We start from the raw sequence: 54,966 nt of genomic DNA, 5'->3' as shown, positions 1-54,966 counted from the left end.
CTGGTGCCGTGAATTCAGGGTGGCGCCGGCCGTCGGTATCACTGAGGGCGTGAGATTCCTGTTTCGTGTTTCGGGTGTCTGTGAGAAGAGCAGCGAGCTCGCGCTGGCGGCATGGAGACCGCACCACAGCCTCCCCAGCCGATTCCGGTGCTCGTCCGCTCCACTACGTTCCGCTCCCTGCGCTCCTCATCCCTCGCGCGTCCTGTTCGCGGACTCGTTTCACTCGTCACGCTCACCAGCACGCGCCACCGCAGCTGTTCACTCGCCCCCACGCTCATCTTCCTGCACTCCCTAGCCCAACCCAATGTCGCGCCGGTCCCTCGCCCCCTCGCCCAGCGTGGTCGACGCGGGCATCCTCGTCGCGGTCCTCGCGGAGGCCGCCACGGGCCTGCTGAGCCTGACGGCCCGGCCCGACGACGGCTGGCTGTTCGTCGTGCACGGCGTCGTGGGGCTGGTGCTCGTGGTGCTGCTCGGGCTGAAGTTCTGGCGGGTGTGGCGACGTGTCACCGGCACGCTGACCCGCACCGTCGCGGTCTCCATCCTCCTCTCGGTGCTGGCCGTGACGGCCCTCGTGACGGGGGTCGCCTGGACCCTCGGCGGGACCTCGCCGGTGCCGGGGGTGACCTTGCTCGTCCTGCATGGGTATCTCGGCGCGCTCCTCCTGCCCGTGCTGCTCGTCCACCTGCTCGCCCGGTTCCGGCTGCCGGACCGCGAGACCGTCGCGGAGCGCCGGAACGCCCTCAAGATGGGCGGGCTGCTGGTCGGCGGGGCCGCGGTCTGGCGGCTCCAGCAGGGGGTCGCGACGGACCTCGTCCCGAGCCGGCGGTTCACCGGCTCGCGCGAGGACGGGAGCGACGAGGGCAACGCCTTCCCGGTGACGAGCTGGGTCGCGGACGACCCCGACCCGGTTGCAGTCGACGATTGGCGGCTGGCGGTCCGCGGGGCGGTCGAGACACCCCGCGAACTCCGGTACGAGGACCTGCCGAAACCGAGTGAGGGCGAGGCGGGCGAGACCCGTGCCCTGCTCGACTGCACCAGCGGCTGGTACTCCGAGCACGACTGGCAGGGCGTCCGCGTCGGCGACCTGCTCGATTCTGCGGGCGCGGACCCGGATGCGGGCTGGGTTCGCTTCCGGTCCGTGACGGGCTACCGGTGGTCCCTGCCGGCAGAGGAGGCACGTGAGGCCCTGCTGGCGACCCACGTCGACGGCGAGCGACTGAGCCACGGCCACGGCTTCCCGGCCCGGCTGGTCGCCCCGGACCGGCGGGGGTTCCAGTGGGTGAAGTGGGTCGAGGCCGTCGAGGTGCGGTACCAGAACGACCCGGCGCAGTGGCTGGCGACGCTGGTGTCCGGGTTCGACTGACGAAGAGGACGCAGCCTCAGCCGAGCAGCGACAGCAGCGACCCCAGTTCCTCCAGACTGGCGACCCGCGCCCCGGCGCTCCCGCGGTCGAGGTGGACGGCGCGGAAGCCGGCCTCGCGGGCGCCCTGCACGTCCGGTTCGTAGTCGTCCCCGACCATGACGAACTGGTCGATATCGTCGGGAGCGCGCTCCCTCGCGAGGTCGAACACCGCCGGGTCGGGCTTGTGCGCACCGGCCTCGTAGGAGGTGACCACGGTGTCGAACAGCCCGCCGAGGTCGTGGTGGGCGAGCTTGCTTCGCTGCCACTCGGGCACCCCGTTCGTGAGCACCCCGAGGTGGTGGCGCTCCCAGAGCGCCTCGAACAGGGTTCGTGCCTCCGCGGAGACGTGGGTCATCGCGAGTTCGTGCTCCTGCAGGCTGTCCCGGAGGGCCGCCGGGTCGGCATCGGCGTCGGCCTCCTCGCACACCTCCTCCATCGCGCCGAGGACCGGCTCCGGCCCGACCGCCTGGAACCGGCGGTAGAACGCCTCGTCGTAGGTCTCGATGAGGTCGTCCGGGGCGTGGCCGAAGTGGTCGGTGAGGGCGTCCGCGATGACGTCGCCGTAGTCGCGGGTGAACTCGACGACGGTCCCGTCGAGGTCGAAGAAGACGGCTGTCGACATGTTGTGTTGGATTGTCGGGTTCGGGATAAGTCGGTACCGGTGGTGTGTCTGTTCGTGACACGCGCTCTGTCCAGGATGAACGGTGGTGGCTGTGTCGAGAGCAGGGATACTAGCGCCGATGGCAGTGGAAACCGCACCACACCCTCCCCAGCCGATTGCGCTCCTCGCTTCACTACGTTTCACTGCGGTGCTCATCCCTCGCGCGGCTTGTCTCGCAGTCTCACTACCGCTCGACATACTCGAAAGCACGCGCCACCCGGTACCGAGATCGCAAGAAGCGAGTCGAACGTTACCGCCCGTCGTCGCCGGATTCGAGGGGCTTCCCGTCCTGCGTCGGCGGGGCGACGTAGTCGACGAACTCGTCCACACTGGGGTCTTTCACCCGAACCCTGACGTGGATGTCGCCCAGCTCGTCGGGATTGCCGACCGCGAAGTTGACCCGGCCCTGGAAGGCGGCCTGCTTCTTCAGGTCGAACTCGAAGGTGTCGCCCTCCTGGCCGTCGAAGAACTGTCCGCGGGCGGTGTCGAGGATCTCCTGCTCGTGGAGGCGCTCGGAGAAGTGCTCCAGCTGGTGGGTCGTCGCCATGAGTTCGCCGGGGTACTCCTCGACCTCGGCCTCGGGGAACAGGTTCGTGATGGCGTCGGCCACCCGGTCGGTGACCTCGGTGTCGTTGACGGGTGCCGTGATCTGGACGTCGACGCTGTATATCATCGCTCCACCTCCCGGACCGCCTCGGGGCCCTCCTCCAGCAGGGCCGTTATCTTGGTCCGGAACGTCGCCAGCGTGTCCGTGTTGTCGATGACGACGTCCGCCCGGGCCATCGCGTCGTCCATGCCGAAGCCGCGCTCGCGCTCGTCGCGGGCTTCGAGGCTCTCGCCGCCCTCGTCCTCGCCCTTGTCGCGGCCGCGGTCGGCCAGGCGTTCCTTGCGGACCTCGAAGGGCGCCTCGATGCTGACGAGGACGAAGTCGTCACCGAACTCCTCGCGGAAGGCGTCGAGTTCGACGCCGGAGCGGAGGCCGTCGACGAGGACGGTGTCGCTGTCCTCGAGTTCCTCGCGGATCATCGGGAGCGAGCGCTCCGCGATGGCGGCCGGGCCGTTCTCCTCGCGGAGCGCGGTGGCGATCTCGCCGTGGTGCGTGGCCGGGTCCAGCCCGCGGTCGCGACACTCCTGGCGGATGACGTCGCCCATCGTCACGACCGGGATGTCGTGCTCGCGGGCGACGGTGGCCGCCTCACCTTTGCCGCTGCCGGGCAGGCCGACGGTGCCGATGACGGTCATCGGGGGAGCCTATTCGTGACGGCGGCTTAACCCCACCGCTCTCGCCCCTGCAGGGTGCTCCCGGACACGTCTGCTCCCGCTAGCGTTTTGCACCTCGCGTGCGTCACTGCCGACATGGCTCGTTCGTTTCCCGTCCGTGCACTCTGGTTCCTCCTCGTGGGCTGGTGGCTCACGTTCATCGTCATCAACGTCGCGTGGTTCCTGAACGTCACGATAATCGGCCTTCCCCTCGGTATCAAGCTCATCAACCGCGTCCCGACCGTCCTCACGCTGAAAGAGCGAAGGACGGTCATGGACCCCGACGAAGACGGGCGCAGCCAGCGCGGCCTGCTGGTCCGCGCGGTCTACTTCGTGTTCGTCGGCTGGTGGCTCAGCCTCCTGTGGGCCAACGTCGCGTGGGCCTTCTCGGCCTCCATCATCGGCCTGCCCATCGGCGTCATCATGTTCAACTACCTGCCCTACGTCACGTCGCTGTACCGCTTCGACGGCTGAATCACCCGGTCTCGGCCAGGACCGAGGTGGCGAACCGCTCGAACCCCAGTCCTTCTGCGAGCGCGACCGACCACGGCCACGCGTCCAGCGTCCGGTACTGCGCCAGCAGGTCTGCCGCCAGCGCCTGCTCGGTCGCCCGCGAGACGACGGCGCGACCGTTGCCTTCCCCGCGGTGGGCCGGGTGCGTGACGACCCCGATGTGGGCGATTCGGTCGTCCCAGACCTCGCAGCCGGCAGCCGCGACGAGTCGGTCCTCGTGGAACAGGCCGACCGTCCTGTCGGGGACGAACTCGGGGCCGCCGGCGTCCCAGTCCGAGTCGGGAACCGCCTCGCGGAATCGGTCGAAGGCGGGCCTGTCGACGCGGGTCAGCAGCCGAGCGCCGGACTCGACTGGGTCGAACGAAGACTCGTCGGTGTAGCCGAGGAACGCCGGGCCGTGTACCTCGGAGATCGACGCGAGCGACGCGACCACCTCTCGAATCGCGTCGGGGTCCGAGAGGTCGAGGGCGCCGAGTTCCTCGCGACGATTCCGAAGTTCCGGGACGAGCGACTCCGGTGCCCCGACCACGAGTGACCCATCACCGGCGAGCAGCTCGATATCGGCCCCTGCCGACGCGCCGACGGTGACGCCCTCGTCCGCGAAGGCGTCGGCGGTGACGCCGAGCTCGGCGGCCCAGTAGCTCCGCAACTCGTGTTCGGTCCCCGGGTCGAGTGCCATGGGACGTGCGAGGGCCGGTCGTGCAAAAACAGTTGCACTCGATTGTGAGACGGTACCAGTTGTCGAACCCGGAGACGGGCACCGAATCCAGACTGCTTTTTTACGAGGACGACGTAGCCGGTTCCGAGGGCACGTAGCTCAGCCAGGATAGAGCGTCGGACTTCTAATCCGATGGCCGTGGGTTCAAATCCCATCGTGCTCGTCGATTCTGCGAGGAACGGACGTGACGAGTGAATCGACCAACAGAGATGGATTTGAACCAGCGAGCGAAGTGAAACGGAGCGAGTGAGGTTCAAATCCCATCGTGCTCTCCAACCGGTCGATTCCCAGTCCACACGCTCGGTTGGCTCTATGGAACCCCTCAGAACGTGACGTGGAGTGCGTGCAACATACAGAGGAGATACCTAGTCAGTACGACACAAGACACATTAGACTACTTTCAGATATGCGAGTATATGAATCGGCGAACGTTCCTCGCTGGTACTGGAACTGCGGTCGGTACATTGCTTTCCGGGTGTTCGGCCCTCTCTTCTCAGGAGAAGAACCTCGGCCTGGTCGTTCTCAATCGTGATGAGACGTCACACAGGGTTGGAATCAAGCTTCTGAGACCAAACGCTGACGATTATAACGAAGCACGTGTCTACAGCGGGCAGGTGAATCTTCCAGCAGGAAGTTCAGGCGAACCCACCGAAGTAACGCGGGACGGCGTCGCTGAAAGACATCCATACATCGTCCAGATAGATCTGTATGATGTGGAACGGCGAATCGCTCCATATCATTTCTACCCGGGTTGCGACGGGCCTGATGAAAGCCTCGTGATCGAAGTCGACTCTGCTGACGATGGACGGGTCTATTTCCAATTCCTCGTCGACTGTTGAGTCGTGTCTCGATACCGGTGTTCGGTCCGTCATCAGCTGCGCCCTGTATCCAGCACGTCCCCACCGACATATCAGCGAATGAGGCTTCAACAGAGCCTCTCGCTTCCATCTGCCACCCGCTCCCGCACGCTTCCCACTTCGAAACCGTTAGCCATCCCGGACTCTGACCACCGTCAATGAGCTATCTCCTCTGGGCGATTCTGGCGCTGGTGGCGTACACGCTGGTCGCGCCACTGATGAGCATCGCGACGAACGGGCAGGCCTCCATCCCGAGCAACGTGGCGACCCTGCTCGGCAACGGGATACTGGTCGCCATCACGATGGGCGTGGTGACCTACACAGGCGAGAACCCGACGCAGTACCTCACGCACCCGAAGGCGGGGTTCGTCTACACGGCCGGGGCGTGTCTCGGCATCGGCATCCTCGCGTACTACAAGGCGCTCTCGCAGGGGCCGGTGAGCGTCGTCTCGCCCATCTTCGCGATGTTCCTCGTGACGAGTTCCATCGTCGGCATCCTCGTCCTCGACGAGCCCGCGTCGGCTCGGAAGCTCGCCGGCATCGCGCTCGCTGGCGTGTCGGTCTACCTCGTCTCGACCGGCTGAGAAGACCTTTGAATCGTTGATTCTTCAGGCGTAAAATTCGTTGTCGACCACGCCCAACATCCGACTGCATCGAGGTGATCAGCGATGGTGCTCCCGACCACGACAGCTGACACGTGGATGCAAGGTCTCGAACTGCCAAGCAAACTGTTCGGTGGTGAGCGTGACTACGAACTGTACGAGGAGGGCGACGCCTTCGTCCTCGGCGTCGAGATGCCGGGCTTCGAGCCCGACGAGATCGACGTCTCCTGGTACGAACACCAGCTCACCATCTCGGCCGAGCACGCAGACGAGCAGTTCGGCCGGAAGCGGACCTACCATCGGAGCTTCCGCTTCCCGAAGACCGTCGACGAGGACGGCATCGAAGCCCAGTACGAGAACGGCGTCCTGGAGGTGACGCTCCCCATCGAGGGTCGCGAGACGCAGGGCGTGACCATCGAGGTCGAGGGCTGATCACCGAGCCCTGCACCCGTCGGCCGCGGGCGGCCATCGCGGTCGGTCCGCCCGCACTGCAGCGTCGGTAGTCATCGCTCGCCAGTCCGTTATGCCAGTCGGTCGTTCTTCTTTCGCGTGTCGCCACCGACACCGAGACTTTAGTCGCGACGGCGTGACCGTCCCGCATGGAGTACTTCGAGGACATCTCGGTCGGTGATACCCGCGAATACGGCAGCTACGTCGTCGACGGCGAGGAGATAACCGACTTCGGCCAGCAGTACGACCCGCAGCCGTTCCACACCGACGCCGAGGCCGCCGCACAGTCCTTCTTCGGCGGCCTCGTCGCCAGCGGCTGGCACACCGGCGCGATGACGATGCGACTGCTCGTCGAGGGTATCTTCCCCGACACGGCCGCCCTCGGCGCGGTCGGCGTCGACGAGCTCCGGTGGCCCAACCCGACCCGCCCGGGCGACGAACTCCACGTCGAGACGGAGGTGCTGGAGAAGCAGGCGGACTACCGCCCCGGCGTCGGCCTCGTCCTGAGCCGCGTCGAGACGAAAGACGAAGGCGGCGAGGTGAAACAGTCCTTCGTCGGCCGGGTCATGTACGAGCAGCGCGAGTGACGGTGCCCCCGGTCCTGCCCTGACGTTCTCGCCCCGCGACAGCCCGAACGAGCGGTTCCGCTCCCCAGCCGACCGGAGAATCCCGTGAGACGAGGGTTCAGAACAGCGTTATCGTGCCAGCCACCGTACAGTGTGCCATGGGAACAACCACCGTTCGCGCGCCGACGCGGTCGGTCCAGCCGATCCGCGCCATCGCGGAGCGGGGGGCGACAGGTGCCGGCCTCGCCGTCATCGTCAACACCCTCCTGCTCGTCGTCGGACAGCGGTTCGTCGACATCCCTGTCGGGTTCGACCCGCTGAGCATCGGCTCCGTCGTCACGGCCTCTGCCGCCGGCGCAGTCGCCGCCACCGTCGTCTACGCCGTCCTCGACCGGCTCGTCACCGAGACGGACCGGCTCATGACCGGCATCGCCTCGTTCGTGCTGATACTGTCGCTGGTGCCGGTGTTCGTCGTCGCGCCGACGCTGGCCGAGGGCGTCGGGCCCGGCGTGCTCGTCCTGCTGGTGCTGATGCACGCCGTCGTCGCGGTCGCCAGCGTGGGGGCCCTCACCCACGGCGAGATGTTCGAGCGGGCTCGCGAGACAGCCGAGAGCGACCGGGCAGAAGAGGGCGAACGGCCAGAACAGGAGTCGTAACGGTCGAAACGAGGTTCTCGCTGCTGCTCGCGGCTCCGCCGCTCGCAGATAGGTGATTCTCGCTCGCTACGCTCGCTCCGAATCACCCTACTCCTCGAACCCGTCCTCGAACCTGAACGTCCCGTTGCGCTGCACCACGTCCCCGTCGACCTCGATGTACGAGTCCTCGCTCATGTCGACGATCATGTCCACGTGGACCGACGACTCGTTCTGCTCGTTGTCCTCGCCGACGGTGTCGCCGTAGGCACGCCCCACGGCCATGTGGACGGTGTCGCCCATCTTCTCGTCGAACAGCATGTTGTAGGTGAACTGGTCGATGTCGCGGTTCATCCCGATGCCGAGTTCACCGAGGCGCTTTGCGCCCTCGTCGGCCTCCAGCACGTTCTTCAGCACCTCCTCGTTCTTCTCGGCCTCGTACTCGACGACCTCGCCGCCCTCGAAGACGAGGCGGACGCCGGTGACCTCGCGGCCCTGGTGGTACAGCGGCTTGTCGAACAGCACCTCGCCCTCGACCGAATCGGGGACGGGGGCGGTGAACACCTCGCCGCCGGGGAGGTTGCGCTTGCCCGTGTCGTTCAGGGTCGTGTTGCCCTTCACGGACATCGTCACGTCGGTCGTCTCGCCGGAGACGATGCGGACCTCGTCGGCGGGGTCGAGGATCTCGACCATCTGCTGCTGGAACTCGCCCTGCTCGTCCCAGTCCTTGTTGACGGCGTCCCAGACGAAGTTCTCGTAGCCCTCGGTGCTCATCTCGGCGAGCTGGGCGTTGGCGGCGGCCGGGTACTGCGTGAGCACCCAGCGCTTCGAGAGGCGCTCGTCGAGCAGGGGGCGACGGGCCTTCTCGTACTCGGCGGTGACCTCGGGGTCCACGTCGGCCGTCTCGGTCATGTTCGCGCCGGCCCGGATGGCGATGTAGACGTCCATCTCCTCGAACAGGGCCATCTCGTGGCTCGGGAGGTCGAAGTCCTCGCCGTCGCTGTTGCGCAGGTACGCGCGCCGGAACCGTGTCCCGGTTCGCTGGCTGATGGCCAGCGGGTTCGCGTCCACGTCGGCGCACTCCTCGAACAGGGCGGTGACGAGGTCCTCGGCGACCGGGTGGGCGTCGATGACCACGTTGTCCCCCTCCTGGAGTTCGGCGGAGTGGCTGGCGACGATCTGGGCGTGTTCACGAACTCGTGGGTCCATGGTCCAGTATTCGGCCGAGTGATTGTAAACGGTTTTCGATGCGAAACACGGCGGGTCGAGGGGGCCAGAAGCCCAACAGCCGGGTGGCGCGCGCTGACGGCAGTCCCGAGCGGAGCGAGTGGCTGCCGTCAGCATCGTGCGAGGGGCGACCGGAGGGACGCGAAGCGTTCCGGAGGGAGTCGGCTGGGGAGGGTGTGGCTGCGGTGCTGTGGCGGTCATGGACGCTAGCGCGAGTCGGCTGCTCCGAACTGTACCGACAGCGGACTCGTCAGCCCGACGTGACAGCCGAAAACCACACCCGAAACCGACGCCACCCGACCAGCCCGACTCCCACACCACCGCCAACCTTCATCACGCCACCCCGGCAAGCCAGCCCATGCCCATCCGCGAACTCACCACCGAGGCCGAGCGACGCGAGGCCGTCCCCATCCTCCGCCAGCTCTGGGCCGACGAGCGCCCCAAAGATGTGCTCGACTGGACCGGTGCAGACGACTACCACCTGTTCGGGCAGTACGCCGACGAGGAACTGGTCGGGGTCGCCGGCGTGCTCGTCCGACAGGTCCTCCACCACGACCGCCACGCCTGGCTGTACGACCTCGTCGTCGACGAGGCCCACCGGGGCGCAGGGCACGGGCGTGCCCTCGTAAGGTTCGTCGAGGACTGGGCGCGCGAGCAGGACTGCGCACACGTCGCGCTCGCCTCGCCGCTGGCGAAGGAGGGCGTCCACGAGTACTACGAGGAGATGGACTACGAGCGCTGGGGATACGTCATCGAGAAGTCGCTCTGAGCGACCGCCCCGAACCGGCGAGCCGTGGCTGTACCACCGCCTATTTCTCCTCCGGAATCGAACCCGCGACACATGATCGACCTTCGAAGCGATACAGTCACGAAGCCCGACGAGGCCATGCGCGAGGCGGCGAAGACGGCCGAGGTGGGCGACGACGTCTACGGCGAGGACCCGACGGTGAACGAACTCGAGTCGCGAGCGGCCGACCTCGTCGGCAAGGAAGACGCTCTCTACGTCCCGACGGGCACGATGGGCAACCAGCTCGCGGCGCGCACCCACACCGAGCGCGGCCAGGAGATTCTGGTCGAGCGCGAGAGCCACATCTACAAGTGGGAACTCGGCGGGCTGGCCCAGCTCTCCTCGCTGCAGGTCCGCACCCTCGACGGCGGCGAGCGCGGCATCCCCACGCCGGAGCAGGTCCGCGAGGGCTACGTCGAGGAGGACGCCCACCGGCCCGGCACCGGCCTGCTGAGCCTCGAGAACACCCACAACTCGAAGGGCGGCGTCGCCATCGAGCCCGAGAAGATCGCGGCCGCGGCCGAGGCCGCTCACGACCTCGACATCCCAGTGCACCTCGACGGGGCGCGGGTGTGCAACGCCGCGGTGGCGCTGGACGTGCCGGTCCACGAGGTCACCGAGTCGGTCGACACCGTGATGTTCTGCCTCTCGAAGGGGCTGGGCGCGCCGGTCGGGTCCATCCTCGCCGGCCCCGAGGCGTTCATCGCGACGGCCCGCCGGAACCGGAAGTTGTTCGGCGGCGGCATGCGCCAGGTCGGCGTCGTCGCCGGCCCCGGCCTCGAAGCCCTCGGGAACGTCGAGCGCCTCGCCGAGGACCACGAGAACGCGAAAACGCTCGCCGCCGGCCTCGACGAGCTGCCGGGCCTCTCCGTGCCGGAGCCCGAGACGAACATCGTGCTGGTGGACACCAGCGCGGCCGACGTCGACGCCGACGGGTTCCTCACGGCCTGCGAGGAGACCGGCGTGATCGGCTCGAAGTTCGGCGAGGAGACGGTCCGCTTCTGTACCCACTGGGACGTCGATGCCGAAGACATGGAGACGACCGTCGACCGCGTCGCCTCCGTACTGTAAGCCGACTTCCGGACTCTGCAGAGAGCGTGTGCGCCCGGCGCACCACCGCCCGCAACCTGTTTCTACCGCGGTTCCGTCGATACTCGTGTGACAGATACCGCCGCGGACACGACCGCCAGCCTGCCCGACGGGACCCACCTCGACCGGGTCGCCCTGCGCGTCGGCTCGCTCGACGCGACCGTCCCGTTCTACCGCGACGTGGTCGGCCTCGCCGTCGACCGGGACGACCAGGCCGGGGAGGCCCGCCTCCTGGCCGCCGACGGCGCGGCACTCGTGGTGCTCATCGAGGACCCCGACGCGCCCGCCCGACCCGCCGACGCGGCCGGGCTGTTCCACCTCGCGGTCCGAGTCCCCGACCGCCCCGCGCTGGCCGGGGCACTGGCGCGCGTCCGGGACCATGGCACCCTGACGGGCGCGTCCGACCACCTCGTCAGCGAGGCGCTGTACCTCCGCGACCCGGAGGGCAACGGCGTCGAGATATACCGCGACAGGCCGCGCGAGGAGTGGGCCGAGACGGCCGACGGCCAGCGCGACATCCGGACCCTGCCGCTTGACCTCGACGACCTGGCGGGGGCCCGGGAGTCGGGGAGCGAAACGCCCGCCCGCGTCCCGGCCGGGACCGACGTGGGACACGTCCACCTGGAGGTCGCAGACCTCGCCCGCGCCACCGACTTCTACGTCGACGGCGTCGGCTTCGCGCTGGAGAACGACGGCTACGACGGCGCGGCATTCGTCGCGGCCGGCGGGTACCACCACCACCTCGGGCTGAACAGCTGGAACGGGCGAAGCGCGCCCGCGGGCGAGGACCGCGGGCTGGCCTGGTACGAACTCGTCGTCCCCGACGAGGCCGCGCTGGCGGCGCTTCGCGACCGGCTCGCGGCGCGGGACCAGTCGGTCGAGACCGTCGGCGACGAACTCCGGTTCGACGATCCCGACGGTATCGCGGTCAGAGCACGCGTCGCGTAGTATCGGGCAGAGGCGGCGGTTCTAGCGTTTCTTGCCCGAGCCCTTGTCCATGCCCTCGCGGAAACTGAGCATGGTCTTGCGGAACATCAGGTAGAAGAAGAAGATGAGCGCGAGCAGGAACCCGACGACGAGAAGGGTGAACGGGTCCTCGAGGAGCCCGCCGAGCTGGGCCGGAAGCGGTGTCTGCATACGCGAAGGTTCTGTAGCCCGCCGTTTATGCGTTTCGCCGGGTGACCTGCTGGAACATATACAAACCTTCATGCCAAACGATGACTAGGCGTACTGTATGGCCGACCTGTTGCCCTCCACTCCGGACACGTCGGCGGCTGACGACGCAGAACCACGTGTCATCGGCCTCGACAGTGACGACGCCGACGACCTCATCGGGGCGTTATCGTCGTCGACCGCTCGCAAACTCCTGACGGCACTGCACGACGAGCCAGCGACCCCGTCACAGCTCGCCGACACCGTCGACACCTCCCTCCAGAACACACAGTACCACCTGGAGAAACTCGAGGACGCGGACATCATCGAGGTGGTCGACACGGCCTACTCGGCGAAGGGCCGCGAGATGAAGGTGTACGCGCCCTCGAACCAGCCACTCGTGGTGTTCGCCGGCTCCGAGGAGAACTCGACGGGCCTGAAGGCCGCGCTCTCCCGCCTCCTCGGCGCGTTCGGGCTGCTCGCAATCGGTGCCGCCGCCGTCCAGGAGTTCCTCGGCGACGGCCTCGCCGCCTTCTTCGGCGGCGGTCGCGGCCCGACCGGCTCGCCCGCCCCGGGCCCGAGCACACAGCCCGTCGCCGGCAACGCGAACAACACGACCAACGCGACGACGACGGCCGTCGAGACGACCACACAGGCCGCCAGCACGGCCGCCGACACCGCCGCAGCCGCCGTCTCGCCCGGCCTGGCGTTCTTCCTGGGTGGGGCCATCGTCCTCGTCGCCGGGTTCGCCTACTGGTACACCGAGAACCAGTAGTCGCGCGAGGGCTCGTTTCCACGCCTCGTAGGTAAAATACACGTTTGAGCCTACGGTATCTATTTTGAGTGGTACCCTGTACGTACAGGTGCACCCCGGGACTTCGGCCCTCCACCCGTCATGACACAGCCGCCCGGGGTTGGGGTGTCGTGCCCGTCACGCGCCGCCCTCCCCGCTTTCACTGCTGCCCCTCACGCGCGCCATCCGCCGGGACCGCGAACCGTTCGAAGACGGTCCCGTCGGGCTGTACCAACCTGCCAGCGAGCCCCTGGTCCGTCGCCTCGAGTTCGGCATGAGCCGGCCGGTTCCCTCGCGGCTGGGCGTGGCTCCCCGGGTTGAGCAGGCAGACGTCCTGCGTCTCGAGGAACCGCGGGCGATGCGTGTGCCCCGAGACGACGAGGTCGGCCCCCCGCTCGCGGCCGAACATCCGCAGTCCGAGGTCGCCGCCGTCGCGCCGGTGCGTCACCGCGACCGTGACGCCCTCGTACTCCAGCACCCGGGCGCCCGGGAGTCGCTCTCGTACCTCCTCGTTGTCGGCGTTCCCGTGGACGGCGAGCAGCCGGTCGGCCGCCTCGGTGAACGCGTCCAGTACTGTCGTCGTGGTGAAATCTCCGGCGTGGACCACGAGGTCGGCTTCCCGGACCGCCTCCAGTGTCCGTCCAGAGAGGGCGTGACCGGACCGGGCGTGCGAATCAGAGCAGATGACGAGCATGGCGAGTCCTACGACCGCAGGGGTGACGTGATTTTCGTCGGACAAAAACGGATTTGGGCCCACCCCCAGTATGTGCACACATGTCGAAAGAGCGCGAGCGCCAGGAACAACCCCGGGCCGTCGCCGACGCGGTCGTCCTCACCGTGTTCGACGACGCCGCCCCACGGACCGCCACCGAGGTCGCCGCCGAGACGGACATCGGACCCGAGGCCGCCGCCGACATCCTCGACGGCCTCGCCGAGGCCGGCGACCTCCGGGCGAAGGAGCTGACCGACGGTGAGGCGACGCTGACGGCCTACTACACGCCGGCGTCGCTCCACGGGACGGCCAGCAGCGCGGACCCCGAGACGGCCCGCGAGGACGCCGTCGAGGAGGCCGTCGCGGAGATGGACGTCCCCGGCGTGAGCGAGATGATGATCGACTGGCGGCGCGACGCGATACAGGCGGCGTGGGACCACCTCGCCGACGAGGGCACCGTCACCGACCGCGAGTTCAAACACGAGGTGTTCCCCAAGTACCGCGCCGGCTACGACGACGCCGAGGCGTGGTGGTCGTTCGTGCGCCCGCGACTCCCCCGGCTCCCCGGCGTGAGCGGCCCCGGCGAGGACGGTAGCACCTGGGAGTACCTGCCTGCGTAGCGGAAACGCTTTTTTGCTGGACCTCGCGCGCCTACCTAATGGCCTCAAGCAAGTCCGTCGTCATCGCGGCGCTCATCGCCAACGGCGCCATCGCGATACTGAAGTTCATCGGGTTCACCCTGACGGGGAGCCCGGCGATGCTCTCCGAGACGTACCACTCCATCTCCGACACCGGGAACCAGGTGTTCCTCCTCTTCGGCATCCGGTACTCCGGGAAGGAGGCGACGCGAAGCCACCCCTTCGGGTACGGGAAGGCGCAGTTCTTCTACGCGTTCCTCGTCAGCGTGCTCCTGTTCGGTATCGCCGGGTGGGAGTCCGCCAAGCACGGCTACCACGCTATCCTCCACCCGAAGCCGCCCAGCCTCGGGATGGTCACCCTCGCCGGCTACGAGTTCCCCGGCATCTGGGTGAGCTACGCGGTCCTCATCGGCGCCATCGTCTTCGAGACGTACGCCCTGGCGAAGGCGTACAAGGCGATGAAGCTCCAGATCGAGAAGCACGAGTGGTCGGGCTTTCGCGAGGCGTTCCGCAAGACCAGTGACGTGACGACGCTGACCGCCCTGACCGAGGACGCCATCGCCCTGGCGGGTGCCGCCATCGCGCTCGTCGGCATCTACCTCTCGCGGGTCACCGGCAACGGCATCTACGACGCCGTCTCCGCGTTCCTCATCGGCCTCATGCTGATGGGCTTCGCCATCGCGCTGGCCTGGGAGAACAAGCGCCTGCTGCTCGGCGAGTCCCTCCCCGAGGACGCCGAGAGCCCGCTCCGTGACATCGTCCGCGACTACACCGGCGTCACGAAGGTCGAGGACTTCCGGACGGTCTACTTCGGCCCCGGCCGCGCCATCGTCACCGCCGACGTGGCCTTCGACCCCGAGATGGACACCGAAGCCATCGACGACACCATCACGGCCATCGAGAAGGAACTCCAGTCACACGACGGCCAGATCAAGAAGGTCTACATCGAGCCCGAGGTCAGGGGTTCCCCCGCGGTGTAACACGGCGGCCGGGCACGAGCGTAGCCGCCTTCGGGTATAGGTATTCCATTCGTACCCCCGATATAGGACGGTCTTACCCCCAGAGAACGAGTGATTAGCTTAGTGGGCACCCTGCATCGGTGCGGGGTGATGACTCGTTACAACCGACGTGAATTTCTGACAGTCAGTGGAGCAGTGCTCGGTGGCATCGCCGCAGGCGGCACGGTCACAGCGCGTGAATCCGCGACGCGCTACCTCGTCGACCTGAAGCCGAACGCGCGACTGGGGACGGTGAACGTGGTACACGACCTTTCACAGGTCGGGCTCGCGGTCGTGGAGGGCCGCGAGCGCGACGTTCGCCGGCTCGGGACGTACGCGCCCGACATCGAACTGGAACTGGCGAAGCCGGCTGCTGAGTACGTCGGCCCTGCGGCAGTCGCGGGCTACGACGACCCGTTGTACGGGCTCCAGTGGGACAAGCAGGCGATGGGAATGTCCGACGTTCACGCGATGTGCACGGGTACGAAAGCGCGTGTCACTATCATTGACTCGGGTATCGACGCGACCCACAAAGACCTCGAGGTGAACACGACGCTCTCGAAGAACTTCACCGACGACGACTACGGGGCTGGAAACCCGGCAGGTGGCTACCACGGGACTCACGTCGCCGGCATCGCGGCCGCCACGGCGAACAACAGCGAGGGCGTCGTCGGTGTCGCTCCCGAGGCAGAACTCGTCGACTGCCGCGTGTTCTCCCCGGAGGCGCTGGCGAGCTTCGCCGATATCCTCGCCGCGATCGCCCACGCGACCGAAATCGAGAGCGACGTAGCGAACCTCAGCCTCGGCGCCTACCCGGTGCCCCGACAGGCCCTCGGCCAGTTCTACGGGAAAGCGCTCAACCGCGTGATGACCTGGGCGAACAGCATGGGCACGCTCCTCGTTATCTCGGCCGGGAACGACGCAGCAAACCTTCAGCACGACAAGAACCTCATCAGTCTCCCGAACGAGGGTGCTCAGGCCCTCTCGGTGGCCGCAACCGGACCCATCGGGTTCGGCTGGGGAGACGAGGGAATGGAAGCGCCCGCACACTCCCCGTCGTTCTACACCAACTACGGCACCAACGCAATCACGCTGGCAGCACCCGGTGGTGACGCGGACCTCTCTGCCATCGGGACTGGCGTTCCCTGGCACCTCGACCTCGTGCTCAGCACCGTCTCTGAGCCTGTCTTCGACGACGATGGGAACTACCTCAATTCGAGCACCGGCTACGGCTGGGCCGCAGGCACCTCAATGGCCGCCCCGCAGGTCGCGGGTGCGGTCGCGCTCCTCAAGAGCGCAGAGCCGACACTCAACGCGAACCAGGTCGAGAGCATCCTCAAACGCTCGGCGTCCGTGCCGGACGGGTACGACAAGACGTACTACGGCGCAGGGTTCCTGAACCCGTACGCGGCGCTCGAATCGCTCTGAAACGGCGGGAGAATCAGTCGTCGTCGGCAAGCAACTGTTCTATCTTCTCGTCCGAGAGGACGTCCAGCAGGCTCTCCCCCTCCTCGAGCCGTCGGCGGTCCTCGTCGGTGAGTATCTCCTCCAGTTTCTTCTCCTCGATGCGCTCGCGCAGGTCGTCGTCGAGGTCGTCGAGGTCGTATCCTGGGACAGGCATGACAGGGACAACTATGGTACATGCTACCTTATCACTACACCCGAATTCATCAAGGTCGAAGGCACCCGCGGCCGAACCCTTTTGACCCAGAACGGGCAATCACACGGTGTGTCCGAGGTCAACGCGTATCTCCGCTTCTTCCCCTACGACGAGCCCTACGAGAACCAGGGCGAGGCGATGGATCGCATCCACACCTCGCTCGAACGGGGCCAGGACGTGCTGTTCGAGGGGGCCTGCGGGACGGGGAAGACGCTGTCGGCGCTGGTGCCGGCGCTGGAGTACGCACGCGAGACGGAGAAGACGGTCGTCATCACGACCGACGTCCACCAGCAGATGCGCCAGTTCGTCCAGGAGGCGCGCGCCATCACGAAACACGAGCCCATCCGCGCCGTGGTGTTCAAGGGCAAGGCCTCGATGTGTCACATCGACGTGGGCTACGAGGAGTGCCAGGTGCTGCGGGACAACACCCGGGAACTGGTCGACGCGCGCATGGAGGCGGCCCAGCTCCGCGACCGCGAGCGCGAACTCCTCTCGGCGGCCCAGGAGGGCGAGGAGAAGGCGGTCGAGGCCCGCGAGGCGGTCGTGGACGAACTCGAGTCGGTGAGCGACCGCGCGCAGGCCATCAGCGAGGAGAAGAACGTCTGTGACCACTACCGGAACAACCTGACCGGGAACACCGACGAGTTCTACCAGTGGCTGTTCGACGACGTGCGCACGCCCGACGACGTGTACGAGTACGCACACGAGCGCACGATGTGCGGGTACGAGTTGCTCAAGGAGAGCATGGAGGGCATCGACCTCGTGGTGGCGAACTACCACCACCTGCTCGACCCGATGATCCGCGAGCAGTTCTTCCGGTGGCTCGGGCGCGACCCCGAGGACGTCATCACGGTGTTCGACGAGGCGCACAACGTCGAGGGGGCGGCCCGGGACCACGCGACCCGCACCCTCACCGAGCAGACGCTCGACCAGGCGCTGGAGGAACTCGACGAGAGCGAGGACGCGCGGGCCGAGCGCGCCGAGACCGTCCTCCGAGCGTACCGCGACGCGCTCGTCGATATCTACGAGGACTCGTTCTCCTTCGGCGAGCGCGAGCAGGTCGGCGACGACTGGGAGGACGTGGCGGTCGCCAGCGACTCCGGCCGGGACGACCTGACGATGGCGTTCCTCCAGGAGCACTACGACGGGCTGGACTACAAGGCCGACCTGGAGGCGGCGGTGATGCTCGGCAAGGAACTCGACGACCAGTACGAGGAGGCGTACAAGAACGGCGAGGCGACCACCCGCCAGGAGTGCCAGACCCTGCAGGCCGCGGCCTTCGTCGGCGCGTGGATGCGCGAGGGTACCGACGAAGGGTTACACCCGGTCGCCTCGGTCCGGCGCGACCAGGGCACCGACGAGGTCTATGGAAGAGCAGAACTCTACACCTGCATCCCGCAGGAGGTCACGAAGGAGCTGTTCGAGGAGGTCCACGCGACCGTCCTGATGAGCGCGACGCTGCGCCCCTTCCACGTCACCGAGGACGTGCTCGGCCTCACGAACCCGGTGAACATGGCCTACGGGCTCCAGTTCCCGTCGGAGCGCCGCCGGACCTACGCGGTCTCGACGCCGGCGCTGTTCGCCAGTGCCCGCGACGACCCCGCGGTCCAGCAGGAGGTCGGCGAGACCCTGCACGACGTGGCCCGGTTCACCCCCGGCAACACGCTCGTGTTCACCCCGAACTACTCCGAGGCCGCCCGGTACGCCGAACGCCTGCGACAGGAGGGTCACCAGAACGTCTACCTCGACAAGGCCGGCGTCAGCGCGGACCAGCTCCGCGAGGACTTCACGGCCGACGACGACGCCGTCCTGCTCACGTCGCTGTGGGGCACCCTCGCCGAGGGCGTGAGCTTCGACGGCGACGACGCCCGCACCGTGGCCGTCCTCGGCGTCCCCTACCCACATCTCGACGATAGAGCAGAGGCGGTCCAGCAGGCGTACGGGAAGGCGTTCGGCCGGCCCAGCGACAAGGACCCCGGCTGGAAGTACGCGGTCGAGATTCCGACGATCCGGAAGACGAGACAGGCGCTCGGGCGGGTCATCCGGTCGCCCGACGACTTCGGCGTCCGGGTGCTGCTGGACGAGCGATACACGGCCAGAAGCAAGGGCGAGATGGGCAAGTACAGCGTGCGGGACACCTTCCCGGCCGAGGAGCGCGACGAGATGCTCGACATCAAGCCCGAGAAGTTGAAGTTCGCGATGATGAACTTCTATCAGGACATGGAGGCGTACGACGGGGCGCCGCCGCAGCCGTGAACGCGCTCCTGCATTTCCGATTTTGGTCCAGCTTTTGCAAACGAGCCGACAGGCGAGTGCGACAAAAGGTGGATGGACGTGTACGACGGGGCGCCGCCGCAGCCGTGAGAATCGAGAGACGGTACTGAGGCTGTTCGTGTCGACGAGTAGACCACTTGCGCTAGCGTCCATGACCGCACAGCACCACACCACACCACACCCTCCCCAGCCGACTCCCTTCGTTTCACTTCGGTCGTCCCTCGCGCGCCCTCACCTCGTGGCTTCGCTATCGCTCAGCACACTCGAAAGCGCACGCCACTCGATTCGTGAAAATTCGCGACTCACGCCGGCAGGCTGACCCGGCCCGCAACCTCCCGGTACCGCGAGTCGAAGAACTCCAGCTGGGTGACGGTCCACGTCACCGGCTCGATGTCCTGCTCCAGCAGCCGGTCGGCGGCCGACTGCGGGGCGTCCCGGGCGATGGTGACGTGCGGGACGTAGTCCTCGCCCTCCAGCCCGCCGATGGCGCCGAACTCGTCGACCAGACGCTCGTGGAGCTGCTGGAGCCCGGGGCTCTCGACCTCGAAGTAGACGACGGGCGCGGTGCCCTTCGTGGGCTGCTCGAAGCAGCCCAGCCCGGTCACCTGCACCTCGAAGGCGGGTTGCCCGCGCAGGGCCCGGCGGACCTCGTGCTCGCGCACCGCGAAGTGCTCTGGGTCACCGATGCGCTTGGCGAGGAGCGTGTAGTCCTCCCGGACGCGGTCGAACTCGGTGAGGAGGGGATGGAGGTCGCTGGCGAGGCGGGCGACCGACCCGGGGACCGGGACGTTGACGCTGTACACGGTCGAAGTCGGCCGGCGAGCGAAAAGAGCGTGACGGTCCGGCTCAGAGGTTGTCGGTCAGCCAGAGCACGATGAGGGCGATGATGGCGAGCCCGAGCAGCGGCCGGAACGGCCCCAGCAGTGCGCCGAAGATGCCCAGTATCTCGCCCACGACCTCCAGCCCGATCCAGATGACCACCAGTACGAGGACGATGCGAAGCAGCGACTCCACATCGAGGTCGGCTCGGTTGTCGAACATACGCTATCGTGGGGGTCGGCTGGACATAAAACCAGTTCCAAACCGATAATGTGCGTGTCATTCTCACACCTGTAACTTTTGCTGCCCCGCAAGGTTTTAATAGCAACATGATTCTAACTCTGGGTACGATGAAGCAACACCGCAGTCACCTCGCGCACTCGTTCTCCGCGAGCGGTGTTGCTGTCCGACGACCGCGACGACGACCGGCCCGTTAGGGCCTACTACATTCTCACCATCGCGGCGCACAGTTTGCAACTACACACGGACGGCGGACGGTAGTCCGTCGGTCACAACACGGACACGGAATGACACAGCACACATCGGACACCACGACGGAATCGAACCAGAAGGTAGCACTCGCGTTCTCGGGCGGCCTCGACACCACGGTCTGCGTCCCGCTCCTCAAAGAGGAGTACGGGTACGACGAGGTCATCGGCGTCACGGTCGACGTCGGCCAGCCGGAAGCGGAGTTCGCCGAGGCGGAGGAGACCGCCGAGGCGCTCGGCCTCGAACACTACGTCGTCGACGCCAAGGACGAGTTCGCGGCACTCTGTCTCGACTCGGTGAAGGCGAACGCGACCTACCAGGGCTACCCCCTGGGGACGGCGATGGCCCGCCCGGTCATCGCGAAGGCCATCCTCGAAGTCGCGGAAGAACAGGGCTGCACCGGCATCGCCCACGGCTGCACGGGCAAGGGCAACGACCAGCTGCGTTTCGAGGCGGTCTGGCGTGACTCCTCGCTGGAGGTCATCGCGCCGGTCCGCGAACTCGGCCTGACCCGCAAGTGGGAGAAGGAGTACGCCGACGAGAAGGGCCTCCCCGTCGAGGGCGGCAACGAGGGCGACTGGTCCATCGACACGAACCTCTGGAGCCGCTCGGTCGAGGGCAAGAACCTCGAGGACCCGAGCTACGTCCCGCCGGAGGACATCTACGAGTGGACCGACGCCCCGACGGGCGAGACGACCACCATCGACATCACGTTCGAGAACGGCTACCCGGTCGCCGTCGACGGCGAGTCCTACGAGCCGGTCGAACTCATCGAGTACCTGAACGAGTTCGCGGGCGCGTACGGCGTCGGCCGCACCGACATGATGGAGGACCGCATGCTCGGCCTGAAGGTACGCGAGAACTACGAGCACCCGGCCGCGACGGTCCTGCTCGAGGCTCACGAGGGCCTCGAACAGCTCGTGTTCACGAAGGAGGAGCGCGACTTCAAGCCCCAGGTCGAGAACCAGTGGGCCCAGAAGGCCTACGAGGGCCTCGTCGACGCGCCCCTCATGCAGAGCCTGAACGCGTACATCGACCAGAGCCAGACGAAGGTCACCGGGAAGGTGACCGTCAAGCTCCAGGGCGGGATGGTCCGCGTGGTCTCCCGCGAGTCCGAGTTCGCGGTCTACTCCGAGTCCGCGGCCTCGTTCAACACGGAGACGGTCGACGGCATCGAACAGGAGGACGCGACGGGCGTGGCGAAGTACCACGGCTTCCAGTCGCGCCTCGCGAACTCGGTGGCGAAGCAGGCCGAGGCAGACGACGTCGAACTCCCCGCAGACGACTGAGATGACGGGCGACGAGAGCGACGAGGGGACGGCCGTCCGCGGCGACCGCTTCAGCGGCGGCCCCGCCCGCGGCTTCCTCTCCTCGCTCGACGACGACGAGCGCATCTTCGCGGCCGACGTGGCCGTCGACCGCGCCCACGTGGTCATGCTGGCCGAGCAGGGCATCGTCGACGCCGAGACGGCGGGCACCATCCTGCAGGCGCTGAACGTCGTCGAGGTCGAGGGGCACGCGATGCTCCCCGACGGCGAGGACGTCCACGAGGCCATCGAGAGTGCAGTCATCGAGCAGGTCGGCCCCGAGGGCGGCAAGATGCACACCGCGCGCTCGCGCAACGACGAGGTGGCGACCTGCATCCGCCTGCGCCTGCGCGAGGACGTCCTGGAAGCCATCGAGGCGGTCTGTGACCTGCGCGCCGCGCTCGTCGCGGGCGCCGAAGAGCACGCCGACACGGTGATGCCCGGGTTCACGCATCTGCAACACGCGCAGCCGACGACGGTCGGGCACTACCTGCTCTCCTACGAGCAGGCCCTCGCCCGCGACACGGCGCGCCTGTTCGACGCCTTCGAGCGCGTCAACCAGAGCCCGCTCGGGGCGGCCGCGTTCGCCGGCACCCCCTTCGACGTGGACCGCGAGCGCACCGCGGAGCTGCTGGGCTTCGACGGCGTCCTGACGAACTCGATGGACGCCTCCTCGGCGCGCGACTTCCTCGTGGAGGTCGCCTCGGCGATGGCGAACCTGGCGACGACCCTCTCGGGCCTCTCGGAGGACGTGGTCATCTTCGCGAACCAGGGCTACCTGGACCTCTCGGACGACTACTCCTCGACCTCCTCGATCATGCCCCAGAAGAAGAACCCCGACACGTTCGAACTCGTCCGCTCGGTCGCGGGCGAGGCGAACAGCGGGCTGACGGGCATCCTGACGACGCTGAAGGGGCTGCCCCGCGCGTACAACCGCGACCTGCAGAACGCGACCCCGCACGTCTGGGACTCGGTCGATGCCGTGACCGAGGCGGTCGGCGTGGCCGCGGGTGGCATCGCGACCGCGACCTGGGAGGAAGAGGCGCTGGCCGAGGCGGCCGGCTCGAACTTCTCGACCGCGACCGGCGTGGCGGACCTGCTGGCGATGGAGGGCGTCCCCTTCCGCACCGCCCACGAACTCGTGGCGAAGGCGGGCGAGTCCGGCGCCGACTACGCGGCGCTCGATGCTGCGGCACAGGCGGTCCTCGGCGAATCGCTCGACACCTACGTCGAGCAGTCGGCGGTCGAGGCCGCACTCGACCCGGCCGAGAGCGTGGCGATGCGCGACTCGGTCGGCGGCCCCGCGCCCGGGGCGGTCGCCGCTGCGCTCGAAGCGGCCGAGGCGACCCTCACCACCGACACCGACGAACTCGAGTCGAAACAGGGGGCCCTCGGCGACGCCCACACCGACCTGATGGCAGAGGTGAACGAGTATGTCTGAGGGACAGCACACCCGACCACGACCACGACGACTTCTCCCACGAGTCCCACCACGGGACAAATGAACGAAATCCGATAACTTAATTCGGGAATGTGGTTCATCGCACCGTTTTCACCACGTAGAGCCATCAGTAGTTGTGTAAAAGTTTTGGTAAGTTCGGAAGTTTTAAGAGTGTGTATCGCCCATGGACACGTGATGACAGAATGCATCGAGTGCGGGGCCGACGTGACCCTGCACGACGACATCGAAGCCGGAGAGATCCTCGACTGTACCACCTGTGGTGCCGAGCTCGAAGTGCTCAGCACGGACCCCGTCGAACTCGACGTGGCACCCGAGCTCGAAGAGGACTGGGGGGAATAAGCCGATGAAGGTCGGACTGCTCTACTCCCGGATCCGCAGGGACGAGAAGCTACTCCTCTCGGAACTGCGCGAGCGTGGCCACGAGGTCGTCAAGATCGACGTCCGGACCCAGCAGTTCGGCCTCACCGAACCGCCAGCCGTCTTCGAGGGCCTGGACGTGGTGCTCGACCGCTGTGTCGCGACCTCGCGCAGCCTCTACATCACGAAGTTCTGCGAGGCCTACGGCATCCCGGTCGTGAACTCGGCCGAGACCGCCGAGATCTGCGCCGACAAGGCCCAGAACAGCCTCGCGCTGGCCGGGGCGGGCGTCCCCACGCCCGAGACGAAGGTCGCGTTCACCACGGACGCGGCCCTCGAGGCCATCGAGGAGTTCGGCTACCCCTGCGTCCTCAAGCCCGTCGTGGGCTCGTGGGGGCGCCTGATGGCGAAGATCGACTCGCGCTCGGCCGCCGAGGCCATCCTCGAACACAAGGCCACGCTCGGGCACTACGAGCACAAGGTGTTCTACATCCAGGAGTTCGTCGCCAAGCCGGACCGCGACATCCGCGTGCTCGCCACCGACGGCGAGCCGGTCGCGGCGATGGCGCGCTCCTCCGAGCACTGGCTCACGAACGCCGCCAAGGGCGCCGAGACCCAGGAGTTCGAACTCGACGACGAGGCGAAGGAACTCGTCAAGAAGGCCTCGGCGGCGGTCGGCGGCGGCCTGCTCGGCATCGACCTCATGGAGACCGAGGAGGGCTACACCGTCCACGAGGTCAACCACACGGTCGAGTTCAAGTCGCTGAACGACGCGACGGCCATCGACGTGCCCGCGAAGGTCGTCGACTGGCTCGAATCCGTCGTCGGCACCGACGCGGAGACGGACGACGTGGCCGAGGTGACAGCCTGATGGGTGTGACGACGGCCACGGACGAGGCGACCGAGACCGTCTCCGCCAGCGTCGTCGGCGGCTCCGGCTTCACCGGCGGGGAACTCCTCCGCCTCATCGCCGGCCACCCCAACTTCGAGTTGACGCAGGCGACGAGTCGCCAGTACTCGGGCAAGTCCATCGGGAGCATCCACCCGAACTTCCGCGGCTCCGAGCTCCGTTTCACCGAACCGGACGACCTCGACTCGGTCGACGTGCTGTTCGCCGCGACGCCCCACGGCGTCACGATGGAGCACATCGACGCGTTCGAGGACGCGGCAGACACGGTCGTCGACCTCTCGGCGGACTTCCGCCTCGCCACCGAGGGACAGTACGACGACTGGTACGACGGGCACAGTTGCCCGGAGAAACTGGAGAAAGCGGAGTACGCACTCCCCGAGGTGAACCGCGAGAACCTGCCCGGAGCCGACATCATCGCCTCCGGCGGCTGCAACGCGACGGCCACCATCCTCGGGCTGAAGCCGCTGGCCGACACGGGTGTCCTCGACGACGCGCACGTCGTCGTGGACGTGAAGGTCGGCAGTAGCGAGGGCGGCGCGGGCGGCGGCGAGGCGTCCAGCCACGCCGAGCGCTCGGGCGTCGTCCGCCCCTACGCGCCGACGGGCCACCGCCACGAGGCGGAGATAGAGCAGTGGCTCGGGCTCTCGGTGTCGTTCACCTGCCACGCCGTGGACATGGTCCGCGGCGCGAGCGCGACCTGCCACGTCTTCCCGGATGGGCCGGTCTCGAAGCGCGACCTCTGGACCGCCTACCGCGAGGCCTACGAGGACGAACCCTTCATGCGCCTCGTCGCCGGCGGCTCCGGCTCGTACCGCTACCCCGAACCCAAGGCCGTCGCCGGCACGAACTACGGCGACGTCGGCTTCGAACTCGACGCCGCGAACAAGCGCGTCGTCGTGTTCTCGGCCATCGACAACATGATGAAGGGGTCGGCCGGGCAGGCCGTCCACGCCGCGAACGTCGCGCTGGGATTCGAGGAGACTGCTGGACTGGAGTTCACGGGGCTGCACCCCGTGGGGAGTCCCTGAATGACGGTAGTCGTGAAAATCGGCGGTGCCCGCGCCGTCAACCCGGCAGGGGCACTCGCCGACGTGCAGGACCTCGTCGCCTCCGGCGAGCAGGTCGTGGTCGTCCACGGCGGCTCGACCGCGGTCGACGAGACGCTCAAGGCCCTCGGCAAGGAGCCGACCTACGTCGAGACGCCCGGCGGCGTCGTCGGCCGCTTCACCGATGCGGAGACCATGGAGGTGTTCCAGATGGTCATGCCGGGCAAGCTCAACACGCAACTGGTCGAGGGGCTCCAGAACCAGGGCGTGAACGCGGTCGGCCTCTCCGGGGTCGACGGCGGCCTCCTCACGGGCAAGCGCAAGTCCGCGGTCCGCGTCCTCGAGGACGGGAAGAAGAAGATCAAGCGCGGTGACCACTCCGGCAAGCTCGAGGCCGTGAACACCGACCTCCTCGACACCCTGCTCTCGGGCGGCTACACGCCGGTCGTGACCGTCCCGATGCTCGGCGAGGAGCGTGACGGCAGCCTGACCGCGGTGAACGCCGACGCCGACCGCGCCGCGGCCCACGTCGCGGGCGCACTCGGCGCGGCCCTCGTGGTCCTGACCGACGTCTCCGGCGTCTACGCCGACCCCGAGGACGCCTCGACCCGCATCGACACGGTCGAAGATTCCGAGGGCTGGGACGCCCTCGAAGCCGCCGCGGAGGGCTTCATGACGAAGAAGGTGATGGCGACGAAGGAAGCCCTCGAAACGGGTGCAAGCTCTGTCGTCGTCGCCACCGCGAACGCCGACGAGCCCATCCAGTCCGCGCTCGCGGGCGACGGCACGACGATTCTCCCGAGTGCCCTCGGGCTCTCCAACGACGACCAGCAGGAGGTGACGCAGTAGATGTCCAACGACTTCGTCTTCTCACGCAAACCCATCAGCATCGAACGCGGCGAGGACGTGTTCCTCTACGCCGACGACGGCACCGAGTACCTCGACATGGGCGCGAGCTACGCCTGCACGCCCGCCGGCCACTCCCATCCGGACGTGGTCGGGGCAGTCCAGGAGCAGGTCGCAGACCTCACGTTCGTCCAGGGCTCGTACCCGACGAGTTCGCGCGACGAACTGTACGAGAAACTCGGGGCGCTCGCACCCGGCGAGGTCAGCAACGTCTGGCTCTGCAACTCCGGGACCGAAGCGAACGAGGCGGCGCTGAAGTTCGCCCGGAGCGCGACCGAGAACACGAAGATCGTCGCCACGAAGCGCGGCTTCCACGGCCGCACCATGGGCGCGCTCTCGGCCACGTGGAAACCGAAGTACCGCAAGCCCTTCGAGCCGCTGCTGGACGACGTGGAGTTCGTGAGCTACGGCGATTCGGAAGAACTCGCCGAGGCGGTCGACGACGACACCGCCGCGGTCATCCTCGAACCCGTCCAGGGCGAGGGTGGCGTCAATCCGAGTACGACCGAATTCCTCGAAGCGGCCCGCGAGGCCACCGAGGAGAACGGTGCCGCACTGGTCTTCGACGAGGTCCAGACCGGCCTCGGCCGGACCGGCTCGTTCTGGGCCTGCGAGGCCGCGGGGGTCACGCCCGACATCGTGACGAGTGCGAAGGGCCTTGCAAATGGGCTCCCGCTGGGCGCGACGCTGTGTGCCGACTGGATCGCCGAGGACGCGGGCCCCCACGGCTCGACGTTCTCGGGCGGCCCGGTCGTCTCCGCGGCTGCCGCTGCGACGCTCGACGTCATCGTGGACGAGGACCTGCCCGGGAACGCGCAGGCGGTCGGCGACTATCTGGTCTCGGAACTCGAAGCCGCCGACCTGCCGGTGCGTGAGGTCCGCAACGCCGGCCTGCTCGTCGGTATCGAGGTCGGCCGCAAGGCGAACAGGGTCCTGCGCGACCTCGCGATGGAGCACCAGATACTCGCGCTCCCCGCGGGGCGCACCGTGGTCCGGCTGCTCCCGCCGCTGACGATGACGGAGGCGCACGCCGACGAGGTCGTCGAGGCACTGGTCGACATCCTGGGGACGGAGGAATGAGCACGAGCATGGCAACCGCAGTCAGCGACGGGGTCGCCCGCGAACTGCTCGAATCCATGGTCTCCATCCCCTCGCCCTCGGGCGAGGAGACGGCCGCCGCCGAGCGCCTGCGCAACTTCTTCCAGGAACACGACCGCGAGGCGTACATCGACGAGGTCGGGAACGTCCGCGCCCCGGCCGACGACTCGGTCCTGCTGACCTCCCACATCGACACGGTGCCCGGCGACATCCCGGTCCGCATCGAGGAGGAGGACGGCGAGACGGTCCTCTGGGGCCGCGGGACCGTCGACGCGACCGGCCCGCTGTGTGCTATGGCCGTCGCGGCGGTCCGCACCGGCGTCTCCTTCGTCGGCGTCGTCGGCGAGGAGTCCGACTCCCGCGGGGCGCGCTACCTCGTCGAGGACCGTGCAGAGCCCGACGCCGTCATCAACGGCGAACCCTCGGGCTGGGACGGCGTGACGCTCGGCTACCGCGGCTTCCTCACCGCGCAGTACACGGCCCACACCGACTCGGCGCACACCTCGCGCCCCGAGCCCAACGCCATCCAGGACGCGATGGCCTGGTGGGAGCGCGTCGAGGACGCGTACCCGCCGGCCGCCGACGGCGAGGTGTTCGACTCCGTGACGGCGAAACCCGTCGCCATCGACGGGGGCGTCACCGCGGACGGCCTCGCCTACGAGGCGACGATCGACGCACAGTTCCGGATTCCGCCCGGCACCGACGCCGCGGCCATCCGCGAGACGGTCGAAGCCGCGCTGGCTGCGGGTTCCATCGAGTGGGACGACCACATCCCGCCCGTGATGGTGAGCCCGCGAAGCGAGGTCGCGCGAGCGTTCCGCGTCGCGATACGCCGACGAGGGGGCGACCCCCGCCTCCTCCGCAAGACCGGCACCGCCGACGTGAACCTGTACGCCGCCGCGTGGGACTGCCCGATGGCCACCTACGGCCCGGGCGACTCCGCACTGGACCACGCGCCGGACGAACGTATCGCGCTGTCCGACTACGACGACGCCATCGCGGTCTTAGAGACCGTCTCCGACGAACTGCAATGAGCACCCACACCGACTCCACCACACCGATGCCAGCACAGACCACGAAGCACTTCCTGACCGTCGACGACCTGAGCACAGCCGAACTCGACGCTGTCCTCGAGCAGGCGGCGACGTACAAGCAACAGCTCGATGCGGGCGAGTCCCACGCGGACCTCGCCGGCAAGACGCTGGCCATGCTCTTCGAGAAGCCCTCGACGCGCACCCGCGTCTCCTTCGAGACGGGGATGACCCAGCTCGGCGGGCACGCCGTCTTCCTCGGCCCGGACGACACGCAACTCGACCGCGGCGAACCCATCAAGGACACGGCGCGTGCCCTCTCGGGCTACGTCGACGTCATCATGGCCCGCCTGTTCGACCACGACGACCTCACCGAACTCGCGGCATATGCCGACGTACCGGTCGTCAACGGCCTCACGGACGACGCCCATCCCTGCCAGACGCTCGCGGACCTGCAGACCATCCAGGAGACATTCGGCGACCTCTCGGAGGTGTCGGCGGCCTGGGTCGGCGACGGCAACAACGTCGCCCAGTCGTTCGCGAAGGGCTGTGCCATGACCGGCGTCGACCTGACCGTGGCGACCCCCGAGGGCTACGGGCTCAGCGACGAGACGCTCGACGCCTGTGCCGACCTCGGCGACGAGCCGGCCGTCACCACCGACCCGGCCGAGGCCGTCGCCCAATCCGACGTGGTGTACACCGACGTGTGGGTCAGCATGGGCGAGGAGGACGAGCGCGAGGAGAAGGTCGCCGCCTTCGACGGCTTCCAGCTCAACGGCGACCTGCTCGCGGGCACCGACGCGAAGGTCATGCACTGCCTGCCCGCCCACCGCGGCGAGGAGGTCGACGACGAGACCATCGAGGGCGAGCGCTCGCTGGTCTGGCAGCAGGCCGAGAACCGCATGCACGCCCAGAAGGCGCTCCTGACTAGTGTAGTGCGCGGGTTCTGACCAGCATCGCCAGCACGAGTCCGAGCAGGAGTCCGTAGACGACGTGCCCGACGAGGGGCATGACGGCGAGATTCGGGAGCGGGAGCCCCGGCCCGAAGCCGACGTTGTTCAGCCAGAGCGGCCACAGGAACACGATGTTGAGTGCCCACAGTGCGACGCCGAAGGCGACCGCCGTGCCGATGCCGACGTGGTAGGCACCTACCGTCTCGCGGAGCGGTTCCCGGTCGACGGCGACCCCGAACAGCGCGCCGAACAGGACGCTGTGGGCGAGGTGTGCCATCCAGCCCACGCTCAGGCTCGGCTCGCCGAGGGTGTACATCGCGCCGATGGCGGTCATCCGGCCGAGCTGGAACTGGATGAGCACGCCGAAGACGAGCCCGGCGACGAGGCCGCCGATGCCACCCCCCAGCGCCATCGCGTTACGGTTCTGTATCGGGTCGGTCGTGTCGGTCGACGTGGACATACCCGCAACGTCCCTGCCCGTATAAAAAGCGATGCCCCGGTCGTGTGTCCGGGATGCACGCGTTGGTGGCTATCACCACCACGTCACTGCGGTTGCGTCCCGGTCTCGGCCTCGACGGCCCCGGTCGTGAAGGTCACGAGCGGGTACACCGCGCCGAGGACGCCGCCGAAGGCGAGGTGCCCGACGAGGCTGGTGGTGCTGATGTTCGGGAAGGCCGGGGCGCCGGCGAAGCCGACGGCCTGCAGCCAGAACGGCATCACCGTGACCGCGAGTATCGCCCAGAGTACGATACCGAACACGATTCCTGCGGCGATGTTCTTCTGGACGTCCGCCCCGACCTGGGGCAGTTGCTCGTGGAGCGCGGCGAAGGCCACCCCGAGGACCGCCGAGATGGACATGTGGATGGTCCAGCCGGCCAGCCCGCCGGAGAGCCCGAGCAGCGCCGGGATGCCGTTCTCGATGACGCCGGGGGCCTGCAGGGTCAGCAGGATGCCGAAGACGGCACCCCCGACGAGTCCGCCGACGACCCCGCCCTGCCATGCTTTCAGTTTGTTGGTAGTTTCAACGTCTGTGGGTGTTGTGGTTTCGGGTGCCATAGTATAAGATATGGGTCAGGACGGAATAGCACTGGTGCTTGTTGGCACGGGCCATGCACTCCCCAGGTGAGTGGAACGTTACCGTGACAGACGGTGTCGAAAGAATCAGGTAGAGCGCCGCCGGAGTACGAATCGAACGACAATGCCGGAGCCACTGCGAGCACGGGCGGGGGAACTCAGCGCCGACGAGATACTCGACGCGTTGCGGGAGGGACGGCGCGTCGTCATCACCACCGAGATGCTCGGCGTCGACCACGAGGTCACGCTGCGCCACGACGGCCGGATCTTCTACTGCGACACGCCGACCACGCTGCACAAACACGAGTCCGAGGACGAGATGCGCATGTGCATCGAGAAGCAGGGCTACATCGACATCGACCGCGAGGAGTAGTCTTTAGGCGCCACACCTCCATTCTCACGCTATGGCAGACGCGACGCCGGACGACCTCGGCGACCTCATGGAACAGCCAGACCCCGGCTTCCGCGAGGTCATGAGCTGCGTCTTCGGCATCCACCAGCACGAGACGCGGACGTACCTCGCGCTCATCGACCAGCCCGGCAGCACCGTCGAGGAACTCGCGGCGGAACTCGAACGGGACCGCAGCAACGTCAACCGGTCGCTGTCGACGCTGCTCGAACGCGGCCTCGCCTCGCGGGAACGCCGCCTGCTCGACTCCGGTGGCTACGTCTACCAGTACACCGCCGAGTCCCTCCCCGAGGCCAAGGAGATGCTCCACCAGGCGCTCGACGAGTGGACCGAGAACGTCCACGAGGTCATCGAGGAGTTCGACGGGGAACTGCCGGAGTAGTCGAATCGGCAGCCTTCGCGGAAACCTGCGTCTTTTTGCCCGCGTAGCGCAATCCGCCGATAATGAGTTCTCTCCCGCTGCACGCGGAGGCGCCGGCCGAGCCGGCCGAGGCCGACGACGGCGTCTGGCTCGAATGCATCGACTGCGGCGACACCTACGCACCGTTCGACGACATCCGCTACACCTGTGACTGCGACGCGCTGCTGGAGGTCCGCTACGCCGACCTGCCCACCTGGGACGAGTTCGAGGGCCGCGGCGTCTGGCGGTACTCGGCGGCGCTCCCCTTCGAGGTCGGGGTCACCCTGCCAGAGGGTGACACCCCCCTGCACCGGGTCCCCCGGCTGGAGGACGACATCGGCATCGAGAGCCTGCGCGTCAAGCACGAGGGGATGAACCCGACCGGCTCGTTCAAGGACCGCGGCATGACCATGGGCGTCCGCGTCGCCCAGGAACTCGGCGTGGACCGCCTCGCCTGCGCCTCGACCGGGAACACCTCGGCCGCGCTCGCCGCCTACGGCGCGCGTGCCGGGCTGGAGACGCTCGTGCTCCTGCCCGCCGGCAAGGTCGCCGCCGGCAAGGTCGCACAGGCCTCCCTGCACGGCGCCCGCATCCTCGAGGTCGACGGGAACTTCGACACCTGCCTCGACATCGTCCAGGACCTCGCATCGCGTGGCGAGGCGTACCTGCTCAACTCGCTCAACCCCTTCCGGCTGGAGGGTCAGAAGACCATCGGGCTGGAGATTCTCGAGGCCCACAGGGACGATTACGGCGAGTACCCGGACCGCATCGTCCTCCCCGTCGGCAACGCGGGCAACACCTCGGCGCTGTACAAGTGCTTCCGCGAACTCGTGCAGGCCGGCGCCCTCGAACCCGAGGAGGTCCCGAAGCTCACCGGCGTCCAGGCCGAAGGTGCGGCCCCGATGGTCGAAGCCATCGAGGCGGGCGCCGCGGACACCCGCCGCTGGGACGAGGTCGAGACCATCGCGACCGCCATCCGCATCGGCAACCCGGTGAACGCGCCGAAGGCCCTGCCGGGCATCCGCGAGACCGGCGGCACCGCCGTCGCCGTCAGCGACGAGGAGATCACCGCGGCACAGCGCGACCTCGCCGGCGAGGGTGTCGGCGTCGAACCCGCCTCCGCCGCCAGCGTCGCCGGCCTGCGCAAGCTCCGCGAACAGGGCGAGATCGCCGCCGACGAGCGCGTCGTCTGCCTGACCACCGGCCACCTGCTCAAGGACCCCGACGCGGCCGCCGAGGCCGGTGCCGACCCCGAGCCCGTCCCCGGCGACACCGAGGGCGTGCTCGACCACCTCGCCGAGTGACGCCGGTCGCGTCTGACACCCGTCCGCCGGCCGGCCGCCGCGTCTGACGCTCGTCCGTCACCGGTCTGCCGGCGTTTCTTGTAGTCGTGGTACCTCGTACCATACGTGTCACAGTACGCCACCTCAGCGCCGCGTGGCGCGACCCACACCGAGCAGTCGCAGGCCGCGGACGACCGCGCCGCGGACGAGCCGGACGCCGACGCCCTCAGAGAGCGCATCGACGAACTCGAACGCGAGCTCTCGGCCAGAGAGACGCAGGTACAGGCACTCAGACAACGCTACGAGACGGTCCTGGACGAACGCCAGCAGGACCGGTCGTCGTCACCCCAGTCGACACGACCGGGCCTGGTACAGACCCTGCTGACGCGATTGCAAGCGCTCCTCTCCTGACCAGCGGGCTTCTCCTCCTTCTGCTCCCCCCTACTTCGTCGCCTGCATGGACGCGTCGACCGCCGCACCGAGGTCGAACAGCGGGAGCGCGAAGAACAGCAGGAGACCGACGAGGAAGACCGGCCGCTCCCGCCACCGGTTCTGCCATCGCTTCGGACATGCCAGTACCGCCACGCGGGACGTGATATCTGTGCGCCTTGCTGTCGAAGTGAAGACAGGTCAGAAGATGTGCCGACCAAGACGGGTCGGCGCCGGGAGAAGAACCGGTTCGTGGCGGTTACTCGCCGCCGTTCAGGACGATCTGGCGCACCTCGATGATGCGGTCGTCGTCGTGGAGCGCCTGGATGGCCGCCTCGGGCACCTCGCTGTCGACGTTGTAGACGGTGAGTGCCTCCCCGCCGATGGTCTCGCGGGCGTTGAACATGCCGGCGATGTTCACGTCGTAGTCACCCATGACGCTGCCGATGAGGCCGATGACGCCGGGCTCGTCGGCGTTGCGCGCGACGACCATGCGGCCGTGCGGGATGGCGTCGACGCGGTAGCCGTCGACGCGGACGATGCGCGGGTCGTCGCCCGCGAACAGGGTTCCACAGACCGAGACCTCGTCGTCGCCGTCGGAGACCTTCACCGTGATGAGGCTCTGGAAGTCCTCGGCCGAACGGGTCTTGGACTCGGTGACCTCGACGCCGCGCTCCTCGGCGATGCGCGGGGCGTTGACCGCGTTGACCTGCCACTCCAGCGGCTCGAAGACGCCCTTGAGCGCGCTGGCGGTGACGAAGTCGACCTCCTCGTCGGCGATGTCGCCCTGGTAGACCACGGAGATGTTCTCGATGCGGTCGTCGAGCAGCTGGGCGGCGACCTTGCCGGCGGTCTCGGCGAGTTCGACGTACGGCTTCAGGCGTGGGAACGCCGTCTCGTCGATGGACGGGGCGTTCAGCGCGTTCATCACGGGTTCGCCGGCGAACGCGGCGACGACCTGCTCGGCGGTCGAGACGGCCACGTTCTCCTGGGCGGCCTCGGTGGACGCGCCGAGGTGGGGCGTGACGACGACGTCGTCGATGTCGAGCAGCGGGTTGTCCTCGGGGACGGGCTCCTCGGCGAACACGTCGACCGCAGCCCCGGCGAGCACGTCGTCCTCGACGGCGCGGGCGAGCGCGTCCTCGTCGACGACGCCACCGCGGGCGCAGTTGACGACGTAGCCGCCCGCGAGCTTGGCGAGTTCGTCGTCGGAGATCATGTTCGCCGTCTCGTCGGTCAGCGGGACGTGGACGGTGAGGAAGTCGGCGCGTTCGAGACACTCCTCGAGGTCGACGAGTTCGGCGCCGAGCTGTTCGGCGCGCTCCTCGGAGATGTACGGGTCGAACGCGACGAGGTCCATGCCGAGACTGTGGAACTTCTTCGCGACCTCCTGGCCGACGCGGCCGAGGCCGACGACGCCCAGGGTCTTCCCGTTGACCTCGGTCCCGAGGTAGTCGCCCTTGGCCCACTCGCCGCCCTTGAGGCGGACGTGGGCCTGCGGGATGGAGCGCGCGGCGGCGAACGCCATCGCGACCGTGTGCTCGGAGGCGGCGCGGACGTTGCCCTCGGGCGCGTTCGCGACGATGACCCCGTGGTCGGTCGCGGCCTCGATGTCGATGTTGTCGACGCCGATGCCGGCACGCCCGACGATGACGAGGTCGTCTGCGGCCTCGAACACCTCGCGGGAGACGTCCGTCCCGGAGCGGACGATGAGCCCGTTGGCGTCGGCCACTGCTTCGAGGAGGGCCTCGCCCTCCACGTCGTACGCTGTCTCGACCTCGTGGCCCGCATCCCGGAGCACGGCCAGGCCGGCGTCCGCGATGGGGTCGGTCACGAGTACCTTCATGCGCGTGGCAACCACCTCGGCGGTGTTAACGCTTCCTGTAACGGTTGAATTTCGTAGAATGAGAGGTTCTAGCACGCGTGATGTGAACTCACCTCAGTGCGGCGGTGCGTCGTCGTCCGGTGGTCCCCCACCACCCGACACTGTCTCGACCGCCGGGTCGGGTGGCGCCCCGGGCGGGGCGGCGGTCGGCGGGACGCCCGGTGGTTCCCCACCCTGCTCGGTGGCGGCCCGGTAGGCGTCGCGGTAGCGCGCCAGTTTCCGGTAGAGCACGTACCCGAAGGCGCCGTCGTAGGTCAGCACCAGCAGCGACCAGCCGATGTCGCCGAGGCCGAGCAGGTCCGGCAACGCCTCGGCGATGAGGACGTTGAACGTCGCGTGGACGACCACGACGACGAGCAGGCCCTTCAGGACGATGGCGCCCGCGTGCTCGCGGTTGAACCGGGCCAGCCCGAGGTAGTAGCCCGCGAACGCGGTGTAGAGGACGTGCCCCGGCGCGCTGAGCAGGCGGGTCGCCGCCACGTCCCCCAGCACGAACGCGAGTGGGGTGTACGGCTGCTGGAGGGCGACCAGCGCCTCCTGCATGAGGAAGCCGACGTTCTCGTAGGTCGCGAAGGCCAGGCCGGCCACGGCGCCGTAGACCGCCCCGTCGACGACCCGGCCGAACTGCCGGTCGTCGGTGTAGGCGTACAGGCGCACCGCCAGCAGTTTCGCCACCTCCTCGCCGGGTGCGACGACGAGGAAGGCGTAGAGGACGACCCCGACCAGTGGCAGGGACTCGACGCCACCCAGCGCCGTGTTCCAGGTGACCGCCAGCGCCGCCAGGAGGACGCCGAGCGCGAAGGTGACGACCAGCGACCGCAGTGCCAGTCCGGGCGCGAAGACGGCCCAGAGCGAGACCGTGATGCCGGCCGCGAGGACGACCGACAGCAGGGTGTACGCCCCGAGTCCGGGCACGAGCCAGAGGACGACGAGCGTCGCCCCGGCCGAGGCCGTCGCGACGACGAACAGGACGGCCACGAGCAGGACCTTCCAGTACCCACCGATGCCCCGCCCGGCTGCCAGCGCGACCCGGTCGAGCACGCTCCGTGGTTCCCAGGTCGACACCTCGTAGAGGTCGCGCTCGTCGCCGAGCGCCCGGGTCGGCTCCCGACCGACCTGTGCGTCGTCGGGCGACCAGTGGACGATTCGATGCAGCCGCGTCGTGAGTCGTCGTAGTGGCATACTCCCCCCATCCGGCCGGAGCGTCCCGGCCGGTCGGACACGGCCAGCACTAGGCGACCGACGCGGATAACGCCTCACAGCACTCAATCGGCCGAGGACTGGGGTCCCGGATTACGGGACCGGGCAGGAAGAGGGTTGAAATATCATCGGTCCAAATGCTCGCCAGTGAGCGAACGCGCCGAGGTACCGCTGGACGCCGCGTCGCTGGCCCCCGGGACGAACCTCCTCGTCGCCGGCCCCGCGATGACCGGGAAGCGCCAGCTGCTGTACCACCTGCTCGGACACTCGGGCGAGGCCGACCACGCGACCAGCATCGTCACCACCCGGAAGGCCGCCGACACGGTCGAACGCGAGTACCGGGCCGTCGACCCCGACGTGACCCGGCTCGGCATCGTCGACTGCGTGAGCCGCCAGCGCGGGTTCGGTACCGTCGAGGAGTCCCCGACCCGCCGGTACGTCGGCAACGCCGGCGACCTGACCGGTATCGGCATCCGGACCAGCGAGTTCATGCGCCGGTTCCAGGCGGACGACACCGTCGACACCGCCAGCGTCGGGCTGCACACCTCCTCGACGGTGCTGATGTACACGGAGCTCCGGCGCGTCTTCCAGTTCTACCACGTCATGACCGGCCGCGTCGAGTCCGCGGGCTACACCGGCGTCTTCGTCATCGACACGCCGACCGCCGACAACGCACTCGCCGTGTTGAAACAGCTGTTCGACGGGCTCGTCGAGGTCAGAGAATCCGAGGACGGCCGCCAGCTCCGGGTGCGGGGTATCGAGGCCGGGCCGCGGCAGTGGACGGGGTTTTGACTACTCCCCGAGGAAGTCGAGCGTCGTATCCACCAGCGGCGACGCCTGCCGGTCCGTGACGACGACCACGCCCGCCCACTCCCCGTCTGGGAACACCGCGACGACGACCTCCTCGAAGAAGCGCAGGGTCGCGTTCAACTCGCCGAAGTCGTACAGCGACTGCTCGGTCGGCGGGTCGCCCAGTCCCTTCATCGTCAGCGTCTTCACGCGCTCGTCGAGTTCGTGGTCGGTGAACTGCTCGCGGATGTCCTCGCGGACGTGGACGACCTCGCGCTCGTCGCCCTCGTACCGGAAGACGAGCCGGAGCGTCGTCTCGGTCGCCTCGTCGATGCGCTCGACCAGTCGGCGGAGGTCGCGGTCCTCGACCCCCTCCAGCGTGTCGTCCATCGGCAGGACGTTCCGGGTGTGGGCTCTTAAGCGTGTCCGGCACCGAACCCTGGGAAACGTCGCCGGGACCGGGGTTTTCATGCACCCCGGCGACACAGAGGCGGACATGACACTCGTCGCGTTCGACTTCGACGGTACCCTCTCTGACTCGGAGATGACGGTCCTGCTCGGCCAGCGCAAGGGCGTCGCCGACCAGATGACCGAGATCACCCAGCGCGCCATGAACGACGAGATCGGCTACGCCGAGAGCCTCCGCCAGCGCGCCGGCCTGCTGGCCGACCTCGCCGACGAGGACGCCCAGGCCGCCTTCGACGAGGTGGAACTCCGCGAGGGCGCGGCCGACCTCATCCGCGAACTGAACGACCACGACGTGGTCGTCGCCATCTTCACCGGCGGCTTCCAGCGCGGCGTGAAGGCCGCCCTCGAACGCGAGGGCGTCAGCGTCGACGCCATCGTCTCGAACCGCCTCCCCGTCGAGGACGGCGCCCTCACCGGCGGCGTCGAGGGCCCACTCATCGAGGGCACCAAGGACACCGCGCTGCGCAACTACGCCGACGAGATGGCCATCGACATCGCGGACACCGTCGCGGTCGGCGACGGCGCGAACGACCTGCCGATGCTGGAGGTCGCCGGGCTGGCGGTCGGCTTCGAACCCAAGCCCGCGGTCGCCCCCGCCTGTGACGAGACCGTCAAGACGATGGCGGAACTGCAGGCGCTGTTCGAGGAACAGGGCGTCTTCTGAGGCCGCCCGCGCCTACCGACCGAGCGCGTCGAACACGGTGTAGGGGACGACGAACCCCAGGCAGTAGCCGACGACGTGCGTGTAGTGGTTGACCACCGCCCCGCCCTGTATCGCGGGCATCGAGAAGACGAGTACTGCGACCCCGACGAACACCACGATGGAGACCGCCGCGATCTCGAGGTAGCCCGGAGTCGCCACCGCCCGCCGGACCTGCGCCGGGAGCCGCGGCGACCGACGGAACACGAGGGCGCCGACGTACGCGACCAGCCCGAGCGACGAGATCGCCACCCCGGCCATCGTCAACGGGTTCGGGGGGATGACGATGGTCCCGATGACGACCGCACCCACGAAGAACAGCGCCGGTGCTCGCTCGGTCTGGAAGGTCTCTGGCATCCGGTCCTGCAGGTAGGCGAACAGCGCCCACGGTAACAGCCCGACGAAGGCCATCCCGATGCCGGAGAACCCGAGCCCCACCGTCGGGCGCGCGAGCAGGACGTTGAGCCCGGAGAGGACGAACGGGAACACCAGCAGGTACGTGACGAAGGCGACCCGGAACTCCCGGTGTCGGCCCGCGACGGCACAGAGCAGGTACGACAGCGGCGCGACCAGCAGGTAGAGCCCGAGGTTCGAGAGGAAGTGCCCGGCCGAGAGGTGGACGTAGTGCGAGAGGAACGTCTGGGCCAGCTCGGGGTCGGCGTGCGAGAGCGCCAGGTCCCGCCGCGTCTCCGCGGGGAGGGCGAACGCCGTCCACAGCGCCGCCGGGACCGCCATCAGCGCGAGCAGGTCGCTCACGTGGGCGGTCCCGCCCAGTGTCGGGTCGGCGCCCTCCACGTCTCGCTCTGCGGTGTGCGTCGTCTCCATTCGTACCAGTCCAGGTTCGACCGCGTCTCGGTCGAGAGAAGGTCCCGGACGGGTTTCAGTCTCACGGCAGACACGACGCTCGACTCGGCGAGTGAGTCGCGAGAAGAGAACCGGTCAGAGAGGGCTCAGGCCCAGCGGACCAGCAGGGCGGCGACGGCTGCTGCCGCCGCGAGCACGGCGATCATCCCGATCTGCCAGAGTTCCAGCCCGCCGCCGGTCTCCTGGATCGGCGGTCGGGTCGTACTCGTGCTCGTATCGGACCCGGCCGTGGTGGTCGGCCGGTCCGTCGTACCGGGGTCGGTCGTCGTTGCCGTGGTCCCCGGGTCGGTCGTGGTCGTCTCACCACCCACCTGGATCGTCCGGACGTCCAGCGTGTCCGGACTCAGCGTGTGGGTGCCCGCCTCCTCGAAGACGTAGGTGAACTGGACCGAGCGCTCGGTCCCGCTGAGGACGGAGATGCGCTTGCCCTCGATCAACTCACCGTCGACGTAGAGCGCGGGCGTGATCTCACGGGTGTCGTCCGCGGTGTTGACCACGGTGACGGTCATCGTGATCTCCTCGCCAGGCTCGGGCGACGTTGGCGTGACCGACCAGTTCGCGATCTTCACCGTCCCTTCCTGCTCGTCACCGCCCTGGCCACCACCGCCGGCGCCGCCACCGCCGGCACCGCCCCCGTCACCCACGGTGACGGTCGCGGTCGCAGTGTCGGTCCGCCCGGCGAGGTCCGTGACGGTCAGCGACACCTCGTACTCGCCGGCCTCCTCGAAGGTGAAGGCGGCGCTCTCACCGGTCTTCGTCTGGCCGTCGACCGACCACTCGTACCGTGCGATTGCGGTATCGTCGGTCGAGTTGCTCCCGTCGAACGCGAGCGTCTCGCCGGCCGCAGCCTCACGGTCGCTGCCGAGGGCTGCGGTCGGTGCCCCGCTGTCGCTGAGCGAGACGTCGACCTCCCGGTGGTCACCGGACTCCCACGCGACCGTGGTGTCCGCCGACGCACCGGCGACCCGGAAGCTCACGGTCGCACCGGCGTCCTCGCTGCTGTTGCCCGAGACCTCCAGTTTCTCGTCGAACGACTCGGAGCCGCCGTAGGTCCCGTTCTCGTCGGTCGTGATGGTGCCACGGACCTCACCGTCGACCACCGCGACGAGTTCCACGCCGGCGGGCGCCGGCTCACCGTCGACCAGCACCTGCCCGTAGTAGGCCGCGGGTGGGCTCGGCGGTGCTGTCGAGCCGGCGCTCACGGTGGCTGCCCCCACGACCGGGGCCAGCACGAGCGCGAGCAGCAACAGCCCGAGTGCGAGCCGGCTGCCGGTGTCCTCAGTCGTCATCGGTCTGGTCGTGGAGCAGGTCGTAGAGCTCGTCCACCGTGACGCCCTCGTAGACGTTCACGGCGATCTCCCCTTCGCCCGTCGCGTAGACCCAGTAGCCGGAGAACGCGCTGACGTTCGGCTGCGCGCTCGACCCGGCCTGGTAACGGTCGAAGTCGTCCGGGTTGCTGATCGGGAGGCTGCCCGGAGCGCCGTACGCGTTCACCACGCGAGCGATGTCCGTCGTCGAGGCCGAGAGGGCCTGGTCGACGTCACCGCCCTGCGGTGCCGCGATGAAGTTCCAGCCCGGTTCGAGCGCGCGCTCGCCGGGCGTGGCCGGCGTCGAACCCGCGTTCTCGAAGGAGACGGTGACGCTCGTCTCTTCGTCGGCCACGACGACCATCGCGTCGAGCGCGCCGACGGTGTCCGAGGCGTTCGGCCGGTACCACGTCTCGTTGGTCGCGTCGAACGCCCAGACGACGCCGTCGAAGTCACCGAAGACCTCGCCGACGGTCGCGTCCACGGGGCCGGGGAACCCGACCGCGTGCGGCTGGCCGTCGCCGGGGACGGTCAGCGAGATGGCGAACTCCTGTGCGTCGGGGTTCGCGGCGCGAGCCTGGTCGAAGCTCGCGTACGCGGTGCCGTCGACCACGACAGGCATGCCGGTCACAGAGCCGACCTCGGTGGCCGAGAGCTCCGTCACGGGCGTCCCGTCGACGGTGACGTTCGCGAGGTCAACCGTGCCGGTCACGCCGGACTCGTCCGCGTTCGGCCGCACGTCCACGATGGTGTCGACGCCACTCGCGACATCGAGTGCGCCTGCGGCCTGGAAGTCGGCCGAGGCGTTCGCACCCCAGAGCACGACCCCGTAGTCGCTCCCGCTGACGGTCGTACCACCGGTCACGTTGACGTGGGAGACGTCGTTCTTCGTGTCCGTCTCGTTCGCCTCGATGGAGTCGTTGACGAGGATGCCCGTCTCGTTCGCCTCGATGGCGACGCCGTCGAGCGTGACGTAGGACCCGTCGGCATCCGGTCTGTTGAAGCGACCCATGTAGTTCGTCGCGACGACACCGGTCTCGACGTCGGCGATGGTTCCGCCCTGGACCGTCACGTTCGCGGACGGCGCGTCGTTCCAGGCGACGATACCGTTCTCGGTGCCTGCGATGTCGTTGTCCGTCACCGTCGCGTCGACACTGAGTGACGTGAGTTCGATACCGGTCCGACCCGTCCCGTTCGCGAGGGGGCCGAGGTCGTTGTCACGGATGACGAACTCGCTCGCGTCCTGGCGCTGCAGGTTGTGGAAGATGCCGACCGACTCGGCACGGATGGTGTTGTTCGCGATGAGCGACGGGCCACCGGCACTACGGTAGTTCCCGGTCTGGATACCGGCTCCAGTCCCGGCGATGACGTTGTCGGTGACACTGGCGTACGCGTTGTTGTAGAGGAGGACACCGACGTACCCCACGTTCTCGATGCGGTTGTCGTCGATGGCGTTCCCGTTGGAGACCTGGTAGTCGGCGTTGTACGCCATCACGCCGTACCACTGGACGTTTCGGACGACGTTGTCCTCGACGGTGAGGTTCAGGTTCGTCCGTGCGTCCTCCCAGTACCAGACGCCGGCACCGGCGTCACTGTCGACGCCACCGACGTCGACCCCGCTCGTGATGGCGGGGTTGTTCCCGTCGAGCGTCAGTCCGCGGACGGTGACGTCGGACGCGTTCACCGCCACGATGACGGACTGGTTCTTGTCCTCGGGCACGAGGACCGCTTCGGCCCCACGGGTGGCGTTCCCGTGGACACCAGCGTTCGGCCCCTCGATGGTCACCGACGTATCGACCGTCACGTTGGTCGGGTAGGTACCCGGGCCGACGGAGACGGTCGCGCTCTCGTTGGCGACCGCGACCGCGGCGTCCACGTCACCGAAGACGTGGTCGCCAGGGCGGAGGTCGTGAGCAGAGACGTTGACCAGACCATCGAAATCGTTCTCGGCGACCAACTCGCTCGTCAGGTTCGTCGTCGCGTCCCAGAACTGCTTGCCGTTGTTCCGGAACGTGTTGTCCTCGACGGTGACGGTCGAACTGTCGTCCACCCAGTTCGCGTAGCCGGTCGAACTGTTCTGGATCGTGTTGTTCGTGACCGCCACGTCGGTCGTGTTGTGCTGGATCGCGAGTGCGTAGGTGTCGCCCTCGATGGTGTTGTTCCGGACCTCGAAGTCGGTGAGGTTCGCCGGCGGTGCGTGTTCGTAGGACGGCGGGCGCGGCTGGGCGTAGACCGCAGGTGCCCAGTGGTCGCCGGCCTTCGACACCGTCGAGTCGACGACGGTGACGTTCTCGTAGTTGCCGTTCTTCAGGTTGAGTTCGATACCGTACTGGCTCCCCGAGACGGTGACGTCGTCGAACGTCGCGTTCGAGAGCGCCTCGAAGTAGAGTCCCTTGGAACAGTACGCATTCGTGCTGAAGCACGTGCTCGACTTGACGCCGTTGTCCTCGACCGTCGTGTCGGTGACGACGATCCCATCGAGGACGCCGGACTTCCCGTTCGTCGTGAACTCGAGTCCGAAGTAGCCATTCCGGTTCAACTGGCTGTCGGCGATGGTCAGGTCCTGGACCTGGGCAGTCGAGGCCAGGCCGACGCCGGACCCACCGTTCGAATCGAGCCCGTTCTCGCTGAAGTTCACACCAGCGAGCGTCACGTCGGTCACGTCGGCCGCGTTCTGGAACTCGAGCCCACTTCCGTCGTTCCCGGTCGCGGTGACGTTCTCGACGGTGACGTTCGAGATGGTCGCGTCGGCCTCGAGGCCGTTCGTCGCGTTCGTCACGGTCAGGTCGCGGACCGTCACGTCGCTGGCGGCGAGCTGGATGCCGACACCGGAGCCGCCGGCGTCGACGACCGCGTCACCCTCGCCCGCGAGGATGACGGACTCGTTCAGGACGACCGAATCGACCGTCCCGGAGACGGTCACGGTGTCACCAGCGCTGGCGGCGTTCACGGCCGCCTGCGTGGAGTGATAGTAGAGGTCGCCGGTGGCCGTGCCGCGGTCGTAGTCGTGGCCGGTCTGGTCGACGTCGACCGACTCGATGCCGGGGTTCGCGTCGAGGACGCTGGTGACGGCCTTCGCCTCACTGCCGTCCTCGGTCGGCGTGTACCCGTAGTAACGAGCACCCGGGACGTCGTCGGTCGCACCCGAGACGCTCACGTTCTGGTAACTGACGTTGTCGGACGTGAGGCCGAGCCCCTCGACCGTGACGTCGGTCGCGGTGACGTTCTCGATCGAGCCAGTGGTGTTGGCCTGGGTGATCGAGATGCCGACCTTTCCGCCAGTGAAGTCGACGTTCTCCACTCGGAGTCCCTGGATACCGTCGTCGTTCCCGGAGTCGTCCTGCGCCTGGACGCCCGTACTCGCAACGGAGATAGAGAGGTCACGGAGCGTCACGTCGTCGGCACGGACCTCCACACCGAGTGTCGCAGTCCCGGTGAGTTCGAGCCCCTCGACGGTCGCGCCCGTCGGGTTCCCGTTCCGGTGCTCGATCTGGACGACTGCGGGACCGTCCCCGGAGACGGTCGGCGTCGCGCCGTCGGCCGCTGTGACCGTCACGTTCTCGTTCAGCAGAAACGCGTCGTACGTCCCGTCGTGGACGACGATGGTATCGCCATCACTGGCGTTGTCGATAGCGTTCTGTATCGTATCGTAGTTGGACGTATCGTCGGCGTCCACCGTCAGTGTCGCTGCTGCACCGGTCGCTGCCGCAGGGCCTGTGGCGGCTGCGACGGTGAGCGCGAGCGTAAGTAGTAATACCGCTGTCGATACCCCTATCTGGTGGCCCCAACCACCCTTGGCTTTCATTACAGCAACTCAACACGTAGGACGCCTAATATATGAAACTTGTGCAACAGCTGAAAACTCATCTTTAGTGACACTACTGGTGATGGTCAACGGCCATCCGGATGCGCGTCTCTGACAGGGGGTCCGACCGGGGACGGGGAGTAGACCGGGGCAGCAACGCTCTCCAGACAGCGACTCCGGACCGCTGCAGTAAGTGAGAAACGGGCGTTCGCCGCCGCGACCGGCGCTGACATGTTCGGTCATATATATCTGGCATGTGCTATCAGGGATACCTAAAAAAGAAGGGTGGAGGATTCCCCAGCAGGCCCGGCCGCTCGTCCCGTCCGACACGGCGAGCGCGTCAGCTGAGTCGGTCGGGACCCACTCAGTCGTCCCGGAGCGCAGGCTGCCGGGTCGAGGCAGGCTGTGGGCCGGACTCGTAGGCGTTCGGTGGGTCGGTGCGGACCAGTCGAACCGTCCCCACCGCGACCGCACCGACGACCAGGCCGGCGAGCAGAGCGTGGACCACGAAGTCCACGACCGAGAGCGAGACGCCCTCGACCTGCGTCAGGGTCAGGAACGCCGACAGCCCCCACATCGCGACGGTGCCGACGAGGGTGCTGCACCCGGCCGCGGCGTACGTGACGGCGTCCGCCTCGTCGAGCGTTCGGCCCGCGTAGTACCCGACGGCGACGGCGAGGACCGCGGCGAGGAAGGGGACGCCGACCGTCGCGAGGCCCGTCCCGACGGACTGGACGATGCCGAGGCCGAAGGAGGCACCCAGTCCCGACTCCCCGGACGGCTGCAGCACCGAGGAGTCGAGCGTCCCCGCGAGGAACGACAGGAGACCGAACCCGGCCCCCAGCACCGCGTACAACCCCCCGACCGATCTCACGTAGCTCCGGACCGCCGGCTCCGAGAGCACACTCCCGGTCGTCGACGCTCTCGTCTCCACCCGGTCGCCGTCGCGGTGGGCGGTCGCGGGACCCGGTGTCGTGCTCGTGTCGTCGCCAGCTCGTTTCCCAGTCATGGCCCCATCTGGCCCCCTCCCAGTATTTGAACCCTCGGGGGCGGGCGGAGGACCGAACCGGGCAGCGACGGGCGCGGCCAGCGGGCCTCAGGAGAACAGACTCGTGTGTACCGGCGCGTGCACGTCGCCGTCGTCGTCCGATTCGACGGTGTCCGTGATGGACTTGCCGTCGATGCCATCGGCCAGGAAGTCCGAAAGCGGCGGGCCGACCTTGTTCGGTTCGACGAGGAAGGCGTCGTGGCCGTGGTCGGACTCGACGACGTGGTGGGCACAGCGGATGCCGACATCGCGGGCGGACTCGGCGAGGGCCTCGGACTGTTCGGTCGTGAAGTGCCAGTCGCCGGTAAAGGAGAGCGCGAGGAGTTCGCCCTCGAACGCGCCGAGGGCGGTCGCGTCGGACTCGTAGCCGGCGGCCATGTCGTAGTCGTCCATGGCCCGCAGCAGGTAGAGGTAGCTGTTGGCGTCGAAGCGGTCGACGAAGCTCTCGGCGTTGTAGTCGAGGTAGGACTCCACGTCGCGGTAGGGGAAGAACGCGCCCGCGGGGTCGGGCGACTCGCGGGACTGGCCGCGGCCGGCGGCGCGGCGGCCGAACTTGTGTTCCATGGAGGCCTTCGAGAGGTACATGACGTGGCCGATGCGGCGGGCCTGTTCGAGGCCGTGGGTCGGGTCGGGCCGGTCCTCGCCGTAGTAGTCGCCGCCGTTCCAGTCCGGGTCGCTGGTGATGGCGCGCCTGGCGACGGTGTCGAGTGCGAGGCACTGCGCGTCGAGTCGCGGAGCGGCCGCGACCGCGGCGACGCGGTGGACGTCGTCGGGGTACCGGACCGCCCAGTCGAGGGCGTTCATCCCACCCACGGAGCCGCCGACGACCGCACGGAGGCGGCCGACGCCGAGGTCGTCGAGCAGGCGGCGCTGGGCGCGGGTCCAGTCGCCGACCGTGACGGGCGGGAACTCGGTCGCCCACGGCTCGCCGTCGGGGCCCTCGCTGGAGGGGCCGGAGGAGCCGTAGCACGACCCCGGGACGTTCGCGCAGACGACGTAGTACTCGGTGGTGTCGATGGCCTTGCCCGGCCCGACCACGTCGGCCCACCAGGCGCGGGCCTGGCCGGCGGTCCCGCTCTCGTCCTCGCCGCGGGCGGTTCGCCGGGCGACGTGCTGGCTGCCGGTGAGGGCGTGACAGACGAGGACGGCGTTCGAGCCGTCGAACTCGCCGTAGGTCTCGTAGGCGATCTCGAGGTCGTCGATGGATTCGCCGCACTGGAAGGTGAACTCCCCCAGCGAGGCGGTCCCCTGTTCGTTGCTCATCGTCCCTCCGTCGCCGCGTCGATGGCTGCCTCGACGTCGCGCAGGATGTCGGCCGGGTCCTCGATGCCGACGGAGAACCGGAGCATGTCGGGCTGGACGCCGGCGGCGCGCTGGTCCGCCTCGGAGAGCTGGGCGTGGGTGGTGCTGGCCGGGTGGATGACCAGCGACTTCGCGTCGCCGATGTTCGCGAGGAACGAGGTTATCTCGACGTTCTCGCAGAACCGCTTGCCCGCCTCGAATCCGTCTTCCAGCCCGAAGGCGATCATGCCGCCGTAGTCGGAGAGGTACTCGGTGGCGTGGTCGTGGGTCGGATGCTCCTCCAGGCCGGGGTAGGTGACCCAGGCGACCTCGTCGTGGTCGGCGAGGTGTTCGGCCAGGATGGCGGCGTTCTCGCAGTGGCGCTGCATCCGGACCCCGAGCGTCTCGAGGCCCTGCAGGGTCTGCCAGGCGTCGAAGGGCGACTGCTGGTTGCCGAGGGTGCGCAGGGAGCGATAGCGCACCGCGGCCGCCAGTGGGGCGTCGAAGTCGGAGAAGTCGATGCCGTGGTACGCCGGGTTCTCGCCGCCGACCTCGGGGTAATCGTGGGCGGTCCAGTCGAAGGTGCCGCCGTCGACGACGACGCCGCCGACGGTCGTGCCGGAGCCGTGGAGCCACTTCGTCGTGGACTCCCAGACCACGTCCGCGCCGTGTTCCGTGGGATGACAGAGCGCGGGCGTGGCGAACGTGTTGTCGACGACGAGGGGGGCGCCGGCCTCGTGGGCGATGTCGGCGATGGCTTCGAAGTCCGGCGTCACCAGCGAGGGGTTCCCGATGCTCTCGAGGTGGACGTAGGCGGTGTCCTCGTCGACCGCTTCCTCGAACGCGTCGAGGTCGAGCGTGTCGACGAACCGGGGTTCGATGCCGCGGCGGGGGGCCGACTTCGAGAGGTAGGAGGTGGTGCCGCCGTAGGTGTCGGTCGAGCAGACGACGTTGTCACCGGCCTCGGCGAGGACGAAGGTGATGGCGTCGAGGGCGGCCATCCCGCTGGCGGTGGCGACCGCCCCGGGGGCGTCGTGGAGCGCAGCCAGGCGCTCCTCGAGGGTCTCGACGGTCGGGTTGGAGATGCGCGAGTAGATGAAGTCCTCCCGGTCGAGGGCGTAGCGGGACGCCGCGTCGTCGGCGTCGGGGAACACGTACGACGTGGTCTGGTACAGTGGTGGGGCTCGCGCCCCTGTCGCGGGGTCGGGCTCTTGCCCCGCGTGGACTGCGCGGGTGTCGAAGCGAGAATCCTCGTCCTTGCTCATGTACGTGGTGCATATTTCCCTACACTCGTATAACCCACAGTTACGGCAATATTGGTCGGGTACCTGCGACTGCGCGGGAAAGGCACGACTGCGAGAATGGCACGTGGAAAGGGAGAGAGAGAGAGACAGTGGCTTGGTGGGTTCGCAGTGCGACACCGGGCAGGGTCCCGGTACCGCGGGGCTTCGGTGGGGCGACGGTACTGGGTCGGGGTGGGTGTGAGCACCGAACCGTTCGTCGCGGCCCACGTCGAATCTGTCCCTGCACCTGCAAAGAACGGGCGGCCGATTCCCAGTGTGTTGGAACGACGGGGAACGTGTTACCACACCGCATCTTTCGGCGGCGCTGCGGTACCGTCATGCCCGTCCGTGACCTCCCTCTGGCATGAACGAAGTCGAGGCGAGCGTCGACATCGACGCGCCGCCGGACGTGGTCTGGACGGTGCTGACGGACTTCGACCGGTACAGCGAGTGGAACCCGTACCTCACCGAGGCGACCGGGCGGGCCGTCGAAGGCGAGACGATAGCGGTACGGCTGGCGGCACAGGGCGGGCGCAGCATCCGGCTCGAACCGCGGCTCCTGGACGTCGAGCCCGGGGCGTTGCTCCGGTGGCGGGCGCACTACCTCTCACAGCGCCAGTTCGACACCACGAACACCGTCGAACTCGTCCCCCGCGAGGACGGGACCAGGGTCGTCCAGCACCAGGCGTTCACCGGGCTCGCCACCGACCGGATGTTCGGCGCCGCCGCCATCGAGGCGGGGATACAGCGGATGAACCGCGCGCTGAAAGAACGGACCGAGTCGCTCGTCGTCCTCTAGCTCAGCCGAGGTTGACGTTCACGTTCTTGACCTGCGTGTACTCGCGGATGGCCTCCTCGCCCTGCTCGCGGCCGTTGCCGGACTGCTTGTAGCCGCCGAAGGGCGTCTGCGGGAACGTGACCGGGTACTCGTTGATGGAGACCATGCCGTAGTCGAGGTTCTCCGCGAGGCGGTGCCCGCGGGTGATGTCGGTCGTCCAGATGCCCGACATCAGGCCGTACGGCGAGTCGTTCGCGACCTCGAGGGCCTCCTCCTCGCTCTCGACCTCGATGACCGAGAGGACCGGCCCGAAGATCTCCTCGCGGGCGACGGTCATGTCGTTGGTTACGTCGGTCAGCACCGTCGGCTCGAAGAAGTAGCCGTCCTCCCTGTCGGCCGGGCGGCCGCCGCCGGTCGCGATGGTCGCGCCCTGGGCCTTCGCCTCGTTCACGTACTCGGCGACCTCCTCGAACTGGGACTCGGAGACGAGGGGGCCCATCCGGCCGTCGTCGTCGATGCCGGAGCCGAGCGGCGTGGACTCGGCCATCTCGACGACCATGTCGACGACCTCGTCGTGGACGTCCTCGTGGACGACGAGGCGCGAGCCGGCCCAGCACATCTGGCCGCAGTTCATGAAGATACCGTTGCGGACGCCGGCCGCCGCGTCCTCGAGGTCGGCGTCGGGGAAGACGAGCTGGGGGCCCTTCCCGCCGAGTTCCAGCGTGACGCCGGTGACGTTCTCGGCGGCGGACTCCATCACGCGCTTGCCGATCTCGGTCGAGCCGGTGAACGCGACGTGCTCGACGTCCTCGTGGGTCGTCAGCTGGTCGCCCGCCTCGCTACCCTTGCCGGGCACGACGTTCATCACGCCGTCGGGGAGGCCGGCCTCCTCGGCGGCCTTCGCGTAGTACAGCGCCGACAGCGGCGTCTGGCTGGAGGGCTTCAGGACGCAGGTGTTCCCGCAGGCCAGCGCCGGGGCGAGCGAGCGCCCCGCGAGCTGGAACGGGTAGTTCCACGGCGAGACGTGGGCGGTGACGCCCAGGGGCTCGCGGCGGGTGTAGTTCAGCCGCGGGCCGTCGACCGGGACCGTCGAGCCGGTCACCTTGTCGGTCCAGCCGGCGTAGTACCGGAACGTCTTCACGACCATGCCCACGTCGATGGACGCCTCGAAGGGCGTCTTCCCATTGTCGTGGGACTCGACGAGGACAATCTCGTCTTTCATCTCCTCGATGGCGTCGGCCATCGCGTCGAGCTTCTGGCCGCGCTCGCCGGGGCCCATGCGCCGCCACTCGGAGTCTCGGGCCGCGGCGCGGTCTGCGGCCGCGACGGCGCGGTCGACGTCCTCGCGACCGGCGCAGGCCACCTCGGCGTACTGGTCCTCTGTCGCCGGGTCGAACGTCTCGATGGTCTCGCCGGACGCGGCGTCGGTCCACTCGCCGTCGATGTACAGCTGTGTCGGGCCGTCGTATGACATGTACGGTGGTTCGGAAGCAAGTTAATTAGGTTTACTGGATGGTACGTAATGCCACGACAGTAACTAGAACCGATTACCCGATTGGGCGTCCGGCGACTCCCATACCGTCAAGACCACGCCCAGCGAATAGCAGTCACTCATGGCGACACGTCCCCACGTGACCGCGGACTACCGGTGCTCGGAGTGTGGCGGCCGCGTCGGGGCGACCAGCCGACACTGCATGCACTGCGAGGTCGAGTTCGGGCCCCGGGACGGCGCCGGGGGCAGGGACGCGGGCGACCGGGGTGACGATGCCGCGCGCCTGAAAGCGGCGCTGACCCGGGGTCGGTCGTCGCACGCGCCGGGCGACGACCGCCTCGGCACCGAACTCGGGACCAGCGTCGTCGGCGTCCTCGCCGCCCTGGTGCTGGGCCCCGCCGCGTTCCTCGCGACCATCGCCCTCGGGTGGGTGGCGTTCCCCATAGGACTGGTCGCCTTCGCTGCCGGGGGGTTCCTCGTCGCGCGCGAGGACTCCCTGCGGGACGCCGTCGGCCTCGCCCTGCAACTGCTGGCGCTCCCGGTGCTGGTGTTCCCGCTGAGCCTCGCGCTGTCGGTGCTCGCCGACCAGCTCCTCGCGGGGGCGGGCGGGACCGTCATCGACAACCTGCTCGGGGCGGCGATGGCGACGCTGTTCCTCGCCGTGGTGTGGCTCCCGCTGCTCGTGCTGGGGCGGTGGCTGCGCCGGTAGCGCGGGGATTTACCCTGTTCGCCGACAGATGCCGAGATATGCCACAGGACCACGCCGCCTTCCTCGCCGGGTCGCCCAGCCGGGTGCGACTCCTGTCGGCCCTCGACGACGCCGACGGGGGTGGGACACCCGCCGACCTCGCGGAGGCGACCGGCATCGCCCACCGGAGCGTCCAGCGGAACCTCGGCGAGATGGTCGACCGGGGCTGGGTGGAGAAGGTCTCGGGCACCTACCGCCTGACCGCGGTGGGGCGACTGGTCGCCGCCGAGCAGGCCCGCCACGAGCGCGCCCTCGACAGCCTCGACGCCTTCGAGCCGCTGCTGGGCCACCTGCCCGCCGACCACACCCCGCCCCTCGACGCCCTCGACGACGCGACCCTCGTGAGTGCCGCACCCGACCGCCCGCAGGCGCCCATCCAGCACTACGTCCAGTCGGTCGAGGGCTTCGAGCCGACGACCATCCGCATCGCGCTGCCCGTCCTCAGCCGGCTGTTCCACCGGGTCCACGGGGAGCTGGCGCTCGACGGCGCCCACACCGAACTCGTCCTCGGGGAGGAGACGATGGCGCGGGCGGCCGACCTCAACCCGCTGGAGTTCGCCGCCCTTCGCCGGGTGAGTATCATCGACCTGTACGTCAGCGACGAACCGGTCGGCTGCGGCGTCACCGTCGGGGACGACCGGGCCGTCGTCGGGGCCTACGACGACGACGGGAACATGCGCGCCTGCGCCGCGGGCGACGGCCGGTTCCACGACTGGGCGACAGACCTGTACCGGCGCTACCGCGAGGCGGCCCGGCCGCTCGACGAGACGGACATCTGAGGCGGCGTCGTCACGTCACCGCGCCCGCGCCACACTGTGTCGTCGGCGACAGGCCGTGATGCAAAGCCCCGTCCTCGCGTCTCTTCGAGTATGAAGCGCCCTCCACGACGCGCGTTCCTCGCGGCGACCGCAGCGACTGCGACCACGCTCCTCGGCGGCTGTGTGGCCACGCTCGGCGGGTCGGACCCTGACGGGGCGGGCGGCTCCGGGTCGGCCGTCACCGGCGGCACCTGGCACCAGGACCACGCCGACGCGCACAACACCGGGTCGAACCCCGACGCGGCGGTCGGGTCGGCCCGAACCACGCGCTGGCAGACGAGCATCGGCACGTGGGCGTTCGCCTCGCCGGTCGTCGACGGCCAGACCCTGTACGCGACCAGCGACACCCACGTCAGAGCCCTCGACATCGTAGAGGGGGACGAGCAGTGGAAGGTCCCGGTCGAGGCGTCGCTCCTCTCGCCCGCGCTCCACGCCGACCGCGTCCTCGTCGCCGGGATGGACGGGAGCCTGCGGAGCCTCGCCAGCTCCGACGGGAGCGAACACTGGCGGGTCGACGCGGGCACGAAACTCCGGTGCTCCCCGACGGTCGACGACGACCTCGTGGTGGTCGGCGGCGCCGAGGGCGAACTCGTCGCGGTCGGCCACGACGGCGAGGAGCGCTGGCGCGCCCGGGTCGGCGAGGCCCACGTCCACAGCCCGCAGGTCGTCAACCCGCCCGCGCTCACCGACGAGCGCGTCTTCGCCGGCAGCGAGGACCCCCGCCTCGTCGCCTTCGACCGCGCCGACGGCCGGGAGCTGTGGGGGTTCGAGGCGAATGCGACGGTCGACGCCGCCCCCGTGGTCGTGGACGACACCGTGTTCGTCGGCGACGCGGCCGGGACGGTGCACGCGGTCGCCGTCTCGGATGGACGCGAGCGCTGGCACGCCAGCCTCGGCGAGGGGAGTTCCACGGTCGCGGTCGCCGACGGGACCGTCGTCGCGACCGGCGCGGGACACGTCGCGGCCTACCGGGCCGACGACGGGACGGAGCGGTGGCGGACCGCGGTCGAGGGCGCGCCCCTCTCGGCCCCGACCATCGCCGGCGACACCGTGGTCGTCGGCGGGGTGGCCAGTCAGGTGGTCGGTCTGGCCGCCGCGGACGGGGAGGTTCGGTGGCGCCACGGCGTCGACGGGAAGGTCGCCACCGGCCCGACCGTCGCCGGCGAGAGCGTCTACGTCACGGACGGGTATTCCGGCGGCCTCTACGCGCTCGGGCCGGCCTGAGTCGTGTCTCTCGCCGGGGGCGAGTGGCGGGGTTTACGGTGGATTAGGCAGTAGCCGGGCGTAATGAGCGAGGCCGAACTCGCGGACAACCCCTACGTTTCGGACCCACCGACAGACTTCGAGCCGGTCGCCGACCTCTCCGAGGCCGCGGCGCGCGAGCAGGCCGCCCAGTTGCGCGAGGCGCTGCGCTACCACGACCAGCGCTACTACGTCGAGGCCGACCCCCTCGTCCCGGACCGGGTCTACGACGCGCTGTTCTCGCGCCTGCAGGCGCTGGAGGACGAATTCGACCTCCAGACCGAGGACTCGCCGACCCGGCGCGTCGGCGGCGAACCCGTGGACCACTTCGAGACGGTCGAGCACGTCGCACCGATGCTCTCCATCGACTCCTCCGGCGAGGAAGAAGACGTGCGCGAGTTCGACCGGCGAGTCAGGAACGCGGTCGGCGACGTGAGCTACGTCTGCGAGCCGAAGTTCGACGGCGTCTCGCTGGAGGTCATCTACGAGGACGGCAAGCTCCAGCGGGCGGCGACCCGCGGCGACGGCTACGAGGGCGACGACGTGACGAAAAATGCGAGAACCATCGGCGCGCTCCCCCAGCGCCTGCGCGGGGATTACCCCGACTACCTCGCGGTCCGCGGCGAGGTGTTCATGCCGAAGGACGCGTTTCAAGAGTACAACAAGGAGCGCGTCGAGCGCGGCGACGACCCCTTCGCGAACCCCCGGAACGCGACGGCAGGAACCATCCGCCAGCAGGACCCGAGCGTGGTCGCGGAACGTCCCCTCTCCATCTTCTTCTTCGACGTGCTGGACTCCTCCGACGGGTGGGAGACCCACTCCGACGCCCTCGCCGCGTTCCCCGACCTCGGCCTGCCCCTGAACGACCGGGTCGAGACCGACTGCGACATCGAGGACGCCATCGCCTACCGGGACCGCATGCTCGAGGCACGCGACGACCTCGACTACGAGATCGACGGCGTCGTCATCAAGGTCGACGACGTGGCCAAACAGGAGGACCTGGGCGCGACCGCCCGCGCCTCGCGGTGGGCCTACGCCTACAAGTTCCCGGCCCGGACCGAGGTCACGACGCTGGCCAACATCGCGGTGCAGGTCGGCCGGACCGGGCGCATCACCCCGGTCGCGCTGCTCGAACCGGTCGACGTGGGCGGTGTGACGGTCTCGCGGGCCAGCCTGCACAACCCGAGCGAGATCGAGGCGATGAACCTGAACGTCGGCGACGAGATCCGGCTCGAACGCGCCGGCGACGTCATCCCCTACGTCGCGGAGGTCGTCGAGAAGCACAGCGAGGGCCTCTTCGAGTTACCGGAGACCTGCCCGGTCTGTGACAGCGCCATCGAGCGCGACGGCCCGATGGCGTTCTGTTCGGGCGGCCTCGGCTGTCCCGCGCAGTTGAAACGCTCCGTCGAGCACTACGGGAGCGACACCGGCCTCGACATCGAGGGGCTTGGCGAGGAGACCGTCGAGCAGTTCGCCGAGGCCGGCCTCGTCACCGACGGCATCGCGGACCTCTACCGCATCAGCGAGGCCGACCTCGTGGACCTCGAGGGCTGGGGCGAGCGCAGCGCCGAGAAGTTGCTCGCCGAGATAGAAGAGACGAAAGAACCCGAGCTACCGGACTTCCTCGCCGCGCTCGGCATCCAGAAGGTCGGCCCGGAGACGGCCCGCGCCCTCGCCGCCGAGTTCGAGACGTTCGCGGCCCTGCGCGAGGCCGCCGAGGCCGGCGACGAGGACCGCCTGCAGGGCATCGAGGACATCGGCCCCATCGTCGCCGAGACCATCGTCGACTTCTTCCAGAGCGAGGCGAACCAGCGTGTCCTCGACGATCTGGCGGACGCGGGCGTCGACCCGCAGCCCTACGCGGTCGCGGGCGCCGACGAGCTGGAGGGCCTGACGTTCGTGTTCACGGGATCGCTCTCGGAATCCCGAAGCGCGTACCAGGACCTCGTGGAGCGCCACGGCGGCAGCGCCACCTCCTCGGTGTCGGGCAACACGGACTACCTCGTCGTCGGCGAGAACCCCGGCCAGTCGAAGCGCGACGACGCCGACGCGAACGACGTGCCGACCATCGACGAGGCCGAGTTCCGCGAGGTGCTGGAAGACCACGGCGTGACCGAGTGGGTCGACGGGTGACGTCTCCGGGCTGACCAGAGAGCGCACTCCTCCGGGAATCCCAGTTTCTGGAATCCCTCGAAGGGCTCTTCAGTAGGCTCCAACCACGTACGACCGATGGAACACGAGTGGCGGGGACGACCGTTGCTGGTGTGGGTACTCATCGGCCTGGTCGGCACGCT

At 68.5% G+C, this 54,966-nt stretch carries 60 protein-coding genes and 1 tRNA gene (2 of these 61 only partly in view); 38 read left to right on the top strand and 23 right to left on the bottom strand.

Going from position 1 to position 54,966, the window contains the following annotated elements; translation table 11 throughout:
* Both NOV86_RS11115 and NOV86_RS11110 read left to right on the top strand, forming a co-directional pair.
* Positions 1–12, top strand: partial view of a hypothetical protein gene (locus NOV86_RS11115; RefSeq protein WP_267641458.1) — the 3' portion only. It extends 957 nt beyond the left edge of the window; the window shows 12 of its 969 coding nt (coding positions 958–969); its start codon lies off the left edge, out of view; its stop codon occupies positions 10–12.
* A gap of 292 nt (positions 13–304) precedes the next feature.
* The gene (locus NOV86_RS11110; RefSeq protein ID WP_267641457.1) at positions 305–1,363 is read left to right on the top strand and encodes a molybdopterin-dependent oxidoreductase; all 1,059 of its coding nucleotides are present in this window, start codon (positions 305–307) and stop codon (positions 1,361–1,363) included.
* A gap of 16 nt (positions 1,364–1,379) precedes the next feature.
* On the opposite strand, the gene NOV86_RS11105 is transcribed toward NOV86_RS11110, so the two are convergent.
* The 3 genes from NOV86_RS11105 to NOV86_RS11095 form a co-directional block, all read right to left on the bottom strand.
* Positions 1,380–2,024 (bottom strand): HAD family hydrolase, encoded by a 645-nt coding sequence (locus NOV86_RS11105; protein WP_267641456.1) that lies wholly within the window; start codon positions 2,022–2,024, stop codon positions 1,380–1,382.
* 289 nt (positions 2,025–2,313) lie between these two features.
* The gene (locus NOV86_RS11100) at positions 2,314–2,736 is read right to left on the bottom strand and encodes an RNA-binding domain-containing protein (protein ID WP_267641455.1); all 423 of its coding nucleotides are present in this window, start codon (positions 2,734–2,736) and stop codon (positions 2,314–2,316) included.
* On the bottom strand, positions 2,733–3,305 hold the full coding sequence (locus tag NOV86_RS11095) for an AAA family ATPase (protein ID WP_267641454.1): 573 nt from the start codon (positions 3,303–3,305) through the stop codon (positions 2,733–2,735). The genes NOV86_RS11100 and NOV86_RS11095 overlap by 4 nt, the downstream gene beginning before the upstream one ends.
* Before the next feature lie 114 nt (positions 3,306–3,419).
* On the opposite strand from NOV86_RS11095, the gene NOV86_RS11090 reads away from it, so the two are divergent.
* Entirely contained in the window at positions 3,420–3,797 is a 378-nt protein-coding gene (locus NOV86_RS11090; RefSeq protein ID WP_267641453.1) for a YccF domain-containing protein, read from the top strand.
* A 1-nt stretch (position 3,798) separates the two neighbouring features.
* Here the strand turns inward: NOV86_RS11090 and NOV86_RS11085 are convergent, their stop codons facing one another.
* Positions 3,799–4,515, bottom strand: a complete 717-nt coding sequence (locus tag NOV86_RS11085) for a GNAT family N-acetyltransferase (protein ID WP_267641452.1) — start codon at positions 4,513–4,515, stop codon at positions 3,799–3,801.
* A gap of 127 nt (positions 4,516–4,642) precedes the next feature.
* On the opposite strand from NOV86_RS11085, the gene NOV86_RS11080 reads away from it, so the two are divergent.
* The 6 genes from NOV86_RS11080 to NOV86_RS11055 all read left to right on the top strand — a co-directional run bounded on the left by NOV86_RS11080 (position 4,643) and on the right by NOV86_RS11055 (position 7,685).
* Positions 4,643–4,717, top strand: a tRNA-Arg gene (locus tag NOV86_RS11080).
* Positions 4,718–4,970: 253 nt separating this feature from the next.
* Positions 4,971–5,393, top strand: coding sequence for a twin-arginine translocation signal domain-containing protein (locus tag NOV86_RS11075; protein WP_267641451.1), 423 nt, complete (start codon positions 4,971–4,973; stop codon positions 5,391–5,393).
* A 176-nt stretch (positions 5,394–5,569) separates the two neighbouring features.
* Complete coding sequence (locus NOV86_RS11070) at positions 5,570–5,995, top strand: EamA family transporter (protein WP_267641450.1); 426 nt, start codon at positions 5,570–5,572, stop codon at positions 5,993–5,995.
* A gap of 84 nt (positions 5,996–6,079) precedes the next feature.
* Entirely contained in the window at positions 6,080–6,445 is a 366-nt protein-coding gene (locus NOV86_RS11065; RefSeq protein ID WP_267641449.1) for an Hsp20/alpha crystallin family protein, read from the top strand.
* A 167-nt stretch (positions 6,446–6,612) separates the two neighbouring features.
* Entirely contained in the window at positions 6,613–7,050 is a 438-nt protein-coding gene (locus NOV86_RS11060; RefSeq protein ID WP_267641448.1) for a MaoC family dehydratase, read from the top strand.
* Positions 7,051–7,187: 137 nt separating this feature from the next.
* Positions 7,188–7,685 (top strand): DUF6069 family protein, encoded by a 498-nt coding sequence (locus tag NOV86_RS11055; RefSeq protein ID WP_267641447.1) that lies wholly within the window; start codon positions 7,188–7,190, stop codon positions 7,683–7,685.
* Between the two features lie 87 nt (positions 7,686–7,772).
* Here the strand turns inward: NOV86_RS11055 and NOV86_RS11050 are convergent, their stop codons facing one another.
* Complete coding sequence (locus NOV86_RS11050; RefSeq protein ID WP_267641446.1) at positions 7,773–8,870, bottom strand: aminopeptidase; 1,098 nt, start codon at positions 8,868–8,870, stop codon at positions 7,773–7,775.
* A 376-nt stretch (positions 8,871–9,246) separates the two neighbouring features.
* Between NOV86_RS11050 and NOV86_RS11045 the strand changes: the two genes are divergently transcribed.
* The 3 genes from NOV86_RS11045 to NOV86_RS11035 all read left to right on the top strand — a co-directional run bounded on the left by NOV86_RS11045 (position 9,247) and on the right by NOV86_RS11035 (position 11,712).
* Entirely contained in the window at positions 9,247–9,657 is a 411-nt protein-coding gene (locus NOV86_RS11045; protein ID WP_267641445.1) for a GNAT family N-acetyltransferase, read from the top strand.
* A gap of 72 nt (positions 9,658–9,729) precedes the next feature.
* On the top strand, positions 9,730–10,746 hold the full coding sequence (locus NOV86_RS11040) for a threonine aldolase family protein (RefSeq protein WP_267641444.1): 1,017 nt from the start codon (positions 9,730–9,732) through the stop codon (positions 10,744–10,746).
* A gap of 87 nt (positions 10,747–10,833) precedes the next feature.
* Positions 10,834–11,712: a VOC family protein gene (locus NOV86_RS11035; protein WP_267641443.1), complete on the top strand. Its 879-nt coding sequence runs from the start codon at positions 10,834–10,836 to the stop codon at positions 11,710–11,712.
* Between the two features lie 21 nt (positions 11,713–11,733).
* Here the strand turns inward: NOV86_RS11035 and NOV86_RS11030 are convergent, their stop codons facing one another.
* Entirely contained in the window at positions 11,734–11,901 is a 168-nt protein-coding gene (locus NOV86_RS11030; protein WP_267641442.1) for a DUF7859 family protein, read from the bottom strand.
* Positions 11,902–11,998: 97 nt separating this feature from the next.
* Between NOV86_RS11030 and NOV86_RS11025 the strand changes: the two genes are divergently transcribed.
* Positions 11,999–12,691 carry an ArsR/SmtB family transcription factor gene (locus NOV86_RS11025; protein WP_267641440.1) on the top strand — a complete coding sequence of 231 codons (693 nt, stop codon included), beginning with the start codon at positions 11,999–12,001 and terminating at the stop codon, positions 12,689–12,691.
* A gap of 178 nt (positions 12,692–12,869) precedes the next feature.
* Here NOV86_RS11025 and NOV86_RS11020 read toward each other — a convergent pair whose 3' ends face one another.
* Positions 12,870–13,403, bottom strand: a complete 534-nt coding sequence (locus NOV86_RS11020) for a metallophosphoesterase (RefSeq protein WP_267641439.1) — start codon at positions 13,401–13,403, stop codon at positions 12,870–12,872.
* Between the two features lie 80 nt (positions 13,404–13,483).
* On the opposite strand from NOV86_RS11020, the gene NOV86_RS11015 reads away from it, so the two are divergent.
* The 3 genes from NOV86_RS11015 (at position 13,484) to NOV86_RS11005 (ending at position 16,485) form a co-directional block, all read left to right on the top strand.
* Entirely contained in the window at positions 13,484–14,041 is a 558-nt protein-coding gene (locus tag NOV86_RS11015) for a hypothetical protein (RefSeq protein WP_267641438.1), read from the top strand.
* A 38-nt stretch (positions 14,042–14,079) separates the two neighbouring features.
* A complete protein-coding gene (locus NOV86_RS11010; protein WP_267641437.1) occupies positions 14,080–15,039 on the top strand; it encodes a cation diffusion facilitator family transporter in 960 nt (319 codons plus the stop codon).
* Between the two features lie 129 nt (positions 15,040–15,168).
* Positions 15,169–16,485, top strand: coding sequence for a S8 family peptidase (locus NOV86_RS11005; RefSeq protein WP_267641436.1), 1,317 nt, complete (start codon positions 15,169–15,171; stop codon positions 16,483–16,485).
* A 13-nt stretch (positions 16,486–16,498) separates the two neighbouring features.
* On the opposite strand, the gene NOV86_RS11000 is transcribed toward NOV86_RS11005, so the two are convergent.
* Positions 16,499–16,678: a DUF8027 family protein gene (locus tag NOV86_RS11000; protein ID WP_267641435.1), complete on the bottom strand. Its 180-nt coding sequence runs from the start codon at positions 16,676–16,678 to the stop codon at positions 16,499–16,501.
* 108 nt (positions 16,679–16,786) lie between these two features.
* Here NOV86_RS11000 and NOV86_RS10995 point away from each other — a divergent pair, with 108 nt between their 5' ends.
* The gene (locus NOV86_RS10995; protein ID WP_267641434.1) at positions 16,787–18,973 is read left to right on the top strand and encodes an ATP-dependent DNA helicase; all 2,187 of its coding nucleotides are present in this window, start codon (positions 16,787–16,789) and stop codon (positions 18,971–18,973) included.
* A gap of 320 nt (positions 18,974–19,293) precedes the next feature.
* On the opposite strand, the gene NOV86_RS10990 is transcribed toward NOV86_RS10995, so the two are convergent.
* Positions 19,294–19,794 carry a 2'-5' RNA ligase family protein gene (locus NOV86_RS10990; protein WP_267641433.1) on the bottom strand — a complete coding sequence of 167 codons (501 nt, stop codon included), beginning with the start codon at positions 19,792–19,794 and terminating at the stop codon, positions 19,294–19,296.
* A gap of 43 nt (positions 19,795–19,837) precedes the next feature.
* Positions 19,838–20,032, bottom strand: a complete 195-nt coding sequence (locus tag NOV86_RS10985; protein ID WP_267641432.1) for a DUF7554 family protein — start codon at positions 20,030–20,032, stop codon at positions 19,838–19,840.
* 305 nt (positions 20,033–20,337) lie between these two features.
* Here NOV86_RS10985 and NOV86_RS10980 point away from each other — a divergent pair, with 305 nt between their 5' ends.
* The 9 genes from NOV86_RS10980 to argF all read left to right on the top strand — a co-directional run bounded on the left by NOV86_RS10980 (position 20,338) and on the right by argF (position 29,366).
* Positions 20,338–21,588, top strand: coding sequence for an argininosuccinate synthase (locus NOV86_RS10980; RefSeq protein WP_267641431.1), 1,251 nt, complete (start codon positions 20,338–20,340; stop codon positions 21,586–21,588).
* A gap of 1 nt (position 21,589) precedes the next feature.
* Positions 21,590–23,047 (top strand): argininosuccinate lyase, encoded by a 1,458-nt coding sequence (gene argH / locus NOV86_RS10975; protein ID WP_267641430.1) that lies wholly within the window; start codon positions 21,590–21,592, stop codon positions 23,045–23,047.
* A 195-nt stretch (positions 23,048–23,242) separates the two neighbouring features.
* Positions 23,243–23,407 (top strand): lysine biosynthesis protein LysW, encoded by a 165-nt coding sequence (gene lysW, locus NOV86_RS10970; RefSeq protein ID WP_267641429.1) that lies wholly within the window; start codon positions 23,243–23,245, stop codon positions 23,405–23,407.
* A gap of 4 nt (positions 23,408–23,411) precedes the next feature.
* The gene (lysX, locus tag NOV86_RS10965; RefSeq protein WP_267641428.1) at positions 23,412–24,296 is read left to right on the top strand and encodes a lysine biosynthesis protein LysX; all 885 of its coding nucleotides are present in this window, start codon (positions 23,412–23,414) and stop codon (positions 24,294–24,296) included.
* Positions 24,296–25,363: an N-acetyl-gamma-glutamyl-phosphate reductase gene (gene argC / locus NOV86_RS10960; RefSeq protein WP_267641427.1), complete on the top strand. Its 1,068-nt coding sequence runs from the start codon at positions 24,296–24,298 to the stop codon at positions 25,361–25,363. Before lysX ends, argC begins: the two co-directional genes overlap by 1 nt.
* Positions 25,364–26,230 (top strand): acetylglutamate/acetylaminoadipate kinase, encoded by an 867-nt coding sequence (locus tag NOV86_RS10955; RefSeq protein ID WP_267641426.1) that lies wholly within the window; start codon positions 25,364–25,366, stop codon positions 26,228–26,230.
* Positions 26,231–27,367 (top strand): aspartate aminotransferase family protein, encoded by a 1,137-nt coding sequence (locus NOV86_RS10950; RefSeq protein WP_267641425.1) that lies wholly within the window; start codon positions 26,231–26,233, stop codon positions 27,365–27,367.
* Positions 27,364–28,419, top strand: coding sequence for a [LysW]-lysine hydrolase (locus tag NOV86_RS10945; RefSeq protein WP_368408741.1), 1,056 nt, complete (start codon positions 27,364–27,366; stop codon positions 28,417–28,419). Before NOV86_RS10950 ends, NOV86_RS10945 begins: the two co-directional genes overlap by 4 nt.
* Positions 28,416–29,366 (top strand): ornithine carbamoyltransferase, encoded by a 951-nt coding sequence (gene argF, locus NOV86_RS10940; protein ID WP_267641423.1) that lies wholly within the window; start codon positions 28,416–28,418, stop codon positions 29,364–29,366. The genes NOV86_RS10945 and argF overlap by 4 nt, the downstream gene beginning before the upstream one ends.
* Here argF and NOV86_RS10935 read toward each other — a convergent pair.
* Both NOV86_RS10935 and NOV86_RS10930 read right to left on the bottom strand, forming a co-directional pair.
* Entirely contained in the window at positions 29,344–29,829 is a 486-nt protein-coding gene (locus tag NOV86_RS10935; RefSeq protein WP_267641422.1) for a hypothetical protein, read from the bottom strand. The genes argF and NOV86_RS10935 overlap by 23 nt on opposite strands.
* A gap of 83 nt (positions 29,830–29,912) precedes the next feature.
* Positions 29,913–30,425, bottom strand: coding sequence for a DUF6789 family protein (locus NOV86_RS10930; protein WP_267641421.1), 513 nt, complete (start codon positions 30,423–30,425; stop codon positions 29,913–29,915).
* A 142-nt stretch (positions 30,426–30,567) separates the two neighbouring features.
* Between NOV86_RS10930 and NOV86_RS10925 the strand changes: the two genes are divergently transcribed.
* From NOV86_RS10925 to NOV86_RS10910, 4 genes are all read left to right on the top strand, one after another.
* Complete coding sequence (locus NOV86_RS10925; protein WP_267641420.1) at positions 30,568–30,816, top strand: DUF8001 family protein; 249 nt, start codon at positions 30,568–30,570, stop codon at positions 30,814–30,816.
* Between the two features lie 31 nt (positions 30,817–30,847).
* A complete protein-coding gene (locus NOV86_RS10920) occupies positions 30,848–31,234 on the top strand; it encodes a helix-turn-helix domain-containing protein (protein WP_267641419.1) in 387 nt (128 codons plus the stop codon).
* Between the two features lie 62 nt (positions 31,235–31,296).
* Entirely contained in the window at positions 31,297–32,556 is a 1,260-nt protein-coding gene (thrC, locus tag NOV86_RS10915; RefSeq protein ID WP_267641418.1) for a threonine synthase, read from the top strand.
* Positions 32,557–32,661: 105 nt separating this feature from the next.
* Complete coding sequence (locus tag NOV86_RS10910; RefSeq protein WP_267641417.1) at positions 32,662–32,946, top strand: hypothetical protein; 285 nt, start codon at positions 32,662–32,664, stop codon at positions 32,944–32,946.
* 30 nt (positions 32,947–32,976) lie between these two features.
* On the opposite strand, the gene NOV86_RS10905 is transcribed toward NOV86_RS10910, so the two are convergent.
* The 3 genes from NOV86_RS10905 to NOV86_RS10895 all read right to left on the bottom strand — a co-directional run bounded on the left by NOV86_RS10905 (position 32,977) and on the right by NOV86_RS10895 (position 36,031).
* Positions 32,977–33,120: a hypothetical protein gene (locus NOV86_RS10905; RefSeq protein WP_267641416.1), complete on the bottom strand. Its 144-nt coding sequence runs from the start codon at positions 33,118–33,120 to the stop codon at positions 32,977–32,979.
* Between the two features lie 103 nt (positions 33,121–33,223).
* Positions 33,224–34,810, bottom strand: a complete 1,587-nt coding sequence (gene serA, locus NOV86_RS10900; protein WP_267641415.1) for a phosphoglycerate dehydrogenase — start codon at positions 34,808–34,810, stop codon at positions 33,224–33,226.
* A gap of 93 nt (positions 34,811–34,903) precedes the next feature.
* Positions 34,904–36,031 (bottom strand): PrsW family intramembrane metalloprotease, encoded by a 1,128-nt coding sequence (locus tag NOV86_RS10895; protein WP_267641414.1) that lies wholly within the window; start codon positions 36,029–36,031, stop codon positions 34,904–34,906.
* 165 nt (positions 36,032–36,196) lie between these two features.
* On the opposite strand from NOV86_RS10895, the gene NOV86_RS10890 reads away from it, so the two are divergent.
* The gene (locus tag NOV86_RS10890; RefSeq protein ID WP_267641413.1) at positions 36,197–36,841 is read left to right on the top strand and encodes a DUF7504 family protein; all 645 of its coding nucleotides are present in this window, start codon (positions 36,197–36,199) and stop codon (positions 36,839–36,841) included.
* Here the strand turns inward: NOV86_RS10890 and NOV86_RS10885 are convergent, their stop codons facing one another.
* On the bottom strand, positions 36,842–37,228 hold the full coding sequence (locus NOV86_RS10885) for a DUF7522 family protein (RefSeq protein ID WP_267641412.1): 387 nt from the start codon (positions 37,226–37,228) through the stop codon (positions 36,842–36,844).
* A 106-nt stretch (positions 37,229–37,334) separates the two neighbouring features.
* Between NOV86_RS10885 and serB the strand changes: the two genes are divergently transcribed.
* Positions 37,335–37,970, top strand: coding sequence for a phosphoserine phosphatase SerB (serB, locus tag NOV86_RS10880; protein ID WP_267641411.1), 636 nt, complete (start codon positions 37,335–37,337; stop codon positions 37,968–37,970).
* 12 nt (positions 37,971–37,982) lie between these two features.
* Here the strand turns inward: serB and NOV86_RS10875 are convergent, their stop codons facing one another.
* The 6 genes from NOV86_RS10875 to NOV86_RS10850 form a co-directional block, all read right to left on the bottom strand.
* On the bottom strand, positions 37,983–38,831 hold the full coding sequence (locus NOV86_RS10875; protein WP_267641410.1) for a hypothetical protein: 849 nt from the start codon (positions 38,829–38,831) through the stop codon (positions 37,983–37,985).
* A 125-nt stretch (positions 38,832–38,956) separates the two neighbouring features.
* Complete coding sequence (locus tag NOV86_RS10870) at positions 38,957–40,159, bottom strand: PKD domain-containing protein (protein WP_267641409.1); 1,203 nt, start codon at positions 40,157–40,159, stop codon at positions 38,957–38,959.
* On the bottom strand, positions 40,149–43,853 hold the full coding sequence (locus tag NOV86_RS10865) for a right-handed parallel beta-helix repeat-containing protein (RefSeq protein ID WP_267641408.1): 3,705 nt from the start codon (positions 43,851–43,853) through the stop codon (positions 40,149–40,151). Before NOV86_RS10865 ends, NOV86_RS10870 begins: the two co-directional genes overlap by 11 nt.
* A gap of 493 nt (positions 43,854–44,346) precedes the next feature.
* Complete coding sequence (locus NOV86_RS10860) at positions 44,347–44,991, bottom strand: hypothetical protein (protein WP_267641407.1); 645 nt, start codon at positions 44,989–44,991, stop codon at positions 44,347–44,349.
* 87 nt (positions 44,992–45,078) lie between these two features.
* Complete coding sequence (metX, locus tag NOV86_RS10855) at positions 45,079–46,293, bottom strand: homoserine O-acetyltransferase MetX (protein WP_267641406.1); 1,215 nt, start codon at positions 46,291–46,293, stop codon at positions 45,079–45,081.
* Positions 46,290–47,576, bottom strand: a complete 1,287-nt coding sequence (locus NOV86_RS10850) for an O-acetylhomoserine aminocarboxypropyltransferase/cysteine synthase family protein (protein WP_267641405.1) — start codon at positions 47,574–47,576, stop codon at positions 46,290–46,292. The genes metX and NOV86_RS10850 overlap by 4 nt, the downstream gene beginning before the upstream one ends.
* 382 nt (positions 47,577–47,958) lie before the next feature.
* Here NOV86_RS10850 and NOV86_RS10845 point away from each other — a divergent pair, with 382 nt between their 5' ends.
* Entirely contained in the window at positions 47,959–48,393 is a 435-nt protein-coding gene (locus NOV86_RS10845) for an SRPBCC domain-containing protein (RefSeq protein ID WP_267641404.1), read from the top strand.
* A gap of 1 nt (position 48,394) precedes the next feature.
* Here the strand turns inward: NOV86_RS10845 and NOV86_RS10840 are convergent, their stop codons facing one another.
* Positions 48,395–49,846: an aldehyde dehydrogenase family protein gene (locus NOV86_RS10840; protein WP_267641403.1), complete on the bottom strand. Its 1,452-nt coding sequence runs from the start codon at positions 49,844–49,846 to the stop codon at positions 48,395–48,397.
* 139 nt (positions 49,847–49,985) lie between these two features.
* Here NOV86_RS10840 and NOV86_RS10835 point away from each other — a divergent pair, with 139 nt between their 5' ends.
* The 5 genes from NOV86_RS10835 to NOV86_RS10815 all read left to right on the top strand — a co-directional run.
* Positions 49,986–50,573 (top strand): hypothetical protein, encoded by a 588-nt coding sequence (locus NOV86_RS10835; RefSeq protein ID WP_267641402.1) that lies wholly within the window; start codon positions 49,986–49,988, stop codon positions 50,571–50,573.
* A 38-nt stretch (positions 50,574–50,611) separates the two neighbouring features.
* Positions 50,612–51,391 carry a helix-turn-helix transcriptional regulator gene (locus NOV86_RS10830; RefSeq protein WP_267641401.1) on the top strand — a complete coding sequence of 260 codons (780 nt, stop codon included), beginning with the start codon at positions 50,612–50,614 and terminating at the stop codon, positions 51,389–51,391.
* Between the two features lie 90 nt (positions 51,392–51,481).
* Positions 51,482–52,654 (top strand): outer membrane protein assembly factor BamB family protein, encoded by a 1,173-nt coding sequence (locus tag NOV86_RS10825; RefSeq protein ID WP_267641400.1) that lies wholly within the window; start codon positions 51,482–51,484, stop codon positions 52,652–52,654.
* 63 nt (positions 52,655–52,717) lie between these two features.
* Positions 52,718–54,805 (top strand): NAD-dependent DNA ligase LigA, encoded by a 2,088-nt coding sequence (gene ligA, locus NOV86_RS10820; RefSeq protein ID WP_267641399.1) that lies wholly within the window; start codon positions 52,718–52,720, stop codon positions 54,803–54,805.
* 96 nt (positions 54,806–54,901) lie between these two features.
* Positions 54,902–54,966, top strand: partial view of a hypothetical protein gene (locus NOV86_RS10815; RefSeq protein WP_267641398.1) — the 5' end (the start) only. 358 nt of this gene lie beyond the right edge of the window; only the first 65 of its 423 coding nucleotides appear in the window; its start codon is at positions 54,902–54,904; the stop codon falls past the right edge of the window.

Source organism: Haloarchaeobius amylolyticus (assembly GCF_026616195.1).
Classification (GTDB): domain Archaea; phylum Halobacteriota; class Halobacteria; order Halobacteriales; family Natrialbaceae; genus Haloarchaeobius; species Haloarchaeobius amylolyticus.
Note: the sequence above shows the minus strand (reverse complement) of the source record. Positions and strands in the feature narration are given on the sequence as shown.

Coding starts and splice junctions, on each gene's coding strand:
- NOV86_RS11110 (WP_267641457.1), top strand. CDS start 305: ATGTCGCGCCGGTCCCTCGCCCCCTCGCCCAGCGTGGTCGACGCGGGC.
- NOV86_RS11105 (WP_267641456.1), bottom strand. CDS start 2,024: ATGTCGACAGCCGTCTTCTTCGACCTCGACGGGACCGTCGTCGAGTTC.
- NOV86_RS11100 (WP_267641455.1), bottom strand. CDS start 2,736: ATGATATACAGCGTCGACGTCCAGATCACGGCACCCGTCAACGACACC.
- NOV86_RS11095 (WP_267641454.1), bottom strand. CDS start 3,305: ATGACCGTCATCGGCACCGTCGGCCTGCCCGGCAGCGGCAAAGGTGAG.
- NOV86_RS11090 (WP_267641453.1), top strand. CDS start 3,420: ATGGCTCGTTCGTTTCCCGTCCGTGCACTCTGGTTCCTCCTCGTGGGC.
- NOV86_RS11085 (WP_267641452.1), bottom strand. CDS start 4,515: ATGGCACTCGACCCGGGGACCGAACACGAGTTGCGGAGCTACTGGGCC.
- NOV86_RS11075 (WP_267641451.1), top strand. CDS start 4,971: ATGAATCGGCGAACGTTCCTCGCTGGTACTGGAACTGCGGTCGGTACA.
- NOV86_RS11070 (WP_267641450.1), top strand. CDS start 5,570: ATGAGCTATCTCCTCTGGGCGATTCTGGCGCTGGTGGCGTACACGCTG.
- NOV86_RS11065 (WP_267641449.1), top strand. CDS start 6,080: ATGGTGCTCCCGACCACGACAGCTGACACGTGGATGCAAGGTCTCGAA.
- NOV86_RS11060 (WP_267641448.1), top strand. CDS start 6,613: ATGGAGTACTTCGAGGACATCTCGGTCGGTGATACCCGCGAATACGGC.
- NOV86_RS11055 (WP_267641447.1), top strand. CDS start 7,188: ATGGGAACAACCACCGTTCGCGCGCCGACGCGGTCGGTCCAGCCGATC.
- NOV86_RS11050 (WP_267641446.1), bottom strand. CDS start 8,870: ATGGACCCACGAGTTCGTGAACACGCCCAGATCGTCGCCAGCCACTCC.
- NOV86_RS11045 (WP_267641445.1), top strand. CDS start 9,247: ATGCCCATCCGCGAACTCACCACCGAGGCCGAGCGACGCGAGGCCGTC.
- NOV86_RS11040 (WP_267641444.1), top strand. CDS start 9,730: ATGATCGACCTTCGAAGCGATACAGTCACGAAGCCCGACGAGGCCATG.
- NOV86_RS11030 (WP_267641442.1), bottom strand. CDS start 11,901: ATGCAGACACCGCTTCCGGCCCAGCTCGGCGGGCTCCTCGAGGACCCG.
- NOV86_RS11025 (WP_267641440.1), top strand. CDS start 11,999: ATGGCCGACCTGTTGCCCTCCACTCCGGACACGTCGGCGGCTGACGAC.
- NOV86_RS11020 (WP_267641439.1), bottom strand. CDS start 13,403: ATGCTCGTCATCTGCTCTGATTCGCACGCCCGGTCCGGTCACGCCCTC.
- NOV86_RS11015 (WP_267641438.1), top strand. CDS start 13,484: ATGTCGAAAGAGCGCGAGCGCCAGGAACAACCCCGGGCCGTCGCCGAC.
- NOV86_RS11010 (WP_267641437.1), top strand. CDS start 14,080: ATGGCCTCAAGCAAGTCCGTCGTCATCGCGGCGCTCATCGCCAACGGC.
- NOV86_RS11005 (WP_267641436.1), top strand. CDS start 15,169: ATGACTCGTTACAACCGACGTGAATTTCTGACAGTCAGTGGAGCAGTG.
- NOV86_RS11000 (WP_267641435.1), bottom strand. CDS start 16,678: ATGCCTGTCCCAGGATACGACCTCGACGACCTCGACGACGACCTGCGC.
- NOV86_RS10985 (WP_267641432.1), bottom strand. CDS start 20,032: ATGTTCGACAACCGAGCCGACCTCGATGTGGAGTCGCTGCTTCGCATC.
- NOV86_RS10980 (WP_267641431.1), top strand. CDS start 20,338: ATGACACAGCACACATCGGACACCACGACGGAATCGAACCAGAAGGTA.
- argH (WP_267641430.1), top strand. CDS start 21,590: ATGACGGGCGACGAGAGCGACGAGGGGACGGCCGTCCGCGGCGACCGC.
- lysW (WP_267641429.1), top strand. CDS start 23,243: ATGACAGAATGCATCGAGTGCGGGGCCGACGTGACCCTGCACGACGAC.
- lysX (WP_267641428.1), top strand. CDS start 23,412: ATGAAGGTCGGACTGCTCTACTCCCGGATCCGCAGGGACGAGAAGCTA.
- argC (WP_267641427.1), top strand. CDS start 24,296: ATGGGTGTGACGACGGCCACGGACGAGGCGACCGAGACCGTCTCCGCC.
- NOV86_RS10955 (WP_267641426.1), top strand. CDS start 25,364: ATGACGGTAGTCGTGAAAATCGGCGGTGCCCGCGCCGTCAACCCGGCA.
- NOV86_RS10950 (WP_267641425.1), top strand. CDS start 26,231: ATGTCCAACGACTTCGTCTTCTCACGCAAACCCATCAGCATCGAACGC.
- NOV86_RS10945 (WP_368408741.1), top strand. CDS start 27,364: ATGAGCACGAGCATGGCAACCGCAGTCAGCGACGGGGTCGCCCGCGAA.
- argF (WP_267641423.1), top strand. CDS start 28,416: ATGAGCACCCACACCGACTCCACCACACCGATGCCAGCACAGACCACG.
- NOV86_RS10935 (WP_267641422.1), bottom strand. CDS start 29,829: ATGTCCACGTCGACCGACACGACCGACCCGATACAGAACCGTAACGCG.
- NOV86_RS10930 (WP_267641421.1), bottom strand. CDS start 30,425: ATGGCACCCGAAACCACAACACCCACAGACGTTGAAACTACCAACAAA.
- NOV86_RS10925 (WP_267641420.1), top strand. CDS start 30,568: ATGCCGGAGCCACTGCGAGCACGGGCGGGGGAACTCAGCGCCGACGAG.
- NOV86_RS10920 (WP_267641419.1), top strand. CDS start 30,848: ATGGCAGACGCGACGCCGGACGACCTCGGCGACCTCATGGAACAGCCA.
- thrC (WP_267641418.1), top strand. CDS start 31,297: ATGAGTTCTCTCCCGCTGCACGCGGAGGCGCCGGCCGAGCCGGCCGAG.
- serA (WP_267641415.1), bottom strand. CDS start 34,810: ATGAAGGTACTCGTGACCGACCCCATCGCGGACGCCGGCCTGGCCGTG.
- NOV86_RS10895 (WP_267641414.1), bottom strand. CDS start 36,031: ATGCCACTACGACGACTCACGACGCGGCTGCATCGAATCGTCCACTGG.
- NOV86_RS10885 (WP_267641412.1), bottom strand. CDS start 37,228: ATGGACGACACGCTGGAGGGGGTCGAGGACCGCGACCTCCGCCGACTG.
- serB (WP_267641411.1), top strand. CDS start 37,335: ATGACACTCGTCGCGTTCGACTTCGACGGTACCCTCTCTGACTCGGAG.
- NOV86_RS10875 (WP_267641410.1), bottom strand. CDS start 38,831: ATGGAGACGACGCACACCGCAGAGCGAGACGTGGAGGGCGCCGACCCG.
- NOV86_RS10870 (WP_267641409.1), bottom strand. CDS start 40,159: ATGACGACTGAGGACACCGGCAGCCGGCTCGCACTCGGGCTGTTGCTG.
- NOV86_RS10860 (WP_267641407.1), bottom strand. CDS start 44,991: ATGACTGGGAAACGAGCTGGCGACGACACGAGCACGACACCGGGTCCC.
- metX (WP_267641406.1), bottom strand. CDS start 46,293: ATGAGCAACGAACAGGGGACCGCCTCGCTGGGGGAGTTCACCTTCCAG.
- NOV86_RS10850 (WP_267641405.1), bottom strand. CDS start 47,576: ATGAGCAAGGACGAGGATTCTCGCTTCGACACCCGCGCAGTCCACGCG.
- NOV86_RS10845 (WP_267641404.1), top strand. CDS start 47,959: ATGAACGAAGTCGAGGCGAGCGTCGACATCGACGCGCCGCCGGACGTG.
- NOV86_RS10840 (WP_267641403.1), bottom strand. CDS start 49,846: ATGTCATACGACGGCCCGACACAGCTGTACATCGACGGCGAGTGGACC.
- NOV86_RS10835 (WP_267641402.1), top strand. CDS start 49,986: ATGGCGACACGTCCCCACGTGACCGCGGACTACCGGTGCTCGGAGTGT.
- NOV86_RS10830 (WP_267641401.1), top strand. CDS start 50,612: ATGCCACAGGACCACGCCGCCTTCCTCGCCGGGTCGCCCAGCCGGGTG.
- NOV86_RS10825 (WP_267641400.1), top strand. CDS start 51,482: ATGAAGCGCCCTCCACGACGCGCGTTCCTCGCGGCGACCGCAGCGACT.
- ligA (WP_267641399.1), top strand. CDS start 52,718: ATGAGCGAGGCCGAACTCGCGGACAACCCCTACGTTTCGGACCCACCG.